Raw genomic sequence first — 54,531 nt, 5'->3', positions numbered from 1 at the left:
TACTGGCGCTGACCGCCGTCGCGTTGCGGCGGAACGACCATGTTGCGGGCGACGGTGTTGGCGAAGGCGCTGCCGAGCTCGCGGCGCACGAGGTACAGGCTGGCGTCGACACCGGCCGAGGTTCCGGCGCTGGTGATGAGGTTTCCGGCGTCGACGAAGAGCACGTCGGGGTCGACGTGGGCCTTCGGGAAACGCCGGGCAAGGGCATCCGCGTACCGCCAATGCGTGGTGACCTCCCGGCCGTCGAGCAGACCGGCCGCGCCCAGCACGAAGGCGCCGGAGCAGACGCTCAGCAGCAGCGCACCCCGGGCGTCGGCGCGGCGGAGCGCTTCGAGCAGTTCCTCCGGGTAGTCGTCCCGGATGCGGGCAGCCGGCACCGCGATCAGGTCGGCGTCTTCCATCGCCTCGAGCCCGAAGGGCGGGATGATCGACGCCCCGGTCGGGTTGGAGAGCGGGACGCCGGGTTCGAGCCCGCACACGCGGAAGTCGAACGGGGGGAGGTTCGCGTAGCTGCGATCGAGTCCGAAGACCTCGCAGACCACGCCGAATTCGAACATCGCGAAGTCGTCGATGAGGGGTACCGCCACGGAGTGGAGCATGGTCCGAGTGTACTGGCGGAATCTTTACGAAGATAGACCCTAGGCCATCTCGTGGCCGAATCTTTTCGAACGTATCGTGAGAGACATGGCAAACGGAATCTGGTTACAAGGAATGGAACACGGGTGGGTCGCCCGCGTGACGAGGTCCGACGTCGTCACGCCGAGCATCCCGCGCCGCCGCCGCTTCACCCTCAGCGAGTGGATGCCGTCGGCGATCCTCGCCCGCGGAGGAACGGTCACACGAGAGAGCGAGCGTGCACTCGGCGACCTCCAGGCCGCACGCGACGCGCGCGAGAGCGGCCGCTGAGCCCCTCAGCATGAACAGGGGCGTCGCGCCAGGGCGCGTCGCCCCTAGAACACGAACATCTGGCCGAGCACGATCACCAGGATCAGGAACACCACGACGACAGCCGCGATGATGCCGACTGTGCGGGCCGACAGCTTGGCGATGCCGAACCCGACGATGAAGGGCAGGGAGAGGCAGAGCAGCGCCAGGATCCACCAGAACGCCTGGTAACCCGCCTGCGACGCGGATTCGAGGCGACCGCCGAACAGCTTCTGCGTTCCGGGGTGGGTGGCATACGCGACGCACACCGACAGCGGGTATGCGATCAGCACGGCCACGATCAGGCCGGCGAACGCACCCCAGAGGCCGCGCTTGTCGCCCAGCTGCAGCGTCGTCTCCTGGTGGGGTCCTTGCTTGCTCTTCGTGCTCATGGGCACAGCATAGCCACACGCCCGTTTCCGGCCCCAGCATTCGTGCCGAAAGCGCGACGGCCCGAACGACCGGCGGGGTCAGCCGGCAGCCACGTCGCCGCGCCAGGCGCCGGTCTCCCAGCCCTGGCTCTCGATGAACTCCTTGAAGTTCTTCAGGTCCTTCTTGATGGCGTGGTCGTCGACCCCGAGCGCAGCGCCCGCCGACTCGAGCAGGCCGGACGGCTTCCAGTCGAGCTGCACCGTCACGCGGCTGGTCGTGTCGGAGAGACGGTGGAACGTGACGACGCCGGCGTGGTCCACGTCGCCGCTGGTGCTGTTCCAGGCGACCCGCTCATCCGGATGCTGTTCGGTGATCACCGCGTCGAACTCGCGTTCGGTGCCGCCGATCGTCACCTTCCAGTGGGTGTGCGTGGCGTCGAGCTGGGTGATGGACTCGACCTCGTCGAGGAAGTGCGGAAACGATTCGAACTGGGTCCACTGGTTGTAGGCGGTGGAGACGGGAACGTCGACGTCCACTGATGCGGTCACGGTTGCCATGAGGGTCCTCCTTCGGTCGGGACGGATGCTTGGGGTGGCATCCGGATGCTCGAGCGGCACCCGGCGCGACGGTAGGCGCGCCCGCCGGATCCCGGGAGGGGGTCGACTTCGGCCGCTGCGGGGGTAGAAGGCGGCGGATCGCCATGCCTGCCGGGAAATGGGGGCTGGACTATTCGGCCCCGGGGCAACAGAATCTCAGACATGAGCGCAGGGGCTCGCGTCATCCGCACCCCTGACCAGCGGTTGCGGATCTTCGTCAGTTCGACCCTCAAGGAGCTCGCGCCCGAACGCCGGGCGGCGCGCGCCGCTGTGGAGCGCCTTCACCTCGCCCCGGTCATGTTCGAGCTGGGCGCCCGGCCGCATCCGCCGCGCGAGCTGTATCGCGCCTACCTCGAACAGTGCGACGTGTTCGTCGGCATCTACTGGGAGCGCTACGGCTGGGTCGCACCCGACGAGGAGGTCTCGGGTCTGGAGGACGAGTACAACCTGTGCCCGGTCGAACTTCCGCGCCTGCTCTACATCAAGGACCCCGCCGAGAACCGCGAGCCGCGGCTGAAGGTGCTCCTCGACCGCATCCGGGCCGACGACCGGACCTCGTTCAAGTACTTCGAGTCGGCCGAGGAGCTCGCGGTGCTGCTCGAATCCGACCTGGCGACCCTGCTCGCCGAGCGCTTCGAGTTGAGTCGCGCGCAGAGCGCCGAGCCCCCGGCCGCCCCTGCGGACAGAGAGGGCGCCCTGCCCGCGCCGCTCACCGAGCTGATCGGGCGGGAGAGGGAGCTCGCCGATCTCGAACGGATGCTCGCGGGGGGCACGCGCCTGGTGACGATCACCGGGCCGGGCGGCATCGGCAAGAGCCGACTCTCCATCGCCGCCGCCAAGGCCCTGGCGCCGCGGTTCCCCGACGGCGCGGTCTTCATCGACCTCTCCGCGGTGCACGATGCGGCGACTGTGCCGAACACCGTGGCCCAGACGATCGGCGTGCGCGACACCGGTGACGTCCCGATCACGGAGAAGCTGGTGACCGCCCTGCGCGACCGCCGGATGCTCCTGGTCCTCGACAACTTCGAGCAGGTCCTGGATGCCGCGCCGTCCCTGTCGGCGCTGCTCAGCGCGGCGCCCGGCGTGTCCGTGATCGTGACCAGCCGATCGCTGCTGCATATCGGCGGCGAGCACAGTTTCGCCCTCGGGCCGCTGGTGGGGGAGCCCGCGACCGCCCTCTTCGTCGAGCGTGCGCATGCGGTGAAGCCGGACTTCGAGATCACGACCGAGAACGCCGAGGCCGTGGTGCGCATCTGCGAGGCGCTCGACGGCGTCCCTCTGGCGCTGGAACTCGCGGCAGCGCGCATCCGGGTGCTCTCGGCGCCGGAACTGCTCGAACGCCTCGACCGCAGGCTGTCCCTGCTGGTGGGCGGGGCGCGCGATCTTCCGCAGCGTCAGCGGACACTGCGCAGCACGATCGAATGGAGCACGCAGCTGCTCAGCGAGACCGAGCGCCGCCTGCTCGCGTGCCTCGGTGTGTTCGAGGGAGGCTTCACTCTGGAGGCGGCCGAATTCGTGGTCGACGCAGCCGCCCGGGACGAGGGGGCAGCGGTCGACACCCTCGGCGACATCGCCGCGCTGGTCGACAGCAGCCTGCTGAGCCAGCAGGACACCAGCGACCGGCCCCGCTTCACCATGCTGGCGACCGTCCGCGAGTACGCGCTCGAGCAGCTGACCCAGCAGGGTGGTCTCGAGGGCATGCGCGAGCTGCACGCCCGGTACTACCTTCAGCTCGGCGACCGGGTCGAACTCGAACTCGAAGGCGCGCAACAGCGCGATTGGGTGCGGCGGCTCGACGAGGAGAGCGACAACCTGCGCGCCGTCATCCGGTACCTCCTCGACAGGCGGGACTGGGGTCGCGCAGCGCACCTCGCGTGGGCGCTCTACGTCTACTGGTGGGTCGCGGGCCACCTCGGCGAGGTGCGCGGCTGGATGCAGGAGGTGCTCTCATCCGGTGACGAGCTCGACCATCTCACGCGCGCTCTGGCCCTCTACTTCACCCTGACCATCGGGTTCTGGCAGGTCCCCGACAGGGAGATCGTCGCGGGGCTGACCGAGAGCGCCGAGCTCTTCCACCGCGTGGACGAGCAGTCCGGCGAAGCGCTGGCGCTGATCTCCCTGAGTCTCGTCCTGCTCGCTGCGGAGAAGCCCGACACCGAACGAGCCGACGACGCGATGGAGGCCAGTCTGGGGCTGTTCCGCGCCAGCGGAGACGCCTGGGGCGAGTCACTGGCGCTGGTGATGCTCGGCCGGGTCGCCCTGCTCCGGCAGCATGTGCACCGGGGGCTCAACCGCTTCGAGGAGAGTCTGGTGCTAGCCCGCAGTCAGGGTGACGAGCTGGGCGAGACCATCGCGCTCCACCACCGGGGCTGGGCGCGCCTGCTCATCGGTGAGGTCGCGGATGCCGCCGGCGACTTCTCGCAGTGCCTCGCGATCTCTGCACGCCTCGGTCACGTCGAAGGGATCGCGTATGCCCTCGAGGGCATGGTGGCGGTCGCCGCCCTGGCCGGAGACGTGAACCGGGCCGGCCGTCTGCTCGGGGCGTCGCGTTCGCTCCGAGAGCGCAGCGGTGAGAACAACGCCGCGGCGTTCTCGTTCCATCAGAGGTACGTCGACCAGCTCGCGGCGTCCGGCGCACGCGAAGCCCTCGACGTGGCGATCGGTCAGGGGCGCACACTGACCGTCGAGGAGGTCGTCGCCGAAGCCCAGCAGCAGCCGGTGCCGGCCGAAACCCGGCCGGAGGCGACGCCATGACGGACGGGGCGCCGACGCACCGCGCCACGACGGACGGCGCCCGGACCGACCGGGTCCTGCCCTACACGCGAGCGGTCGGGGCGTTCATCATCCCGTTCCTCGTGGCGGCCTGGGGCATCCTGTATCTGTTCCCGGCCAACACCGACACCCTGTTCGCCTGGACCATCCTTCCGCCCGTGACGGCGATGTTCCTCGGCAGTGCGTATCTCGGCGGTATCTGGTTCTTCGTGCAGGTCGTGCGGCCCAATCAGTGGCATGCCGTGCGCTGGGGGTTCCCGGCCGTGCTCGTGTTCTCCACGCTGCTCGCCACCGCGACCTTCCTGCACTGGGTCAAATTCCACTTCGGGCATATCTCGTTCATCGTCTGGGTGACGCTGTACGTGATCACGCCGTTCCTCGTGCTCGCGGCGATGATCGTGAACCGTCGCGAAGACCCGCGCGTGCCCGACGACCGCGACGTCGTGGTCCCGGCCTGGGTGCGCATCCTGCTCGCCGTCGTGGGGCTCGCCGCTCTGGCGTGCGGCCTGTTCCTCTTCGTCGTGCCCCAGGTCGCGATCGACGTCTGGGGCTGGCCGCTCACGCCGCTGACCGCGCGGGTGGCCGGCGCGATCCTGACCCTGCCGGGCATGGTGAACGTCTGGATGCTCGGCGACAGCCGCTGGTCCGCCTTCCGGCAGGTCTTCCAGGCTCAGCTCGCCAGCCTCGTCTGCATCACGCTCGCGCTGACGCTGCGCAACGGCGAGCTGCTCTGGAGCCGGTCGGCGGCGCCCCTCTTCGTCGCGGGCATCGCCGGATCGCTCGTCGCCTACGCCGCGCTCTACCTCTGGCTCGAGCTCCGCCTGCGCCGCGCAGCGGCGCCGGTCGCGACCTAGTCGACGCCGCGTTCGCGGACGGCTACCCGACCCCGCGTTCGCGGACGGCTACTCGGCGGTGAGGTCGAGGATCCGCACGGGGAACGCGGTGAACGCGGTCGACGGGATCGGGTCGAACACGTCGCGATGCCACAGTCCGTCGTTGTGGCGGACGAGGATGTCGCCGCGGCCGGGCTGACCGGGGTACGGGGCGAGGATGCGGCTGCCGGCCGGCAGGAGTTCGAGCTCGCTGGTCGTGTGTGCTTCAGCGATCGGTGGCATCGAGTCGAACGCGATGCCGAGAGTGTTGGTCATAGTCATGGTGGTGCTTCTTTCACGTCGTTGCTGGTCCCGCCTCACGCGACAGCGCGTGCTCACGGCGAGGCGCCCTGGGGGCGGCTCCGCGTGTGCGGCGGGGCGGACGGAGTGTCCGCGGCTGGTGGACGTCTGCTGTTCTGGGCGACGAAAACGATGATCGTCGAAGCCTGCAGAACGGAACGTTCCTCCTCACCCTAACAGTCCTGGCTCGGAAATCATTCCGATCGGCGCTACGGCCGGTCGACCCGACCCGCCTGTTCCAGGCCGGCGAACCAGGCGGTGCGCTCGGCGACATCGCGCGCGGCGACCGGCAGCCGGGCGAGCCGCAGTTCGACGCCGCGTCCCGCGAGTTCGCGGTCGAGGTCCTCCAGCGTCTCGAGCACCGTGAACGAGATCTCCTGCAGCACCGCCATGTCGAGCACCAGGATGCGCAGGTCGGGCACGGTGTCGGCTTCGGCGAGCACGGCCTGCTCGGTCGCCAGAACGTTCGCCGTATAAAGAGGAGCGAGCAGTGTCACGGTGAGCACGCCATCCGGGCGCGTCGAGGCCGCGATGCGCGGCTTGTTGAGTGCCGCCAGCACAAGGATGAGCGTGAGCACGACGCCGGCCGCCACCGCCACCAGCAGCCCGGCGGTCAGACCGACGATCGCCGTCACCATCGCCACCCAGAAGTCTCGCCGGCTGATGCGCCAGAGCCGGGCGAGGGTGCGCACGTCGATCAGCCCGATGACCGCCACGAACACCAGGGCGGCGAGCGTGGCCTGGGGGAGCAGGCTGATGACCGGTCCGAGGAACAGTCCCACGAGCACCGCCAGCGCAACGGTCACGATCCCCGCCAGTTGCGACCGCGCGCCCGCGTCCCGGTTCACCGCGCTCTGCGAGAAGCCGCCCGCGGCCGGCAGGGTCTGGAAGAACCCGCCGATCAGGTTGGCGCCGGCCGTGGCAAGCAGCTCCTGGTTGCTGTCGATCGGGTGGTCGCCCGGCTTCCGGATGCCCCGCGCCACCGCACTCGACTCCAGGAAGGCCATGACCGAGATCGCGAACGCCCCCGGGAGCAGCGCGAAGATGTGGTCGAACGTCGGCAGGGCGGGCAGGGGGAAGCCCCCGGGCACCGGCGGGATGCGCGCGATCCCTGCCTCTGTGCCGGCGAAGGCGCCGAAGGCCACGAGCAGGATGCCCGCCGCGACCACGATCAACGCCGCCGGCGCCCGGGGGAGGAACCGTTTGAACAGCAGCAGCACGGCGATCGATCCGACGGAGAGAAGGATGGTCGGCAGGTTCGCCGCCGGCAAAGCCTCGATCGCCGCGACGATCGAGCGGATGAACCCGTGCCCGGTCGGCTCCGCCGTCTCGCCGAGCAGCTTGGGCAGCTGGCCGACGGCCACGGTCGCGCCGACGCCGACCTGGATTCCCAGGAGTGTCGGGCGGTTGATGATTTCCACCAGCGAGCCGAGCCGGAGCAGCCGCGCCACCAGCAGGGTGGCACCGACGAGCAGCGTGAGCGTCACCAGGTCGCGCGGGATGTCGTCGGACTGCGAGGCGACTCCGGCGGACACCAGGGTGGTGGCCGTGAGGGTGGCGATGGTCGACGTGGTCGAGACGCTCATCGCCCGCGAGCCGCCGAGCATCGCGTAGACGAACATCGGCACGATGCAGGTGTACAGACCGGCCTGCACCGGCAGCTCGGCGATGGTCGCGTAGGCCATCGCCTGGGGGATGACCACGGCGCCGGCCGAGGCGCCGGCGAGGATGTCCCTCCCGAGCCAGCGGCGCTGATATCCGGCCAGCGTCGGAAAGAGCGGTATCGGGCGACGCCGTGGGGTCGCCGTGCTCATCCGGACGCCGAGTCGACGGAGGGGAACACCTCGGACCAGTCGTCGCGCACGCTGACGACCTGCCAGCCCCGGATGCCCGCTGCCGCGAGAGCCTTCTCGGCGCCGCCGTCGTACGGTGCGTCGCCCCTTCCGGTGTCGTCGTCGTGGTGCACGAGCATCCGGAGCCCGCTCGCGTAGTTCAGCATCTCCAGGTCGCCGTTCGAGTTGCCGACCGCGAGCACCGGGCGGCGGCCGACGCGGCTCCAGATCCGCACCGGCTTGTCGGGGCCGTCGTCCATGAAGGAGAACGCGTTGCCGTATCGCACTTGGTTGGCCGCCTCGTCGTAGGTCAGGCCGACGGCCGAGCCGATGACCCGCTCGGCCGGGATGCCGTAGTAGTCGGACGACATCGGCCGCATGAAGTCGCGGTCGCCTCCTGACACGATGTAGCTGGTGAATCCGTTGACCTCGAGGTGGCGCAGCAGTTCGATCATCGGCTTGTAGACGGCGCCGGAGTACGACCGGCCGAGGGTCAGATGCTTGGCGTCGCGGTAGAAGGCGGACACAGCGGCCTGGTAGTCCTCGACGCTCTCGTCCGACGTCGTGGCGAGGATGGCCCCGACCATCGTGTTCAGATCGCTGTCGTCGCCGTCGTAGTGCTTCTCGATCGCCCGGCCCAGCCACGCCAGGTCGTTCGTCACCGCCGCCTTGTACGGCTGCCGCTCGGCGAGCGTCGGATCCGCAGTCGCTGCGGCCACCCATCGCATCACGATGAAGTGGAGCTCCGTCGGCATCGGCTTCTCGGTCCAGAGGGTCCCGTCGTTGTCGAAGACCGCGACGCGCTCGGCCGGAGGCAGGGCGTCCGGCCCGTTCGCGCACGAGTCGATGAAGTCGAGGATGGCGCTCGTGGTCGCGGTCTCACGCCACGACGGCAGCGAGGCGGTCACTCTACTGCCTCGTCATCGCGATCTGCATCCGGTGCTCGGGGTCGATCAGGTGGTCATGGTTGTCGTCGCCGACGTCGATCCTGATCCAGGAGATCTTTCCGCTGAAGGCGTTGCCCGTGGGCCCGTAGTCGCTGGAGACCGGCGAGGCGAGGTCTTCGCCGATGTCGACGGTCTCGTCCATCGAGAAGAAGAAGGGGAGGGTGCGTTCGACGCGCCCCTCGGCGACCGTCTGCCCGGCGTCGGCGACCGTGACCACGCCTCCCTTGCCGATCCCGCCGCCGTCGTAGTCGAAGTGCACCGCGAGCTCGTGGTCGCCCGGCTGCAGCGCCGCATCAGCCCGCGTGAAGTCGGTCTTGATGCCCATGATGTTGTAGGCGAAGGCCGGCTTGCAGTCGGTGAGATAGAACGACCAGCCGCCGTAGCTGCCGCCCTGCGCGATGAGCACACCGTTCGCGCCGCCGTCCGGCACTGTGATCGCCGCGGTCACCGTGAACGACTTGTTCTTGACGTTCACCACCGAGTTCTCGCTGAGCCGTTTCATGCCGGGGTAGAACGTCTGCGACGTGCCCTGCACCAGAGCCGGACGGCCGGCGATCTCCTCGTTGAAACGCTCGGCGGAGCGGATGTCGAGCGGCAGCACGTTGAAGCGGGCGGCCTGGATGAGGAACAGCCTCTGCAGCTCGGCGAGCTTCTCCGGCTGCTCGGCGGCGAGGTCGTGCGACTGGGTCCAGTCCTCCTCGACGTTGTACAGCTCCCACACGTCTTCGTCGAGGCCGTGGTCGGAGGCCAGCCAGGGCTTCTTGTGCAGTGCGACGGCGGTCCATCCCTTGTGGAAGATCGCGCGGTTGCCGAGCATTTCGAAGTACTGGGTGGTGTGCTCCTCCACGGCATCCGCCGCCTCGAAGCTGTAGTTCATCGGCGTGCCCTCGTAGGGCCGCTGGGTCACACCGTGCACGGTCGCCGGCTCCGGGATGCCCGCAGCGGCCAGCACCGTCGGCGCCACGTCGATCACGTGCGCGAACTGGTGGCGGATCTCCCCCTGCGCGGCGATGCCGTTCGGCCACGACACGATCGTGCCGTTTCGGGTGCCGCCCCAGTGACTCGCCACCTGCTTCGTCCACTGGTAGGGCGTGTCCATCGCGTGCGCCCAGCCGATGGCGTAGTGGTTGTAGGAGCGGGGCGTGCCCAGATCGTCCTTGTGCGCGATCTTGTACGCGTCGTCCTCCATCTCCGTCATGTGGTTGATCGTGAACGCCTCGTTGGTCGTGCCCGTCATCGTGCCTTCGGCAGACGCACCGTTGTCGCCGATGATCACGTAGACGAGGGTGTCGTCGAGTTCGCCGAGCTCCTCGAGCGCGTCGAGGAGGAGGCCGACGTGGTGGTCCGCGTACTCCAGGTAGCCCGCGTACACCTCCATCTGGCGGGCCAGCACCGGCTTGATCTCGTCGCTCATCTCGTTCCAGGCCGGGATGCCGTCGCTGCGCGTCGTCAGCGTCGCGTCCGCGGGGACGACGCCGAGCGCCTTCTGGCGGGCGAACGTCTCTTCGCGCAGAGCATCCCAGCCCTGGTCGAAGGCGCCGGCGTACTTGTCGGCCCACTCGGGCGGCACGTGGTGCGGCGCATGCGTCGCGCCCGGAGCGAAGTAGGTGAAGAACGGCTTGTCGGGCGCGAGCGACTTCTGCTGCTTGGTCCAGACGATGGCCTTCTCGGTCATATCGGCCATGAAGTGGTAACCCTCTTCGGGGGTTCCCCACGGTTCGACCGGCGTGGTTCCCTCATAGATCGCGGGGTACCACTGGTTGGTCTCGCCGCCGATGAACCCGTAGAAGTACTCGAAACCGCCTCCGGGCGTCGGCCAGTGATCGAAGGGTCCGACGGCGCTGGTCTCCCAGACGGGCACCTCGTGGCATTTGCCGAACTGGGCCGTGCTGTAGCCGTTGAGTCGCAGCGTCTCCGCGAGCGGAGCGCAGTTGTTGGGCCGCAGCGAGTTGTAGCCGGGTGCACTGGTGGCGATCTCGGTGATGCCGCCCATCCCGACGGTGTGGTGGTTGCGGCCCGAGAGCAGGGCGGCGCGGGTGGGGGAGCAGAGCGCGGTCGTGTGGAACCGCGTGTACTTGAGTCCCTGGGCGGCGACGCGCTCGAAGTTGGGGGTGTGGACGGGTCCGCCGAAAGCACTCGACGCCCCGAAGCCGGTGTCGTCGATGAGGACGACCAGCACGTTAGGAGCGTCGGACGGCGGGAGCAGTCGCTTGATCGGCGGGTAGTGCGTGTCCGGATCCGTGGCGTCGTATGTGACTGTCCCCGTATACGCCAGATCCGGAATCGGCAGCGTCGACCGCTGTACCGAATCGTGCTCATTCTCCATGATCGTCCCCTCCATCATCGGTAATGTGCCTTGGTTCCCGACCCTATCCAAGAGACCGGATCGCAGGTAGTGGGTCTAGACGCAGCGATCCGCCGCACGATACATTCGGCCCATCCCGGGTATCAGGCCCGGGGGCACGGAGGGGACACAACATGTCTTTTTGGGACAACTTATGGAACATCATCTGGCTGTTCTTCTGGAGCTTCGCATTCATCGCATACCTGTTCGCCCTGTTCGCCATCATCGGCGACCTCTTCCGCGACCGTAGGCTCAACGGCTGGTGGAAGGCGGTCTGGATCATCTTCCTGATCTTCGTCCCCTTCCTCACCGCACTGGTCTACCTGATCGCCCGCGGCCCGGGCATGGCGGAGCGCAGCCAGAAGGAGGCGCGCCAGGTCCAGACCGCGACCGACCAGTACATCCGCACCGTCGCCAGCGCGAGCCCCGCAGACGAGATCGCCAAGGCAAAGGGTCTGCTCGACTCAGGCACGATCACGCCGGAGGAGTTCGCGCAGCTCAAGGCCCGAGCACTCTCGCACACGGCGACCGCTCCGGCCGCACCGGCCGCACCCGCAGCACCGACCCCACCCACCGCGTGATCACACACGTCGTCTGACATGACGTGACGTGACCGATCAGCACGCCGGAACGCCGGCGCCGTCTTCCGAGGCGGCGCCGGCGCACCTGTCGAGAATCCGCCCGCTCGCCGGGCTCACCGGCCGCAACGCGTTCCGCGAGATCCTCGCGGGCATCACGCTGCTCGCCATCGCCGTCCCGCTCAACATCGGCTACGCCCAGATCGCCGGGCTTCCTGCAACGGCGGGTCTCTACGCGCTCGTCGTCCCGTCGATCCTCTACGCGCTCACGGTGTCGTCGCGTCAGCTCGTGGCGTCTCCGGATGCGGCTGCCGCGGCCCTCGTCGCGTCCTCGCTCGGCGGCCTCGCGGTCGCGGGCGCCAAGGACTACATCACTCTCGCCCTGGCCCAGGCGCTGATCGGCGGGGTGCTGTTCCTCCTGTGCGCCTTCTTCAAGCTCGGGTTCCTCGCCGACTTCCTGTCGAAGCCCATCCTGATCGGGTTCGTCGGCGGCCTCGCCCTCGACATCCTGGTCAGCCAGGTCGCGAAGATGCTCGGAGTCTCGATCGACAGCGGCGGCGGGTTCGTCGACAAGGTCATCGGTCTCTTCAGCGGACTGGGCACGCTCAACGTCTGGTCGCTGCTGATCTCGCTCGGAGCGCTCGCCGTGCTGCTCGTCGGCCGTCGGCTCGCGCGGGCCGTGCCGTGGGCGCTCGTCGTCCTCATCGCCGCGACGATCGTCGTGATCCTGACCGGCGCCGAGAAGGCGGGAGTCGCTGTTCTCGGCAAAGTCGAGGCGGGCCCGCCCACGTTCACCTGGCCGGTCGTCGACTGGGTGACGTGGCTCCAACTCATCCCGTCGGCCATCGCGCTCACGCTGGTGACCATGGGCGAGGGTCTGCTCGTCTCCCGCTCGTACGGCGAGAAGCGCGGCTACCCCACGCGACCGAACCGCGAGCTGTTCGCCTTCGGCCTCTCCAACCTGGGCGCCGGAGTGACGGGCGCCTTCACGGTCGGCGCGTCCACCTCCCGCACCGCAGCGATGGACCAGGCCGGCTCGCGCACCCAGCTGCCGAGCATCATCACCGCGGCGGGAACGCTGGCGCTGCTGGTGTTCGGCACGACGCTGCTCGAGCACATCCCGTCGCCCGCCATCGGCGCGATCGTCGCCGTCGCCGTGGTGCCTCTGCTGGGCATCCCGGATCTCGTCTCGCTCTGGAGGCAGGATGGATTCGAGTTCGCCATCGCTGTGGCCTGCTTCCTCGGCTCGCTGCTGCTCGGGCCGATCGCCGGCATCTTCATCGCCTTCATTCTCGCCGTGATCAATGTCACGCGCCGGGCGGCGAACCCCGCGATCGACACGCTCGCCGACGACGGCGACCCCCAGGACTCGCTGCTCGAGGCGGCCGAGCCCGGCCGGCCGACCGCTCCGGGAGTGGTGGTCATCCGGCTGGCGGCGCCGCTGTTCTTCGCCAACAGCTCGAACTTCGAGCTGGCGGTCAAGCGTGCGGTGCGGGCGACGGACGCGAAGCACGTCGTGCTCGACATGGAGGCGGTGACGGATGTGGACGTCACCGGTGCGGAGTCCTTCCGTGGCCTCCGCGGTTGGCTCGGCGGGCGAGGCGTCGACCTCGGGCTCAGCCGACTGCGGCCCGGCCTTCGCGACCGGCTGGAGCACCTCGAGCTCATCGACGGGGTGTCGATCTACGACACCAACCGCACCGCGCTCGTCGCCCTCGCGCCGCCCGCCGCGCCCCCGCTCCGCTGAGCCGGTCGTCGAGGGGTGGCCAACGCATCCCTCATCCGCGCATTTGGATGCGTTCGCCACCCCTCGACGGCAGTGAGGTGGACGGCGCGGCGTGATCGGTAGCCTGGAGCCGTGATCATCGTCGTGGGTACGGGAGTGGCAGGGGCGAGCACGGCGTTCGCCCTCGCGAGGCGAGGGGCCGAGGTCGGGTTGGTGGACGCCGCCCTGACCGGCCAGGCGACCGCCGCCGGTGCAGGCATCATCCTGCCCTGGAGCACGTCGGCCGAGGGGGAGTTCTACGAGCTCTACGCCGCCGGCGCCGCCTATTACCCGCAGCTCATCGAGCGGCTCGCCGCCGAGGGAGTCACCGACATCGGCTACCGGCGCAGCGGCGGAATCGTGGTCAACGAGGACGCCGCCGTGCTCGAGATGGTCGAGACGCGGGTCCGCGGCCGGCTCGGCTCGGGCGTGTCGCGGCTGAGCAACGGCGACGCCCGGGAGCTGTTCCCGCCGCTGGCGCCGAACCTCGACGCCGTGCACATCGAGGCGGGCGCACGTGTCGACGGCCGCACCCTCCGCGACGGGCTCATCGCCGGCGCCGTGCGATTCGGGGCCCGGATGCTCGGCAGCGCCGCCGAACTGCGCAGCGCCGAACAGCGCCCCGCCGACCGTCGGGGCTGGTCCCTCCTGGTCGACGGTGCAGAGGCCGGCGCGGATGCCGTCGTGCTCGCGACCGGCGCCTGGACCAATCGCATCCTCGAGCCGCTCGGTCGTAGCGTGCCCGTGCAGCCGCAGCGCGGCCAGATCACGCATCTGCGGATCGAAGGCGTGGAGACCGGCGGCTGGCCGTCCGTGCATCCGGTCGGCGATCACTACCTCGTGGCGTTCGACGGCGGCCGGATCGCCGCCGGAGCGACCCGGGAGACCGGCAGCGGCTTCGACGCGCGGGTGACCGCCGCCGGGCAGAAGCACGTGCTCGACCGTGCTCTCGCCCTCGCCCCGGGACTCGCCGACGCCACCTTCATCGAGACGCGCGTGGGGCTGCGTCCGCTTCCCGACCATGAGCTGCCGACGGTCGGCCCACTCGACGGTCTCGACGGCCTGTTCGTGAACGCGGGCTTCGGAGCGGGCGGGCTCACGATGGGGCCGCTGGCCGGCGAGCGACTGGCCGACCGGATGCTCGGCTGACGCCGTTCGGGCGCACGGCTGTGCACGTTCGAGAGATCTTCGGCGTGCCGGTTGACCGACCGGTCTGCCTCATTGTTTGCTTAAGGAGTCACCGGTGTATCCGTTGCACGGAGCTAGGGGCCGTCACTGCGGCACCGGCGTCTTACCCGATGTCGTGTGGGAATGGCGGACAGCCGTTCCCACACGTCCCGGGTCGCGTCCATCCGGCCGGTCTCAGGCCCCGGGAAGTTCGAGGACGACCTTGTGCCGGGCATCCGGATGCTCGGCCCGCTCGTACGCCGACCGCACCTCCTCGAACGGGTACACGTCGGCGGCGAAGGGTGTCAGCGCTCCGGTCGCGATGGCCGCGAGTTCCGTCTGCAGCACGCGACGGTAGGCGTTGCGCTGGGTCGCGATGAACAGCGGAACGGAGCACAGCAGTTCGCGGGGGCGACCCGAGCGCCGGGCGACGGTGGTGAGGCCGCCGACCGCGGTGTCGCGTCGCTCGCGTCCCGCGCGGCCCGTGTACGCAGTGCGCACGAGCGTGCCGTGGCGCGCGACGGCCTCCCGCACCGTCTGCGACCCGGTGTGGTCGATGGCAGCGTCCGCGCCAACGCTCGTCGCATCGCGGACCTGTCGCGGCCAATCCGGGTCGGCGTAGTCGAAGTAGCGCGTGTCGGGGGTTGCCCCGGCGTTCTGCGCCTCGGCGGCGGAGCGGGCGGAGGCGGTGCCGAGCACCTCCAGGCCGGCGCGCCGCGCCTGCTGGGCCGCGAACGATCCGACCGCACCGGTCACGCCCTGGATGAGGAGCCGACCGCCCGCGGGAACGGCCGCCAGGCGGAGCGCGAGGGCGGCGGTCACCAGGTCGAGCGGTGCCGTGGCCGCGACGGCGGAGGGAAGGGCATCCGGAACCAGGACGAGGAGAGTGGGATCGACCACGAGGTGGGTCGCGTGGGTGCGCATCCGGGGGAGGCAGCCCGCGACCCGCGCGCCCGGGTGGAGACCGAGGCGGTCGGCGGTTGCGCTGCCGCTCTCGATGACGCCGACGAAGTCGTAACCGGGGGTGAAGCCGGCGCGCGGCTGCAGCAGGTAGCCTCCGCGCCGGGCCAGGACGTCGGTGCTGCCGACCGACGCGTGCGTGACGCGCACCGTCACTGCGCCGCCGCGCGGACGCGGGAGCTCGAACGGCACCGTGTCGATGTTCTCCGGGCCGCCGAACCGGCTCACTCGTGCGCGGATGCCTGTCGTCATTTCGCTCCACATTCCGTAACATGTCATCTAATTGCATCGTCAGGATACAACACATGTCACCTAAATCAACCTCGACCGCGGCGGCGATCGAGCTCGCCTACCAGGTCAAGGCGCTCGTGCCCGAACTCAACGCCGCTCTGACCAAGGCGTTCCACCCCCTCGGCCTCAGCTGCGTGCAGGCGGACGCGCTCATGGCCCTTGCGCGCATCCAACCGGTCAGACTCAAAGAGCTGGCGGCGGTCCTCGTCGCCGAATCCGGGCATCCGAGCCGCCTGCTCGCACGCCTCGAAGAGCGCGGACTCGTGCGGCGCGACCCGTCACCCACCGACGGGCGGGCGGTGCTGCTCTCCCTGACGGCGGACGGCGAACGGCTGGCCGCGCTCGCCGAGGACGCTCGGCGCCCACTGGTCGCGGAGGTCGCACGGGTGGCCGGGGACGAGGAGCTGCGCCAGGCGATCGAGCTGATCACGCGCATCCGGAGCCTGGTGGACTGAGCGCCGCCGACGACGTCAGCCGGCGCGGCGCTGCAGCAGGCCCGACCGCTCGGGGTGCGCCTCGAACCAGTCGGCGACGTACCAGCACATCGGCACGATCCGCAGTTCGGTGTTCGCCTCGATGTCGTTCACGGCGAACTCGACCAGCTGGGCGGCGAGGCCGCGGCCACGCTGCGCCGGCACCGTGAAAGCACGCGTGAGAGAGATCGCGTTGCCCAGGATGCTGTAGTCGAGGACACCGGCCAGCGCGCCGTCGATGTGCATCGCGTAGCGGCTCGCATCCGTCTCGTTGCTGAACTCCGTGCTCATGGGGCCATCGTACGTCTGTCGCGCCGGAGTGCAACCCGAGGTAATGTGAACGCGTGGGATCCCGACCCGCACCCAGGGACCCCGTGCGTCACATCCGCGTTCCCGAGCTGCAGCAGGCGAGGCCGCGCCCGACGACCGTCGGAGCGCGAACCGAGACCCTGGAGCTGTTGTGAGCATCGCCTCCCCGTTGCCCTCCCTGTCGCCCGCGCACGAAGCGCTTCTCTCCCAAGTCCCGATCCGAGAGCACTCGGTCATCGACATCGAGGTCGTGCGGTACGAGCACGAGGGCCTTGCGCTCGAGGGGTACCTCGCCCGCGATGTTCAGGCCGACGAGCGCCGGCCCGCCGTGCTGATCCTGCACGACTGGGGCGGGGTCGGCGACACGGTCCGGATGCGCGCCCAGATGCTCGCCCGGCTCGGCTACGTCGCCTTCGCAGCCGACCTCTACGGCGCCGGCGTGCGACCGACGGGCGACGCCGCGCCGGTGGAGGCGCAGAAGTACTATCGTGACCTTCCACTGTTGCGCTCGCGGGTGGCGGCCGGTTTCACGCACCTGCTCCAGCATCCGGCAGTCGACCCGGCCCGCCTGGCGGTGATCGGCTACTGCTTCGGAGGCATGGCCGCGCTCGAGTTCGCCCGCACCGGTGCGCCGGCGCGTGGCGTGGTCTCGTTCCACGGTGGGCTCATCACGCACGACCCGAGCGACGCCGGCGCGATCGCTGCCTCGCTTCTCGTGCTGACGGGCGCGGCCGACCCGTCGGTGCCGGATGAGGCGGTCGTCTCGTTCGAGAACGAACTGCGGGCGGCCCCCCACCTCGACTGGCAGGTGACCACATATTCGGGCGCCCCGCACGCGTTCACCATCCCGGGGATCGACCGGTACCGTCCGCTCGCGGACGCCCGCAGCTGGCGCGCGCTGGTGTGCTTCCTCGACGAGGTGTTCGCGTAGCGGACGAGGACTTCGCCCCGTGTTCGCCTGGATTTTCGCCGAGCGGTATGCCTACCGGAGGACCGCATAGCGCAGGTGCGTCGCCGACGGCGTCTGGGTGACGGCCAGCGGCAGCAGCTCGACCCGGGGATGCGGGCCGTCGCCGAACAGGCGCGTGCCCTCCCCGAAGATCACCGGGACGATGTGCAGGACGAGCTCGTCCACGAGCCCCGACCGCAGGGCGGCGTCGGCGACGGTCGGGCCGCCGACGACGCAGATGTCGCGCCCGCGCGCAGCATCCCGAGCCCACCGGATGGCCGTCTCGAGACCCTCCGTGACGAACGTGAAGGTGGTGGGGCCTTTGACGAGGACCGGCTCGGTGCGATGCGTGAGCACGAAGACGGGCGCGCCGAACGCTCCGTCCGGCCCCCACAGGTCGATGCCGACGTCGAACATCGTCCGGCCCATCACGAAGGCGCCCGTCCCTTCGAACATCGCGGCGGCGGCCGCTGCGTCCATGCCGTCGGGCTCGCCTGCTCGGGCCGGCGGGTCGGGGATGTCCTGCTCGTCGCCCATGCCGATCCAGCGGTGGAGCCGGCCGCCACCCAGGCCGAGCGGATGCGCCAGCCCGACCTCGGGCCCCGCAGCCACTCCGTCGAGCGACACCGTGATGTCGATGAAAACGGTCACCCCGCCCTCCCGTCATCCAGTCTGGCGCGCCCGGCCGGTCAGCGGTACCCTCCTGCCATGGAACACCCGCGGCTGTTCGAGTCGCACGATCCACTGATCGTGCGCCTGCGCGGACTCTGCCTGCCGCTGCCGGAGGCGGTCGAGGTGGAGGCGTGGGGCCGCCCGACGTTCCGCGCCGGCAAGAAGATCTTCGCGATCGCCGGCAGTAGTATGGACCGACCCGAGACCCTCGTGTTCAAGCCCGACCCGGAGGAGGGGAGAGCGCTGCGAGAGGATGACCGCTTCTTCGTTCCGCCGTACTGGGGACCGTCCGGCTGGCTCGCGATCGACCTCGACGGCCCGGGCGTCGACTGGACGGAAATCGCCGAACTGGTCGAGACGTCGTACCGGCAGGTGGCACTGAAGCGCCAATTGGCGGTACTCGATACCGTCATGTAAGCTCTAATCCGGCCCGCGAGCGGAATTTACCGCGGCCATGCGCCCGTAGCTCAACGGATAGAGCATCTGACTACGGATCAGAAGGTTGGGGGTTCGAATCCCTCCGGGCGCACACTGGTTGAGACAGTACGCATAGCCCCCGCTTCGGCGGGGGCTTTGTCGTTGGCGGCCTCGCGAGTCACGCTGGATTCGGTTGCTCGCACTGCTCGAGGCATGGCGGCCACTACTGGCGCTGGTAGCCCGCCTCCACTGCCGCCGCCGAACCGTGTGTCTCGTCGTGGTGCTTTCGGAGCGCGGAGAGGACGGCTCCGCGGATGATCGCCCACAGGATCAGCAGAGAAACGACGACGATCAGCACCGACACGGTGATGCTGAAAACGAGGAGGAGGATCGGAGTCTCGGGGTTGGGCATGGGCTCACTATACTTCGCACCTGGGAGCCGCGGGGAGTCCCAGAAGGGGTGGGCCCTACGCGGTCGCCGTGGCCTTGGCGGAACTCTTCTCCGGCCGTCAACTCATAGCGAGCCCATCCTCTATTATGAATTAATGCCGTAAATCATAATTTGGTCAGGGGTGATTATGAGTTCGTTCGATCCGGGTGAGCATCCGCGCGGATTGCAGCGCGCGTCCTGGCCTGCGGTCGACTACGAGACGCTGACCTGGGAGAGTACGGTTCCCGGATTCGGGCCGGTCGCGTCTTTGCGCTCGCGTGGCGGGACGTACCGGTCGGCATTGCCGCCTGAGATCGCCGGCCTTGACGTCGAGCTTCCGTCGTCGCTGCTCGCGCTGACGGATGAAGCGACAACGGAGCTGGCGCGTTTCGACGCCTCTCTCGGCGGTGAGGTCGCACCCTTCGCGTCCCTTCTCCTCCGGTCGGAAGCGGTCGCCTCCTCCAGGATCGAGAACCTGTCCGCGAGCGCCCGCGCGATCCTGAATGCTGAGCTCGGGGACACCTCCCGTCGGAACGCGACGGTCATCGCCGGGAACACGAAAGCGATGCTCGCCGCTGTGCGGCTGGCTGAATCCTTGACGACCGAAACAGTCCTGGCGATGCACCGTGAGCTGATGGACGGCGATGAACGGCACGCTCCTGGCGAATGGCGGGAGGAACCCGTCTGGATCGGTGCGGATGGGAGCAGTCCGGTCGGCGCGGTGTACGTCGCCCCGCAGGCTGACCTGGTTACTGGCTTGATGGATGACGTGATGGCGTTCGCGCGCCGAACAGATCTGCCCCGTCTCGCGCAGATCGCGATCGCCCACGCCCAGTTCGAGACCATCCACCCGTTCACGGACGGGAACGGTCGCACCGGGCGGGCCCTGGTGCAGGCGATGTTGCGGAACACGGGCATCACCCGCAACGTGACCGTTCCGGTCTCAGCCGGTCTCCTCGCGGACACGGACGGGTATCACGCTGCCCTCATGGCGTACCGCGACGGCAACCCGGTACCGATCGTCGAACTGTCTGCGATCGCGTCGTTCCGGGCGATCGGTAACGCGCGGACGCTCGTCGACGACATCCACGCGATCCAGGACGGATGGCGACTGGTCGTGAAGGCTCGCCGTGGGTCTGCGGCGTGGCGAATCCTCGACTTGATCGCCAAGCAGCCGGTGGTCAATGCCGAGGTAGTCGCCCATGCGCTCGGCATGACCGTCACGAACGTGTACCCGGCTCTGAACGCACTCGTCGACGCCGGCGTCCTGCAGGCGAAGTCGGAGTACAACCTCGGGCGCTTCTGGCGAAGCGACGAGCTGCTCGCGGCGTTGGACGACTTCGCGAGACGCGCAGGCCGACGTAGCTAATCGACCGGCGCTACGACTCGAGCGCGGTGGATGCTCGGACCACGAGGCGGCAGGGGAGCGATTCGATGCCCGATTGCTCGTCTCCGTCCATGGCCGCGAAGAGTCGCTGGGCGGCCTGACGACCCAGCTCCTCCAGGTTCATGTCGACGCTGGTGAGCTGGGGACGTGACTCGGTCGTGAGCGTCTCCCAGTTGTCGAAACCCATCACCGCGACATCCACTGGAACTCGGATTCCCTTCTCGCGGAGGATGTCCAGAGCGCCTCGGGCGATCTGGTCGTTGCCGCAGATGATGCCGTCGAGGTCCGGATGCTGGTCGAGCAGGGCCAGCGTCGCCGTGCGGCCCCACGACTCGGACCAACTGCCGTAGACGGCATCGCCGGCGACGAGATCCAGCCCCGCGGCCAGAAGCGTTTCGCTGATGCCGGCGGCACGGTCGCGGGCGGCGACGTAACCGCGTTCTCCCGTGATGTGGGCGATGCGCCGGCGGCCCGTCGAGATCAGGTGCTGGGCGGCCAGCACGCCGGCCCCGACGTTGTCGGGCACGAGCGACAGGTCGCGCGGGTCGTCGGACGGCCCGTAGACGTAGACGACCGGTACGGGGAGGTCCCGGCCGAGCGAGCGCCGAGGGTCGGTGTTGGCGCCGAGGACGATGAGCCCGTCGACGCGACGGCCGAGAAGGGCCTGCAGGTGGTACTGCAGGCGGATGGAGTCGCCACGGGCGTCGCACAGGAACACGGACATCCGGCCGGTGCCGAACGCATCCTCTGCGCCGGTGAGGATCGGGATGCTGAAGCGACCGATCAGGTCGTCGGTGAGCATTCCGACGGTGCCCGTCTGGCCCGCGAGGAGTCCCTGTGCCATCGGGTTCGGCCGGAATTTGATCCGGTGGGCGGCCTCCAGAACACGGGTGCGCGTATCCGGATGCACCTGCCCGCGGTTGTTCAGAGCTTTCGAAGCGGTGGCGATGGACACGCCCGACAGCGCGGCGACATCCTTCAGCGTCGGGTTGCGCACGCGACCTTCGTCGACCTCGTCCATCGCGATCCTCTCGCCCTCGCCGTTTCCGAAACGGTTTCAGTGAGTACATCATAGACAGTTGACGAGCGGTTCTGGGTGAGGTAAATTGCTGGCAACTCGTCACGAAAAGGTTTTCGGTAAGTTTCGGTGGCGCGTATGTAATCACGTCCAACGAAGGATCAATGATGAATTTCAACGAAGAACGACGCTCCATCACCCACAACAGGAGTCGCCCCCGCATCCGGCTCGGCCTCATGGCCGGTGCGATCGCTGCGGCCGCAGGCCTCATCCTCTCCGGCTGTTCGGGGACGAGCGGATCGTCGACCGGCGGTGGTTCCAACACCCTGACGGTGTGGCACTACTTCAGCGATCCCAACCAGGTGAAGGTCATGACCGACTACGCCGACCTGTTCCAGAAGGACAACAAGGGCATCACGGTCAAGAACGTGTACGTGCCGTACGACCAGCTGGACCAGAAGCTCATCGCGTCGGCCGGTGCCAAGACCGGCCCCGACGTCGTCGTGTTCAACGGCGCCGACGCGAGCAACCTCGCACTGGCGGGCACCCTCGCGCCGCTCGACGCGAAGTGGTCGTCGTTCGCCGACAAGGGTCAGTTCCCCGAGTCCGTGGTGCACAAGCTCAACGGCAAGACGTACGCGGTGCAGGGTTACGTGAACCTCCTCGGGCTCTGGTACAACAAGGACATCCTCGATTCGCTGAAGATCACCCCGCCGACCACGATGGACGAGCTGAACGGTGCGCTGGCCAAGGTGAAGGCTGCAGGCAAGTCCGGCATCACCCTTTCGGGCCTCCCCAACTCGCAGGGCGAATGGCAGGCATACCCCTGGCTCACGGCAGCCGGATTCGACCTCAGCAAGCCGTCGACCGACGCGCTCAAGACGGGCTTCTCGACCGTCGCGGACTGGGTCGACAAGGGATACCTCTCCAAGGAGGCCACCACCTGGGACCAGACGGTGCCTTTCCAGAAGTTCGCCGCCGGTGGCGTCGCCTTCGCCGAGAACGGCAACTGGCAGCTCGCGACCGCGAAGTCGACGGCCAAGTTCGCCTACGGTGTGGCGCCTCTCCCGCTGGGCGGCTCGGGCAAGGTCTACCTCGGCGGTGAAGGCGAGGGCATCGGCGCTTTCAGCAAGAACCAGGATCTCGCGTGGAAGTACCTGCAAGAGACGTACTACTCGAGCGCGGGTCAGCTGATCGCGCTGAAGGACTCCGGAACGATCCCGGCGCGGGCAGACACGGCCTCGAACGCCGCGGTCACTGGTGACCCGCTGGTCAAGCCGTTCGCCGACTCCATCAAGTCGATGGGTGCCAACTACCCGAGCGACTCCGTTCCGCCCGCGAGCGTCGCCAACCAGCAGCTCGCCGGCGGCCAGGCGTGGAGCTCGGTCCTCGGAGGGTCGTCGTCGCCGTCCGACGCAGCCGCCAAGTACAAGCAGGCACTCGACCAGCTTCTGAGCGCCAAATAGCCACGACTGGTGCCGACGATGACTACCGCACAAGAATCATCCCGCAGTTCCGCCGTCCCCTCGTCGGTGCCGTCCGCACGCCGGAGGAGGCGTTCGACCCACGGACGCCTCCTCTACGTGCTCCCCGCCGGAATCGTCCTCGCGGTGCTGGCCGCCTTCCCCCTGGTCCAGCTCGTGCGGATGAGTGTGAGCGCCGTGACCTCGGCCACACTGAACACCGACTGGGCGTTCGTGGGACTGCAGAACTTCGTGAACGGCTGGGAGCAGGGGGACACCCAGAACGCCATCGTGAACACCGCGATCTTCGTGGTCGTCGTCACGGTGCTCGGACTCGCCGGCGGTTTCGCAGCCGCGGTCGCTCTGCGCTCCAACACCAAGGGGTCGGCCATCCTGCTCGGGCTGATGGTGTTCGTGTGGGCGCTTCCCCCCGTCGTCAACGGCAGTGTGTGGAAGTTCCTCTTGGGCGACAACGGTCTGTTCAACTCCGTCTTCCATCTGTTCGGAGCGCAGTCCTTCCCCTTCCTCTACGACACCCGGTTCGCGCTGCTCTCCGTGGCGCTGGTCAACTCGTGGGCGATCATCCCGTTCAACGCCTTGGTCTTCCGGGCCGCGATCCTCGGCATCCCCGCCGAGGTGTACGAGGCGGCACAGCTCGACGGGGCAAGCCCGTGGCAGGAGATCCGCCACATCATGATGGCCGCCGTGCGGCCGACCACCCTGGTTCTCGCCGTGCTCACCATCGTCTATGCCTTCCGCAGCTTCGACTTCATCTACGTGATGACGTACGGAGGCCCCGGAAAGACGACGAACACCTTGCCGTTCCTCGGTTACCTTCAAGCCTTCGTCCGCTTCGACTTCGGACTCGGGTCGTCCACCGCGATCATCGCCGTTCTCTTCGTGATCGTTCTCGCCGTCATCTACGCACGCAGCGTGCGTAAGGAGGAATCGGACTGATGACCGCCATCCCGCCACCCAGCCAGACCATCTCCAACGCGCGCGTTCCCGCAACCCGCGGCAACCGCCGCCGGAGCTCGACCCACCAGCGGGCGCCCCTGGCCGTGCTCTCCCGTGTCATCCTGTTCTTCATCTACGGTGTGCCGGTGCTCTGGATCCTCCTCACGTCGATCAAGAACCCCGGAGACGTGCTCTCCGACAAGGCGGCGTTCTTCTTCACGCCGACTCTGGATGCGTATACGAACGTCTTCAAATCGGGCGGCCTGTTCGAGGCGCTCGGTCAGTCGTTCACGATCGCCGCTGGAACGACCATCCTGACGCTGGCGGTCGCCATCCCGGCCGGTTACGGACTGGCCCGGGTGGGCGGCCGAATCACGACCATCTGCCTCGGCCTCCTGATCGTCCTCCAGATGGTTCCTCAGACGGCGAACGTCATCCCGCTCTTCCAGATCTTCGGAACCTGGGGGCTGCTCGACACGACGTTCGGTGTGATCCTCGCCGACACCGCGCTGCTCATCCCTTTCGCCGTCTTGCTCATGCGGCCGTTCTTCCGCGCGGTGCCGGAGGCACTCGAAGAGGCCGCGTCCATCGACGGCGCCTCCACCTGGCGTGCGTTCCGATCCGTCGTGCTGCCCGTCGCCCGCAACGGTGTCGCGACCGCCGCGACCCTCGTGTTCCTGCTGTCGTGGGGTGAATTCCTCTACGCCGTCAACTTCCTGCTCACGCCGGGCAAGTACCCGCTGAGCGCCCTTCTGGCCCAGCAGGTGTCGGCGTTCGGCATCAACTGGCCCGGACTCATGGCGCTCGCCGTCATCACATCCATCCCGATCCTGGTGCTGTTCGCCTGCACCTACCGACTACTGCGTGAGGGACTCACCCTCGGCGCGGTGAAATGACTTGGAGACCCACGTGACCTCAACATCCCTGCGCCTGGATCGCGGACGCCCCGTCGCTCCGTCCGAAGGCGTTCTGCGCCCGCTCGGCATCGACGACGTCCGCATCCGCAGCGGGTTCTGGGCGGACCGCCAGGCCCTGAACGCCCAGGCACTCATCGAGCACTGCGAATACTGGGTCGAGCGCGCCGGATGGGTCGCCAACTTCGACGCCGCGCGGGAAGGGCGGCTCCCGCAAGCCCATACGGGTCGCGAGTTCGCCGACTCCGACGTCTACAAGCTGCTCGAGGCGATGGCGTGGGAGATCGGCCGAACCGGCGACGAGGCCATGAACGCGCGGTTCCAGGCGATCGTGGAGCGCATCGCGCCGGTCCAGGAACCCGACGGATACCTCAACACGTTCTTCGGGCGGCCGGGGCAGGCGCCCCGCTACAGCGACCTCGAATGGGGGCACGAGCTCTACTGCTACGGTCACCTGATCCAGGCGGCCATCGCGCGCGGCCGTACTGTCGGCGCGGACGACCTCGTCGACATCGCCACGCGCGCTGCGGACCACGTGGTGGACACGTTCGGGGTCGGCGGGATCGAACGCGTCTGCGGGCATCCGGAGATCGAGGTGGCCCTGGCGGAATTCGCCCGGTACACGGGGGACGACAAGTACCTCGAGCAGGCCCGTCTCTTCATCGAACGGCGCGGCCACCACACCCTCGCCGACATCGAATTCGGCCGCCAGTACTTTCAGGACGAGACGCCGCTGCGCGAAACGGACGTCATGAGCGGCCACGCCGTGCGCGCCCTGTACCTGGCGGCCGGAGGCATCGACCTCGCCGTCGAAACGCACGACCACGACCTCCTGGAGGCGCTCGAACGCCAGGTGGCCAACACGGTGGCGAAGCGCACGTACATCACCGGTGGCATGGGCGCGCACCACGAAGGCGAATCGTTCGGACTGGACTTCGAGTTGCCGCCCGACCGCTCCTATTCCGAGAGCTGCGCCGGTGTCGGATCGGTGATGGTCAACTTCCGTCTGCTGCTCGCGACCGGAGACTCCCGCTACGCCGACGTCATCGAGCGCACCCTCTACAACGTGGTCGCCGGCTCGCCGGGAGAGGAGGGAACCTCCTTCTTCTACACGAACACCCTGCACCAGCGCGTTCCAGGTGCGACGCCGCCCGCCGACGAGCAGAGCCCTCGGGCCTCGTCGAGTCTGCGCGCACCCTGGTTCGAGGTCTCGTGCTGCCCCACCAACGTCGCACGCACCTTCGCTTCGCTGGGCACCTACGTGGCGACCAACTCACCCGACGGACTGCAGCTCCACCAGTTCGCGACGAGCGAGATCCGCGGCGAGGTCGCGGATGGCGCGGTCGCCGTCAGAGTCGAGACCGATTACCCGCTCGACGGTACGGTGCGCATCACCGTGACCGAGAGCGTCGACTCCGAATGGGAGCTGGCGATCCGGGTGCCCGGTTGGGCACGCACCGGTGCGCAGCTCGTGGTCGGGGGAGAGCAGCCGGCAGACGTCGCTCCTGGTACGGCGAAGGTGCGGCGCCGTTTCGCGGTCGGTGACACCGTCGAACTCCGGCTTGACGTCTCCCCGCGATTCACCTACCCCGACCCGAGGATCGACGCGGTGCACGGAAGCGTCGCCGTCGAGTCCGGCCCCCTGGTGCTGTGCGTCGAATCGGTTGACCTGCCCGAGGGGATGAGCGTGAACGAGCTGCGGATCGATGGCGGAAGCGACCCGCGCGTGCGTGACGGTCGAACAGTGGTCTCCGCGCGTGCGGTCGGGTTCGAGTCGCGTGAGTGGCCGTACGTGGGCGGGCCCGACGAGCCGGTCGACACCGGCGCGTTCGAGATCGCACTCACTCCCTACTATCACCGCGCAAACCGCGGACCCGCGACGATGAGAGTGTGGATGCCATGCGCGTAGTAGTGATCGGGGCCACGGGCCATGTCGGCGGCTACCTCGTCCCACGCCTCGTGCGGGCCGGCCATCAGGTCGTCGCCGTCAGCCGCGGACGGAGCGTGCCATATCATCCGGACCCCGCGTGGCATTCTGTGGAACGGGTGCAGCTCGATCGTGAGCAACGGGAGGCGGACGGCACCTTCGGCGGCCGGATCGCCGACCTGAAGGCCGACGCAGTCATCGACATGGTGTGCTTCACCAAGCCATCGGCCGAGCAGCTCGTCGACGCCCTGCGAGGGCGGGTGCAGCTCCTGCTCAGCTGCGGGACAGTGTGGGTGCACGGCCCGGCGACCGCGGTACCGCTCGCTGAGGATGAGGCCCGGCAACCGTTCGGCGACTACGGCGTCGGCAAACACGAGATCGAGCAGTTCCTGCTGGCCGAGGCCCGGACGCCGGGCGGTCTGCCCTCCACCGTGCTGCATCCGGGCCACATCACCGGACCCGGCTGGGACATGATCAACCCGGCCGGCAACCTCGATCTCGAGGTCTGGAGCCGTCTCGCGCGCGGGGATGAGGTCGTGCTGCCGAACTTCGGGCTGGAGACCGTGCATCATGTGCACGCGGACGACGTCGCGCAGGGCTTCCAGCTTGCTCTCGACAACCCGGCCGCTTCGGTCGGCGAGGGCTTCCATCTCGTCTCCGATCGCGCGCTCACCCTGCGCGGCTACGCCACCGCCGTCGCCGGCTGGTTCGGCAGGGAGGCGAATCTGCGGTTCGAGCCCTTCGACCGTTTCGCGGAGTCGACGCCGGCCCAGCACGCACAGGCGACCTGGGAGCACGTCTCGCGAAGCCCTTCGATCAGCACCGAGAAGGCGCGGCGCCTCCTCGGCTATTCGCCCCGCTACACCTCGCTGCAGGCTGTCGCCGAGGCGCTGCAGTGGTTGATCGACGACGGGCAGGTTGTGGTCGACGGACGTGTGCTCAGGAGCTGATCTCCCGGCCGTGGGCAGTGACCGCGTAGATGATCAGGACGTCGATCGTAATGATGATGAGCGACCACCACGGTTGGGCGGGGATGAGGAGCAGCTGTTCGATGGCGCTGAGGGCGGCGAGGATCACGGCGACCACTCGCGCCCAGGTGGCACCGCCGAGCAGGGCGGCGGCCGTTGCGATGAACAGCACGGCCGCGATGAGGTTCCACCAGCCGTGACCGTTGACGCTCATCACGAACAGGCCGAAGCGGGTGACATTGAAGTAACCGGATGGGGCGAACAGCGCGACCAGGGCCTCCAGAAGGCTGAAGAGGCCATTGAGCAGCAGGATCACTCCGGCGAACCCGACCCAACCGACCCAACGCGTTGACTGTGTGGTGCTCATCATCGACCTGCTCTCGTGTCCGTAGCATGCCTCGACCCTCGACGCTGTGACCAGACGCTATCGCCGCCGCGATCCCGACGGCATCACCCGGAACGGATGACAACCGCGAGCATCCGGTCGACGGCATCCGGATGGGGATCGAGACAGGCCACGGCAGAGAAAGGGTCCCGAAATACCGCGCCGGAAAGGGTGAGGCGGCGTTTCGGGACCCTTTGTCCGGATGCACGCGCGGCGCGCAGAGGCCGCGAACCCTGTGGGGATGCCGGCCGGTCGTGTCTCGGGTGAACCGTTCGGGTCGGCTCCACAGTCGCGGCCGGGCATCCCCGGGGTCAGGAATCACGCTAACGCCGAGTCGGGCGTGTCCTCAAATAGGAGGACAGAAACCGTCAACTCTTGACGGGGTCGCGACCGTCGCCGCCGGTCCCATCGCCGGCGCCGGCAGCACAGACATGCGACCGGATCCACTCGCCGGTGTCGCCGAGGGCGAGGTCGCCACTGCGGATTCCGCGCGCGAAGGCGAGGGCCACATCCGTCAGGCGTCCGTCCGCCGAGTCGGGGGCGTCGCGGCCCACGTGGATCGAGAGCCACCGGGTGAGGCGCGGACCGATGCGCGCGGAGACCGCGACGATCCCCGCGAAGTGCCGGGCCTGTCCGTTCGTGCCGTCGTCGAGGTGACGCCGGAACCCTCGCCCGGACAGGCGGTTGCTGCCGCCGGTCGCCGCATCGAGCGCCCAGAACGGGCCGCGGCGCACCCCGCCAGCCTCCGCTCCCAGGTCGATGAGGAAGCGACGCGGCGTCGGCGCGGTCGACGCGATGCGCGTCGAGGTGTCAACGAGGTCGGAGCACGCATCCATGCCTCAACGCTAGGCGAGTCTGAACCGATTCTGAAAACACCCCCAGTCGCGCTCGCGCCGATCCCAGCGGGGTCACAGTCGGCCCATAGCGGCCGACGAGGTTCTGTGCCGATGCTGACAGGACCTCAGAAAGAAGGTCCTGTCGCGATGGTGTTGTCCCTCTCTCATCGGCCCCGCCTGCTGCGCGGGGCGTACCTGGACTCTCCCGTAGTGGCGCCCGTGCTGCGCACGCCCCGGCTGGTGTTGCGACCGCACCGGATGAGCGACGTGGAGGCGTGGCTGCGCATCGAGCGCGATTCGAGCATCCAGGCCAACCTTCACTGGCCGGAGCGCGATCGACGCCAGATGATCACTCACCTGCGGGATCGCACGCGCAAGACCGTGCTCCGCCAGGCCGGCGACTTTCTCGCTCTCGCGGTCGAGCTCGACGGGGAGGTGATCGGCGATGTCTCGATGCATCTGCGCACGGTGGCGCCGGAGTCCCGGTCGGCCGAGGTGGGCTGGTTGCAGCTGTCGCGGTATCGGGGTCAGGGGTTTGCGACCGAGGCGGCCGAGGCGCTTCTGACTTTCGCCTTCCGGACGCTCGGCACGCGCTGGGTGACCGCGCTGGTCGACGCGAACAACGAACGCTCGATGGCGCTGGCTGTGCGGCTCGGCTTCGCCCGCGTGGCGCAGACCGGATGCACGGTGACGTTCCTCGCGACGGGTGCGCCGACGACCGTGAACGGTAGTGAGACCACCGCGAACGGCACCGACAGCACCGTGTTATCGACGATACGCGAAGAACGTTGTCTTTGATAACATAATCTGTTATCGTTGATCACATGGACACACGTTCGCGGATCATCGAGGTCACGGCAGCACTGCTCGCGCAATCGGCCGACGCCGACGTCTCGACGCGTGCGGTGTGCGAAGCCGCCGGGGTCCAGCAGCCCGTGATCTACCGGCTGTTCGGCGACAAAGACGGCCTCCTGGCCGCCGCGGTCGACTACGGGTTCGAGCAGTACCTCGCGAGCAAGCGCGCCGCGGTCCCGTCGGCAGACCCCGTCGCCGACCTGCGATCGGGGTGGGATGCCCACACGGCGTTCGCCCTCTCGAACCCGAGCCTCTACCGGCTCATGTACGCGCCGGGACTCACGGCGGTGCCCGAAGCGGTCGGAGAAGCCCACGGGCTCCTGCGCACCGTCCTCGACCGCTGCGCCGAAGCAGGACGACTCACCGTGTCGTCCGATGTCGGCGCGCAGATGGTGATGTCTGCCAACAGCGGCATCGCCCTCGCACTGATCACGCGGCCCTCGATCTACATCGATCCCGCGATCTCCGACCGGGTGCGCGAGGCCACCCTGTCGGCGATCCTCACGCCCGACGGCCCGGACGCTCGCCCGGTCGGACTCGCGGCGGCGGCATCGACGATCGGGTCGATCATCCGGACCGAACCGCCGGTCTCGTTGACGCGCGGCGAGCGCGCGCTGCTCGGCGAGTGGATGTCCCGCCTGGCCGATTCCGGCCGCTGAAACAGCCACAACCTCACAACTTCACGACTTCACAGCTACACCGCAAGGAGAACGACATGTCAGACATCACAAACACCCGCGAAACCCGCGTCGCCCTCGTCACCGGCGGCTCCGGCGGCATCGGCCGCGCCGTCGCCGAACGGCTCGCGAAAGACGGGATGGCCGTGGCCGTCCACTACGCAGGCAACCAGGCGAGGGCGGATGAGACCGTCGCCGCGATCACGGCGGCAGGCGGCACAGCGATCGCCATCGGGGGAGACGTCGCCGACGAGGCCGAGATGACCGAGGCGTTCGATGCCGTCGAGCGCGAGTTCGGCGGCATCGACGTGCTGGTCAACACGGCAGGCATCATGCTGCTCGCTCCACTCGTCGACTTCGATCTGGATGCTCTCGACAGGATGCATCGCACGAACATCCGGGGCACGTTCGTCGTGAGCCAGCAGGCCGCCCGCCGGGTGCGTGCCGGGGGCGCCATCATCAACTTCTCGACGACGGTCACGAAACTCGCCGTCCCCGGTTACACCGCCTACGCGGCGAGCAAGGGCGCGGTCGACGCGATGACCCTCATCCTGGCCAAGGAGCTCCGCGGCCGCGACATCACCGTCAACGCGGTCGCTCCGGGCCCCACGGCCACGCCGCTGTACTTCGACGGCAAAGACGAGGCGACCATCCAGGCGGCGGCCAAGGCGGCACCGCTCGAGCGGCTCGGCACGCCGGACGACATCGCCGAGGCCGTCGCCTTCCTCGCCGGTCCCGCGCGCTGGGTGAACGGCCAGATCGTCTACGTCAACGGCGGCGTCATCTGAGACGGACGACCCGGCCTCGTCACGAACACGTGACGAGGCCGGGTCGTTGTTCGTCGGCTATGCAGTGACCTTCGCGTCGTCGGAGCGAGCGGCCTGGACGAGCAGCTCGACGCGCTCGCGCTCCTGAGGTCCCCAGGTCTCACGGGTGCACAGGATGCCCACGAGGCCGATCACCGCGGCCGCCATATAGAGGATCGCGGCTCCCGGCCAGTCGAACTTGGTGGTCAGCAGGGCGGCGATCAACGGCGCGAAACCGCCGAGCGACGCTGCGACCTGGTAGCCGATCGACGCCCCCGAGGTGCGTGTGCTCGTGCGGAACTGCTCGGTGAGCAGCGCCCCTTGCGTTCCGGTCAGGGAGGCGTGGATGACGCCGATCCCGAACACGAAGACCATGATGATCAGCGACGGCACTCCGTCATTGGTCAGCAGGTACATGGGGAAGGCGAACAGCAGCGCGACGACGCACGCGGCGATGTACAACGGCCGGCGGCCGATCCGATCACTGAGGCTGCCGGCGAGGAAGGTGGTGACGATGGCCACCACGCTGGCGATCGAGATGCCGGCGAGGGCGGTGCTCCGGGCATCCGGGTGGTTGCTGGAGATGTAGTTGAGAAGGTACGTGGCCGTCAGGTAGTACGCGAACGATTCGACGATGCGGAGCGCGATGACCCGCAGAACGCCGCGCCAGTCGTTGCGCAGGGTGGCCAGGAACGGGTTCTTCTCGACCTCTCCCTTCGCTTTCGCCGCCTCGAACTCCGGCGACTCGGAGAGCCGCGCCCGCACGATCAGGCCGGCGATGACGAGCACGGCGCTCGCCAGGAACGGTACGCGCCAGGCCCAGTCGCCCGGCAGGTTCGAGCACGCGAGGAACATGAGGCTCGCGAGGGCGATGCCGAGCGGGTTGCCCGACTGCGGGATGGCGGCGAACATGCCGCGCCGGTTCCACGGGGCGTGCTCGTACGCCATGGTGACGGCGCCGCCCCACTCCGCTCCGAACGCGAGCCCCTGGATCATCCGGATGACCACCAGCAGCACGGGCGCGAGCAGACCGACCTGGGCATAGGTGGGCAGGAGACCGATGAGGAACGTCGCCGACCCCATGACGAGCATCGCCGCGACGAGCACCGGCTTGCGGCCGAACCGGTCGCCCAGGTAGCCGCCGACCGCGCCGCCGATGGGTCGCATCAGGAATCCGACGGCGAGTGTCGCGAAGGCGAGGATGGTGCCGACGACCGGGTCCTCCCCGGGGAAGAACACGGCCCCGAAGTAGAGGGCCGAGGCTGTGCCGTAGGCGATGAAGTCGTAGTTCTCGACGCTGGTGCCCACGGCCGCGGCGATCGCGGTCTTGATCCGGTCCGGTGAGCCGAGGGCGGCTTTCGGCCGGTCTCGGTCGATTGTCGTCAGTTCCATCGGGATTAATCTCCTTTGATTGTGATTGGTGGTGCTGGGGATACGACGGCCTAAGCGAGCGGAGGGCTCTCCAGGTAGACGTCGAGAGACTCGCGCTCCAGGCGGTCGAGCTTGCCCACGCGGCGCACGGTGTCGGCGTCGTCGTCGAAGGTCGCGGTCAGGAAGCGTTCGAGGATGTCGTGGACGAGGGCCCGAGGCACGAGCCAGGCGCCCATCGCGATCATGTTGGCGTCGTCGTGCTCGACGGCCTGGTGCGCCGAGTACGGCTCGTGGGTGAGAGCGCACCGGATGCCGTCGATCTTGTTCGCCGCCATGATCGCCCCCGCGCCGGTGCCGCACACGAGGACGCCGCGATCGGCGTCGCCGGCGATCACGCGAGCGCACGTGATGGCGGTGATGTCGGGGAAGTCGACGGGTTGCTCGCTCTGCGTCCCGCAGTCGATCACCTCGTGTCCGAGGGATTCGAGTTCGTTGCGCACGAACTCCTTGAGCGGGAATCCGGCGTGATCCGCTCCGAGTGCGACTCTCATACGTGTGCTCATTCCTGGTCGATGGTGCGCTCGAACTCGTGGACCTCCGAGCGCGTCGGTATGGAGGGACTCGCGCCACGGCGGGTCACGGCGAGGGATGCGGCGCTCGCCGCGTGGTGGCAGGCGTCGGTGAATCGGCGCTCGCCGTGCACCAGCGCTGCCGCGAGATAGCCGACGAAGGTGTCGCCCGCCGCTGTCGTGTCGACGGCGTCGACTCTCGGCGCCGCGACGTGGCCGCTCTCGGCGCGCGTGCGGAAGTACACGCCATGCGCACCGGCTGTGCAGACCACGGCGACACCGGTCGCGTCCGCCAGGCGGTCCACCTCGGTCTGGAGGCCGGCGCCCGCATGGAGCCCGTGCAACGACGCCAGTGCGCGCAGTTCCTCCTCATTGACCACGATGATGTCCGCGGGTGGGATCTGCTCGGCGGCGACGGGAGCCGGCGCCGCATTCCAGATGACGCGCAGACCTCGATCGTGCGCAGCCCGGGCGGCCGACACCGACAGCACGGGTGGGATCTCGTTCTGCAGCACGACGATGTCGCCGGGGCGGCATTCGCTCAGGCCGGCGCTCACCGTCGCCTGCGCGAGGTGCCCGTTGGCGCCGGGGGAGAGCACGATCCGGTTCTCGCCCGTGCGGTCGACGAGCACGACCGCCGACCCGGACGGTCGGCCGGCGATTCGGGAAAGATGACGTGTGTCCACTCCCGCCCGGTCGAGCGAATCGGCGATGGTCTGGCCCGCGTCGTCGTCGCCGAGCGCCCCGACCATGCTGACGGCCGCTCCCGCTCGCGCCGCTGCGATGGCCTGGTTGCCGCCCTTGCCGCCGACGGCGAAGTCGCTCTCCAGAGCAGTGACCGTCTCGCCTGCGCGCGGCGCGGCCGTCAATCGGTACACCGAGTCGAGGTTGAGGCTTCCGACCACGAGCACGCGCGCGGCGGCGGCGCTCACCGCTCACCCCGCGGTGCCGAGCGATCGATGAAGCGAGTGGGAAGCACCACCGACTCCACCTGCTCGCCGTCGATGGCGGCGAGCAGCATGCGCACGGCTTCGCCTGCCATCGTGCCCGGGTCATTGCTCACGGAGGAGATCGGCAGGTGCAACTGGCCGAAGATCTCGAGGTCGTCGAACGACACGAGCTCGATGTCCGCTGGGTCGGCCCGCGGGCCCAAGGCGGCATATGCTCCGAGCGCCATGAGTCCGTCTGCCGCGAGGATGGCGGTGGGGCGATCGGCCAGCTCGAGCATCCGGAGTGCCGCGTCGGTGCCGCTCTCGGCGCGGAAGTCGCCCTCGATGACGAGCAGTGGGTCGTTGTCGAGGCCGAACTCCGCCCGCAGCTCGTCGATGGCGGCCAGTCGGGCGGCGCCGGTCGAGACAGAGGTGGGTCCGGCGATGTAGCCCACGCGGGTGTGACCGCGTCGGCGGAGGTGCTCGAGTGCCGACCGGATGCCACCCGCGTTGTCGACGGTGACGCTGGGGACGGTGTGGCTGCGCAGGGTGCGGTCGACGAACACCACCGGGGTGCCGTCGTCCAGGATGCGGCCCAGCTCGGGGTTGTTCTCGCTCTGCGGGGTCATCAGGACCCCGTCGACCTGCTGGGAGGCGAAGGCGTCGAGGTAGCGCTGCTCTTGATCCGCATCCTCGTTCGCGTTGGCGAGGAGGCACAGGTAGCCGTGCTCGCCGGCCGCGTGCTCCGCGGCATGGGCGAGTTCGGAGAAGAAGGGGTTGCGGACGTCGGAGACCAGGAGTCCGAGGGTCTGGGTGCGCGAACCGCGCAGGGACCGCGCCCGGGCGTTCATCCGATAGCCGAGTGCGGCGGCTGCTGCGGTGACGCTCGCTCGGGATTCTTCCGACGTCGCGGCATGGCCGGCGAGCACCCGGGAGGCGGTCCCGACGGACACGCCTGCGGCGTTCGCTACATCTCGTATCGTCGGCATTGACTCTCCCGCTCGTGGAACCGGTTCCATGGAAACGGTTCCATCGTGCCGTAGGAGGTCGGACGTGTCAAGCCGACGCTGGTCGGGTACCCGTCAGCGCGGCCCCACCACGGACTGCCGTTGCGAGCCGAGCCCCGAGATCCCGAGTTCCATGACGTCACCGGGCTGCAGCCAGATCGGCGGCGTGAACCCCATGCCGACCCCGGGCGGCGTGCCGGTGTTGATCAGGTCTCCGGGCTCCATCACCAGGAATTGGCTGAGGTAGTGGATGATGACGTACGGGTCGAAGATCATGGTCGAGGTGGACCCCGTCTGGCGCCGCGTCCCGTTCACGTCGAGCCAGAGGTCGAGCGACCGCACGTCGCCGATCTCGTCCGGGGTGACGAGCCACGGTCCGGCCGGGTTGAAGGTCTCGGCCGACTTGCCCTTCGACCACTGCCCGCCGCGCTCCATCTGGAACGCCCGCTCGCTGACATCGTTCACCACGGTGTACCCGGCGATCGCGTCCTTCGCGTCGTCGACGCTGTCGAGGTAGCTGGTGCGCTTGCCGATGACGATGCCCAGCTCGACCTCCCAGTCGGGTTTCGTCGAGCCGCGGGGGATCCGCACGTCGTCGTCGGGGCCGATCAGCGTGTTGGGCGACTTCGTGAAGAGGATCGGCTCGGCCGGGACCGCCTGACCCGTCTCGGCGGCGTGGTCGCTGTAGTTGAGGCCGATGCAGAGGATCTGGTGCGGGCGTGCGATCGGTGCGCCGATCCGTTCTCCCGCGAACGCGGTGAGCTCGCCGGCGTTCGCCTTGCGCTCGACGACGGCCCGCAGCTCGTCGAGTCCGCCGGAGCCGAAGAACTGCTCGTCGAAGTCGCGGACCGTGTCGGACACGTCGACGTACGAGTCCGCGTCGATCCGGACGACGGGTCGTTCCGCTCCGGGCTCTCCGATGCGCATGAGGTACATGGGTGTTTCTCCTGGGTAGTGGGCGTGCGGGTGGGGTGAGTAGAGCTCAGTTGCCGGATGCCGGGCCGGACCACGGTGTCGTTGGAACGCCGGTCGTTTCGACGGCGACGGTGAAGAGCAGGCCGGCATCCGGGTATTCGAGGAGCTGCTCCCGGGTGAGGTCCCTCCGGGCCGTGGTGATGAGGAGCATCCGGAGGTCGGGCCCGATGAACGCCACGCTCGAGGTGTGGGGCGCCGGCACCCGGACGCGGTGGACGATCGACCCGTCCGCCGCATAGCACCGGACTTCGCCTGCGCCCCAGATCGCGACCCACAGGTTGCCGTCGACGTCGGCGCACAGCCCGTCGGGCGAGCCGTCGGTTACCTCGAGGTGCACGGATCGAGTGCCGACGGCGCCGCTGGCCGCGTCGTACGGTCGCGCCCAGATCGTGGCCGCTCCAGTGTCCACGCTGTACAGCGTGCCGCCGTCCGGCGACCAGGCCAGCCCGTTCGAGAGCTGGAGGTCGTCGTCGAGCACGGTCAGCCCGCCGTCGACGCGCACCAGCCGTTCCTCACCCGAGCGGTCGTCGAGGCTGAGCGTGCCGATCAGAAAGCGGCCGGCCGGGTCGACGGCGCCGTCGTTGGTCCTGCTCCGGATGCCCGGCGGGACGATCCGGTCCGCCACCCGTCGTTCGCCGGAGGGGTCGATGACGATCAGCTCCTCCTGGCCGGCGACGAGGAGACTGCCGTCGACGCCGGGGACGACCGCGCCGACCATCTGATCGAACTGGTGACGCCTGGTCGTGAAGATCGCCGAGCCTTCGATACGCCCCTCGAACACGGTGCCCTCGACGATGTCGACCCAGAGGACGCGCCGGCGTTCGGCGTCCCAGACCGGCCCTTCGCCGAGCGTGTACGTCTCGTCGGATGCGCGCTTCGCGGTGTAGTCCGTCATCGGTCGTCGGCCCGGTCGTCGACGCCGGCGGCCTCAGCGGGCAGCAGGTACATGGTGTTCCAAACACTAGACCCGGATTCCGCGAACGGGAAAAACTGTTTCAGAGCAGTGCTGACGCGAGCGCGTTCGCGATGAAGTCCGCGTACGCCTCGAGCGACCAGCCGCGGGAGACGACCAGGCTGTGGAACACGTCGTCGGCCGTGTAGAACCACATCACGTCGGCGGCGTGCTCCGTGCTCAGGCCGGCGCCGAGGAAGCCGCGGCTCTGCAGGACTTCGGCGTTGTGCCGCATCCGGTCGTAGCGTTCGCTCTCGACGTCGTGAAGCAGCGCGGACATCGCGCTGTCGCCGCCGGCAGCGGCTTCCCGGATGAGGCGCATCACCGGGGCGGTCAGAGGGGCGACCTCGCCGCTGAGCTCTCCGAACCGGTGGAAGAGCGCGCGAGCATCCGGCGCCTGAAGCTGGGCGGAGTCGGAGCGTTCCTCGGCGGGGGAGGGGGCGCTCCCGAGGAGGCTGCGCTCGAAGATGGCCCGGACGATTCCCGGCTTTCCGCCGAACGACTTGTAGACCGTCTCGGCTGAGACCCCGGAGGCGGAGGCGATGGCGGCCACCGTGGTCGGAGCGTAGCCATCGGCGATGAAGAGCGCGCGAGCGTGTTCGAGGATGTCGTCGCGTCGCCGCACCGCGCGCGCCTGGCGACCGGTGGCGTCGTAGGGGCGCCGTTCCTTGCTTGTCATCGGCATCGAGCGTAGACTCCAATTTAGATACAGTGCACTATATCGAATATGTGGTGCGGGAGGCAATGATGCCGGATACGAACGCGATCCCCGATGACTCGCTGGGAGTGGTCACCCGGCTGCTCGACGCGACCAACGCCCATGACCTGGTCGGGCTGACGGCCTGCTTCGCCGCCGACTACGTCAACGAGACGCCCGCCCATCCGCTCCGCGGCTTCACCGGCAGCGAGCAGGTGCGCGCCAACTGGTCGCAGCTCTTCGCGAGCATCCCGGACCTGAGGGCGAGCATCGTCCGCAGCACGGTCGACGACTCCGACGGCGACGTCGTCTGGTCGGAGTGGCGGATGACCGGAACCCGCCCGGACGGCTCGGCGCACGAGCTGGCGGGCACGATCGTCTTCACCGTGCGCGACGGCGAGATCGTTCACGGCACCTTCGCCCTGGAGCCCGTCGAGCGCCGCACCGGCGACATCGACGACAACATCCGGCGGGTGGCGGCCGGGCCGGGCCGTGCGGCCGGGCCGGGCGGTGCAGCCGGGCACGGCGGGGCGACGCCATGACCGTGCTGGTGGTGGGCGGCACCGGACGGCTGGGACGCCTCCTCGTGCGATCGCTGACCGCGGAGGGCGAACGGATCCGCGTGCTCACCCGCGACCCCGCCGCTGCCGGCGCATTGCGTGCGCAGGGCGTGGAGGCGGTCGTCGGCGACCTGCGAGACCCCGGCGCCGTGCGGCGAGCGGTCGCCGGATGCGCAGCCATCGTGGCCGCCGCGTCCGGCTTCGGCCCCATGGGAACGTCGTCGCCGCAGAACGTCGACCGCGACGGCAACCTCGCGCTGTTCGAGGCGGCGCGGCAGGCCGGCGTGGATCAGGTCGTGCTCGTCTCGATGCACGGCGCGGCTCCGGATGCTCCGCTGGAGCTGTTGCGCATGAAGTACGCCGCCGAGCAGGCTCTGATCGCGTCGGGTGTGAGCTGGACGATCATCCGGCCCACCGCCTTTCTCGAGACCTACCTCGACGTGGTCGCGCAGCCGATGCGGCGCCGGGGTGCGACGCTCGTCTTCGGGCGAGGGGACGTGGCCGTCGATTTCGTGTCCGTCACCGACGTCGCGGCGCTGATCCGTGTTGCTCTGCGCGACCCGGGGCTGCGCGGTCGCGCGATCGACTGGGGCGGTGCCGAGCACACGCTGAACGAGCTGTCGGATGCGATCCACGCGGCAGCGGGAAGACCGGGGCCGACCCGGCACGTGCCTCTGACGCTGCTGCGCGTGGCGTCCGTCGTGGCGCGGCCGTTCTCGCCGTTCGCCTCCCGGGTCACGCAGGCCGCGGTCGAGCTGTATGTGAGGCCGGCGAGGTTCGACTCCGGTCCCGAGCGGGCTCGGCATCCGGAGCTCCCCGTCACCTCCCTTGCCGCGGCGATCGCCGCAGAGTGGCCGGAGGGGCGGCCCCTGGACCGCCGGCCGGCGAGCTGACGCGACAGTCCTGACCGGCACCCCCATCCGGCACCACGGGCGGATACGCTCGAGGTGCGGCCGGTCGTTCGCGGCGCCGCGACAACCCTTCGAAGGAGCCGAGATGACTGACGCAGCGATCGACAACAGGCCGGATGCGACGGACTCGCCGTTCTCGCTGGCGGGATCGACGGCCCTCGTGACGGGAGCGAGCCGAGGCCTCGGCCGGGCGATCGCGATCGAGCTCGCGCGCGCCGGCGCCGACATCGCCCTCGGGATGCGCGACCACGGCGACCTCGCAGACTCGGACCCCGCGATCCTCCAGGCCCACGCCGACCTCGTCGACGACATCGAACGGTTCGGGGTGCGGGCGCTGCCGCTGCGGATGGACGTGCTCGACCTCTCGGAGAGCAGGGCCGCGATCGATCAGGCCGCGGCGGAATTCGGCCGGCTCGACATCCTGGTGAACAACGTCGGCGGAGGAATCAGCGAGCCGGCGATCGACGTCACGGCGGACCACTTCGACCACGTCTGGGCGCTCAACACGCGATCGACCTTCTTTCTCGCCCAGCACGCGGCCCGGCTGATGCGGGAGACCGGGGGCGGATCGATCGTGAACGTCGCGTCTCAGGCGGGGCTGGTCGCGCTGCCGGGCGAGTCGTCGTACTGCATCAGCAAGGCCGCCGTCATCCACCTCACGCGGTGTCTCGCGGTCGAGTGGGGCGAGCTGGGCATCCGCGTCAATGCGGTCGCGCCGACGTTCATCGAGACGGACGGCACCAGTGAGGCCCTCTCGGACGAGGCGTTCCGAGCCGACACCATCGAACGGATCGCCGCCCTACACCGCATCGGCAAGCCCACCGAGGTGTCCGGCGCCGTCGCCTTCCTCTGCTCGCCCGCCGCGTCGCTGATCACCGGGCAGACCCTCGCGATCGATGGGGGCTGGACGGCGCGCTGATCCGCCGGCGCCAGCGAACGGGCTCGCCGCCGGCGCTCCCGGCAACGGAGTCGCCGCGCGATCGCCCGGTCAGTTCGCTGCCCGCGTCAGCGACGCCACGAGGTGGTCGACGTAGGTGGAGATCGCCGCGCACGCCGCTTCGGCGTCACGTCGGTGGGTCGCTTCGGTCAGCCCGGCGACGAATTCGCGGAGCGGCTGCTCGTTGATCTGCTGGGTCAGCTTGCGAGCGAGCCGGCGCACCTGGGGAAAGACGTTGTTGAGCGCGCGGAGCCGCGACGGATTCTCCTCGAATTGCGCGAAGACCGTGACGAGATGCTGGAACACCCGGGCGAACCGCGCGATGTCGGAAGCGACCGCGGATTCTATGAGCGCGTGAGTGGCCTCATCGACGAGAGCGATGTCATCGTCGGAGAGCCCCGCGACGCCGCGTCGCGCCGCTCCCGCCCAGAGGTCGCCGGCGACCTCGAGGGCCCTTCGGACGCCCCCGATGTCGAACGGGGCGACCCTGGTGAAGCGATTGCGCTCCGTTTCGACGAGGCCCTGTTCGGCCAGGCGATCGAGTGCGTGACGGATGGGCGTGCGGGAGATGCCGAGCCAGAGTTCCAGCTCGCTGTCGCGAAGACGCTCCTCGGGCTCCAGTGTTCCTTCCATGATCGCCGCCTCGATGCGGATGTAGGCCTCTTCGGAGAGCGAAGTGCGGCGAACGTGTTCTGTGGGAAGCGGCATGGTGACGGCCTTCTGTGCGAAAATCCGGGACGTGAACGTAAATATACTAGATGATAAACCTGAGGATCAGGTGATCGACCGCTGACTGGCGTCCCGTATCCGTGACGCGGAGTTTTGCGGACAACCCGCGAAACGTTCGGATGTAATATCCATATATGCCTGTACCTGTGATGAATTCGGTCAGCCCCCGGAGGCTGATTCGCGATGAAGTGTTCCTGCGGCTTCTCGACGCCATCGTCGGCGGTGATCTCCTCCCCGGCGAGCAGTTGGTCGACAGCGAGATCGAGCAGTGGATCGGAGTCTCCCGCACACCCGTCCGTGAGGCGCTGAACCAGCTCGCCGCGATGGGGCTCGTCGAGATCCTCCCCCAGAAGCAGACCCGGGTGACGCCCGTCGACCCCAAGCGGCTCCAGGGTCTCATCGAGACGCTGGCGACCCTGTTCCGCAGCGTCGTCCGCGACACGACCCCGCTGCTGACGGAGTCGGACATCGCGTCGCTTTCCGCCACCCTGGCGACGCTGTCGAACTCGAGCGACATCACAGGGATCCTCCGCGACCAGCTCGTGAGCGACGCGGTCATGAACCTCTACCTGCGCCGCCTCGACAACAAGACCATCGCCCGCCTCGCGACCCGTCATGTTCCCGAAGTGCGCCGCGCGCTGAACGTCGCGCCGAGCAGCACCACCGCTTTCGAATCCGCCATCCCCCACCTCGAGAAGATGATCACCGCATCGATCGAGAACGACGCGCGCGCCGCATCCGAGGCGGCCTCCGCCTTCTGGACCGAGGGCATCGGCAAGCTCGTCGACGAGTTCCGCACCCAGGCCGGAGGGTCCAACTGATGCCGCTTCCCACCACGAACTCCGCACCGCTCGAACGCCAGCTCCTTCGCGATGTCGTCTACGAGCGCATCTACACCGGCATCATCGACGGCACACTCGAACCCGGCGAGACCCTCCTCGACGAGAAGCTCACATCGTGGCTCGGCGTGTCCCGCACCCCGGTGCGCGAGGCTCTGATGCGGCTCGCCGACATCGGCCTCGTGGAGATGTCTCCCAACCGGTACACCCGGGTCGCTCCGCTCGACCTCCGCGCCATCGACGAAGGCGTCTACACCTCGGGCATCCTGCTCGAATACTCGGTGCGCCAGGTCGTTCCGACCATCTCGAACAGCACGCTCTCGAGCCTCGACCGCCATGTCAAAGAGGCGAAGAAGCACGCCAAGAGCAAGGATCTCCCGGCGCTCGCGATGTCGGTCAACGAGTTCTTCCTCGAGTTCGAGCGCGCGGCCGACAACACGGTCCTCCTCGCGGTGAGCGAAGGTCTCAGCCCGCAGCTGCTGCGGTACGTGACCGTCTGGCAGCTGCCGTTCGAGGTCGAGAGCCTGCCGGCGGCACTCGAGGCGATCGCCTCGGCCGCGAAAGAGCATGACGCCGACAAGGCTGCGGAGCTCATTCGCGAACTGCACGCGCCGACGCGCGACCAGTTCCTCAACCAGTACCGTCGCTCCGACGAGGAGATCGACGCGAACCCGATCGTCTGATGGCCTGATCGCGCGATCGTCTGATCGCCCGGGCACGAACGTCGCGTGGGCCGCCTCGACACTGTCGCGGCGGCCCACGTCGTTTCGGGTCAGGCGTGCGCGTGCACGTCGCAGTGGGAGTGGGGATCCGCCGACTCGCTCCGGTGGGCCTGCGCCAGCGCCCGCAGGTAGGAGTCGATCGCTGCCCGGATGCGACCGGGGGCTTCGGCCCGGATGGCGTCGTCCAGTTCTGCGACCAGTCGCCGGCGTTTCTCGGCGTCGGTCTCGAGGTCGATGCCGAATCGGTGGGCGACCTCCGTGGTGTAGAAGTGCGCTGCGATGGGGGCGAAATGTGCGGCGACAGCGGATCGGCTCACGCGACGGTCCGAGCGGGAGAGCATCGCCTGGCAGAGGGCGAGGAAGTCGTGGACCTCGGTGGATCCTTCGGTCGTCGTGCGCCGCGTCTTCGTGGCGGGGCCACCGCACTGGCGCGGTATCGCGGCGGTCGCCAGTGAAGCGATCAGCTCGACCCGCTCCAGCATGTCGCGGGGAGACCACTGCGTCACCTCGGTGCGACTGTTGCGCGTGATGGTGACCAGATCGACGAGCGCGAGCCGGGAGATCGCCTCGCGGATCGGGGTGCGCGAGATCTCCCATTGTTTCGCCAGTTCGTCGACATGGATGCGCGTGCCGGGGGCGATCTCGCCGGAGACGATGAGACGACGGAGCTCCTCGTATGCCGACTGCGCGAGCATTCGCGTGGTGAGCGGCCGAGGGGCGGTGTTCAGCATCCGTATCTCTTCTCTAGACGTGGAATATCACCATGACACCATCGAGCGTGCATGTCAAATTCAAACTTCTGAATCTAGTATTTTCTCAGGATCCACACGCCTCAGCCGATCGGCCGCCCCGGAGTCAGGCGCTGGGCGTCGCCCTCGAACGCCCGGCCCCGGTTGTACAGGCGCTCCCTCCGGTGGACTTCGGTCGTCAGCGCCTTCGCGATCATGTCGGACCAGGAGGCGTCGCGCTCGTCGGCGCACGTGTTCCGGTACACCGCCTTGGCGCGACGGCGCAGGTCGTCATCGATGTAGAACGTGACGGCGACCCGCCCGAGCTCGCTCACGAGGCGCATCCGGTGACGGAGGTTCGCATCTGGTGTCCTTCCTGCGTGACGGTCGTGGCGTGTGATATTCCTGATGATAACTGACGGCACCGCCCTGCGACGCGATTTGTCACCACTTGAGGGATGTCGCCCCCGCGCCCCCGCGGCCCCTAGGCTCTCGTTGATCCGTGTCAACGAGGGGGAGTTCGCATGAAGGCTTCGACGATCGGCGCCGGTGTCGTCTCGGTGACCCTGCTCGTGGGGCTGCTGGGCGTCGCCCCGGCGATGGCGTCGACGACGCCGCGCCCCGACCCCTCACCGGCGCCCGCCGCACCTCAGGTCCCGGATGCGCACATGGGCGACTACTCGGCGTCCCGCTTCGACGAGCAGGCCGCAGGCCTGCCGGCCGACCTCACCGACGCTGTCGAGCGCGACCTGGGCGTCTCGCCCGAGCAGTACCTCGCCAGCGCGGCGGCCACCTACGATGCCGGCCAGGTGATCGACGGCCTCACGAACGACGGCGTCACGATCGAGAGCGCGCGGCTCGAGGGCGGGACGCGGCTGGTGCTCGGGGTCGCATCCGCCAAGGACGTCACGCGTGCGGCGGAGCGCGGAGCCGTCGCCGTGGTCGGGCTCAAGGCGAGCGAGGACCTGTCGAAGGTGAAGTTCACGAAGGCCGAGGCTCTGGTCAACGGCACCGGATGGGGATACGACTACGTGAATCCTGGTGACTCGACGAAATGGATCGCCGAGTGTTCGGTCGGTTTCAACGGCCATCGACTATCGACCGGCAAACCGCAGTTCGTGACAGCTGGACACTGCGCGGAACATCTGCCGAGCCCGCCCGCGTCCTCATTCAAGCTGACGCAGTCCAAGGCGGGCCCAACTGCGAGAGCGGGCAGCGCGATCGGAATGCCCGATCCCGCGAACTTCCACTACGGGGACGGCTTGGACTCCGGCCTGGTCGATGTGGCGAATCCCTCGTTGACCCCTCTGCCCCAGGTGACCACCTGGGGTGGGGGCACCGGAGCTTCGACTGCCGGCACGCAGGTCTCCGTGCTCGGGACAGCCCAGGCTCTGGTCGGCTCGATCGTCTGCAAGTCGGGCATGACCAGCGGCTGGACGTGCGGCAAGGTCCTCGAGACCGCGACGCACATTCTTGTCAGCGATACCGATGTCAACGCGCTCATCACGTCGGCGTGCGCGATTCCCGGCGACAGCGGGGGACCCGCGCTGCTCGGAAAGTTCGCCCTCGGCGTTCTGTCGGGAAGCGGAACAGATGACAAGGGGCGTTGTCTCTCTGCCTTCTTCCCGATCGTCGATCCGAATTACTCGGTGCAGACGCAGCATCCCGACTGGGAGATCGCCGTCGACCTGCAGAAGCCGGTTGTCTCCAACCCATCCGGCGTCGCGTTCCAGAGCGTGGGTCTGGCCGGATCCCTGCTGAACGGCGTGCCCGGCGACACGGCTTACCTCTATTTGGACGGTGCGACCACGCCGACCTCGCAGGTCGCGATCGTGTCGGCGGCTGCCTGGAAGCTGCCGCTTGCCGGCGTGAGCCTCGGTGCGCACACGTACCGAGTCGTGGTCCGCTGGGGACAGCGCAACACCTCCGCGGCAGCGACGGGCAGCGTCATCGTGGCGGCAGCGCCGGCGGTCGATCGCATCCAGGCCGCCGACCGCTACAAGACGGCCGTCGCGATCTCGCGGGCGGGCTTCCCGAGCACGACGGGCGGCGTGGTCTACATCGTGAGCGGGCAGGCGTTCCCGGATGCCCTGAGCGCGGCGCCGGTCGCGGCTTCGCAGAACGGCCCGCTCCTGCTCACCATGAACGCCGCGCTCCCATCGATCGTGAAAGCGGAGATCGCCCGGCTCGCGCCCCGGAAGATCGTCATCATCGGAGGCCCGGCCGCGATCTCGCCCGGTGTGGAGACCGCTCTGCGAGCGACCGCTCCCCACGCGGCCGTCGCACGTGTCGCCGGCTCGAACCGGTACGCGACGGCCAGAGCACTCGTCGGCTCCGCCTTCGGCGCGACCGGCGTGAACACGCTCTACATCGCGACCGGGAAGAACTTCCCCGACGCCCTGTCGGCAGGCGCCGCCGCGGGCTCCAGCGGATCCGCCGTCCTCCTCGTTCCGGGGACGAGTACCTCACTCGATGCGACGACGCTCGCACTCATCGCGAAGCTGCACCCGAAGGCCATCCGCATCGCCGGAGGACTCGCCGCCGTCTCGGCGGGGATCGAGAAAGCGCTCGCCGGCAAGGCGCCTTCCGTGAAGCGCCTCGCCGGTTCCGGCCGCTGGACGACGTCTCAGCTGATCAACGCGGACGCCTTCCCCTCGGCCTCGAGGATCTACCTGGCGAGCGGCCTGGTGTTCCCGGATGCCCTGGCCGGCGCCGTGCTGGCAGCCAAGAACGCGTCGCCCCTGTACGTGAGCCAGACGAATTGCGTGCCGCCGGGGGTCCTCCGGGCCATCGCCGGCTACGGGGTCAGCCGGGTGACCGTGCTGGGCGGCACCAGCGCGCAGTCGCCGAACGTGGCGAAGCTCGTGTCCTGCGCCCAGTAGCCGGAGCCTCGGGTCGTCGCGCGGGAGAAGCCGACGGGACTAGGCTGACCGCGACCGGCGCATCCGGTGCCGGACCTGGGGGTCTCGTGATGACCGCACCCGTACCACCGACGTCGCAGCGCGTACCCCTCTGGGCGCCGTACTACGGTGCGCCGTTCGGCGAGGCCGTCCGGCGATTCTGGAAGAAGTACGTCCGTTTCGACGGCCGGGCCAGCCGAAGCGAATACTGGTGGTGGGCGCTGGCCAACGCGATCGTCGTCATCGTGCTCTACGCGATCGCCGCCCTCGGAGGATTGGCGGGATCGACGATCGACGCCGAAGGCACCTACCGCGCCGGACCGGGCTTCGCGCTCGGAATCGTCCTCCTGATCGTCTGGGGCCTCGCAACGCTGATCCCGAGCATCGCCCTGCACGCGCGACGCCTGCACGACGTGAATCTGAGCGCGTGGCTTCTGCTGCTCGTGCTCGTGCCGAGCCTGGGCGGCCTCGCCATCTTCGTCATGACGCTCCTTCCGCCGAACCACGGCGGTGCCCGGTTCGACCGGCCCGACGACGAAGTGCCGGGCTACGGCGTGGCCGTTCCCGGTCCCGGCCTCCCGCCGCGCGACTACGGCTGGCCCGAGTATCCGCTGCCGTATGCGAGCCCCGCCGGCGGCCAACCGCTCTATGCGACACCCCGCCCACCCGAGCCGCCGGCAGCGCCTCCACCGCCCCCGCCGCCACCGCCGCCACCACCGCCTGTTCCGCCGCAGAGCCCCACGCCTCCCGCGTAGGCTCTCCGGCCGCAGACAGAGAACGGCCCCCGCCGCGCACGCGCGATGGGGGCCACTCGACGTTCGAGTCCGGTCAGCTCAGAGCTCCGATTGCGAAGCTCACCGCCCCGTTCTCGTCGACCTGTGCGTCGAGCACCTTGTCGTCGAGGGCGACGGCAGCGCCCGGCTCGAGGAAGAGCCGCGCGCCCGACACCTCGACCACCTGATCGGCGGGCTCGGGAATGGGGGCGACGGCGGCCGCGAAGGCCGTGTTCTGCGGGTTGCTGCTGCTGATCCGCAGGCCGGCGTCCTCCGTCTCGACAGACTGCCCGGTGAGGGTCTTGACGATCGTGCTGGCGTTTTCGGTGAGTGTGAGCATGAGCTCTCCTTACTGTTTCGGTCCCAGAACCGTCCACCCTTCCGCAGACACCGGATGCCCTCAAGGGGTCGGACCCGGATTGCCAGCAAGCACACAAGAACTCGGAGCCATCACGACATCCGTTGCCAGAAAGGATGCACGACCGCAGACTGGTGGCGTGTCCACCACCGAATCGCACGCTGAGCACGACGGCCACGACGAGCACGTCGACCCCGCCGGCCACGACTGCTGTGCGCCCTCACGGGAGGGCCTGACTCTCCGGACCACCGCAGCCGGCCCGGTCCGGATCCTGCCCGTGACGGGTTCGGGCGGCCACGGGATCCCGCAATCCACCGTGCCCGCGCAGACCTTCGCGATGGGCGACCGGCACGGGGACGACCGGTGGGGCGACGGCGAGACGCCCGTGCATCCGGTGACCGTGCCGGCGTTCGAGATCGACTCGACCAGCGTCACCAATGCAGCGTTCGGTCGCTTCGTCGCAGCCACCGGTCATCGCACCGAGGCGGAGACGTTCGGCTACTCGGCGGTCTTCCACCTGGCGCTCGCGGCCGACGACGAGGACATCCTCGGCCAGCCGCCGCAGACTCCCTGGTGGCTCGGGGTCGCCGGCGCCGACTGGCGGCACCCGGGCGGACGGCACTCGTCGATCGACGGCCTGGACGGGCATCCGGTCGTTCACATCAGCTGGAACGACGCGCAGGAGTACTGCCGGTGGGCCGGGAGACGGCTGCCCACCGAAGCCGAATGGGAGTGCGCCTCGCGGGGCGGCCTCGACGGCGCGCGGTATCCGTGGGGGGACGAGCGCGGCGGCCTCGACGACCACGCCGAGCCCGAGCATCCGTGGCGCTGCAACATCTGGCAGGGCGATTTTCCGGCCGTCAACACCACGGCGGACGGCTTTCTCGCCACGGCGCCCGTGCACACGTTCGAGCCCAACGCCTACGGACTCTGGCAGACCGTCGGCAACGTCTGGGAGTGGTGTGCGGACTGGTACGACGCCGGCTACTACGCCCGCTCTCCGGAGGCGAGCCCGCACGGACCGGCGTCGGGGGAGCAGCGCGTGATGAGGGGAGGCTCGTTCCTCTGCCACGACTCCTACTGCAACCGCTACCGCAACGCCGCGCGGTCCTCGAACACGCCGGACTCCTCCATGGCGAACACGGGGTTCCGCACGGTGGCTCTGTGAATCAGGCGCCGATCGCGAGTCACGCGCCGACCGTGAGTCAGGCGCCGACCGCGGCCAGGAACTCCCGGCTGAACGCCGGCAGGTCGTCGGGCCTGCGCGACGAGACGAGCACGAACGGTCCGTCGTCGACGATGACCTCGCGGTCGACCCACTCGGCGCCCGCGTTGCGGTAGTCGGTCTGCAGGCTCGGCCAGCTGGTCAGTGTGCGGCCCTCCACGATGCCGGCCTCGATCAGCACCCAGCCGCCGTGGCAGATGACGCCGATCGGCTTGCCGGCGCCCGCGAACGCCTTCACCAGGGCCACGGCCTCGGGGAGCATCCGCACTTCGTCCCCGTTCGCGACGCCGCCCGGCAGCATCACCGCGTCGAAGTCGTCGGCCGATGCCTCGGCGAGCGTGACGTCCACGGGGAAGGTGTCCGCCTTGTCGAGGTGGTCGAACGCCTGGACGTCTCCCGCCTCCGCCGAGACCAGCTTCGGTGTTGCTCCCGCGTCGCTCAGAGCCTTCCACGGCTCCACCAGCTCCGCCTGCTCGATGCCCTCTTTTTGTGCGCTGATAACGTCTAATTCTGTCACCTTGGAGCCTCCCGAGAGCCGGCTGAACGCGATCAGGCTCGGCGGCGAGCCTGTCTAACCGCCAACTTCTGACGCACCCAGATTGCCGCCAGCTTCCACGCGACCGCCCCACACAGCAGCAGCAAACCCAGCACTAACGCCGACAAAATCGCGGGGACGAGATCGGTGAGCATTTGATAAGGATAGCAGCTTATCTTGCATATTAGTCTCTGTCCTGACTAGCATATTGATCTAACATATGGGTACTGTCTTTGCAGCCGTTGACATTCCGTTCCTCGGCAATCGAATCGCGGGGCGGCCGAGGCCGCCCCTGAAACAGGGGCCAAAATGAACCGTTTCGGAAAAGTTCTCGCAGGTGCTGCAGTAGCCGGAATGCTCGCAGTGATTCCTGCAGTGGGGGCATCTGCCGCACCTCTGGCGCCAAGGGCCGTCGTCTCGGCTGAGACATTTAGCTCCGCCCCAGGCGGGGGAACATGGCAGCACGGCACGGACGCATGGGACGTCTTCTCGAATTACTACCATTCCAGCAAATCTCACACAGCTACCGCGTGCGACAATGGGGGGCTCGTCAAGACGTGCAAGCAAGCGGTAGCAATCAAAGGCAACTGGGCTAGCTCGAAGACGACGAAGAGCTACTTCGGCGGCAATACGGCGTTTTGGAACACACTCTGAGCACTAATCGACGCCTAGCGGCGGCTGTAGTGGTCACAGTTGGGGCACTTGGCCTGTTCGGCTGCGCTAACCAGCCGCACTCGGCCCTCGGCCCAGGGGAGGCGCCCTCGAGACCTTGGTCGGATCTAATTAAATCCACTTCTGACAAATCCACGACAGACGCTGAACGAAGTGCACTCAAGGACGGTGCGATCTCCGATCAGGAATATGCATATTTCCAAGAACAGATCAAGGATTGCTTGACAAAGCTGGGCGTTACCGCAAAGTGGTCGAGTGACAAGTCACTTGAATACACCAAACCTGATGGTGTCACGAACGATGCGATCGACAATTGCAATCGAGAGAACGGACTAGAGATCCTCGCTCTTCGCGATGCAATGGATCGAAACCCTCAGCAGCTAGATGAGAACGACATTCTGGTGGCCTGCCTAAAACGAGTCAAGGCAGTCGATCCTGGCTACACTTCCTCGATGCTCGCGAGCGGTGTCGACCTCGACAAGTTCATGAACGGTGAGCTATTCGACAAGTGCAATGCCGACCCTCTGCACTACGGCAAGAACAAATAGACTCTGCTGGCGCGGTCCAGGCGACGGCGCCAGCAGGTGGTCTCGAAGATCAAGATGCACACAAACAAGAGAAGACAGCCACAGCGTTGGCAGGTTGGGCTCGGCGCCCTAGCTCTCGCGAGCGCCGCTGGGTTAGGCGCAACAGTCATATCCCTTCTGCCACAAACCCTGCCGGGTTCCCTACAAGGCCCCACGGAGCCGAGCGAGATCCGCCTAACCACGCACTCGTTTACCGACGACCGATCCGTGGAAATTACAATCATACGGTCGAGCGACTTGCCCTTGGGAGCGCCGCGCGCAGGCCGCGTCACAGCTCTGAGGTGCACGGTTGGATCAACGGCATCTTCCGGTGGCACATTCTTGTCGCTGGACGGCTCCCCCGTTCTAACACTGGCGACAAAGGCTCCACTATGGCGTGATCTCGCCCCCGGAGACGCTGGCGTAGACGTGCAATACCTCCAACAGGAACTGAAGCGCCTCGGTTACGACCTTACCGCCGACGGTCGAATGGGGCAGGCTACCCTTCGGGCCGCCCGACAAGCGATGAAGAGCGTCGGCATAGATTCGGCGTCCCTCTTCATCCCACTCTCCGTAATTTCATGGATACCTGCACCGTCCACGGTGTTCCGTTCTTGCGACACGACACTCGGCGCTTCTGTTGCCGCCGGCGACAAGCTCGCCACGCTTGGTTCTGGCGGGCAGTCGATCACGGTCAAGGACCTACCTAGCGATCTTGTTAGTGGATCAAGGATCGTGCGCCTGGGACACCTTGATATTCCGGTAGACGCCAACGGTAAATCAGTGGCACCCATCCCTGAACTCGATCCCTCTGCCCTTGCTCCCGCTAGCGATGGTGCCAACGCCACCGACAAACCGATTTCAGCCACTCTTAGCCTCGCCAAGCCCATTGACGTGAGCAGCGCTCCTCCGTCCGCGATATTCGACCTCAATGGACCGCACGGTTGCGTAATGAGCAACGGCAAATTGATCTCAGTCAGAGTTGTCGGGTCACAACTCGGACAGGCCTTTATCGACTTCGGACAAACACCAGTACCGCGCAAAGTCGAACTACATCCCAATTCGCAGACCCGATGCCACTAAGTCTTCACAAAGTCGGTCACAGCTTCGACGGGCAAACCTGGTTGTTCCGCAACGTCGAGATCGAGTTCATTCCAGGAAGGGTCTACGCACTCACGGGGCCTTCCGGCTCTGGCAAGAGCACGCTTCTTTCCATCCTTGCCGGCTGGTTCAACCCTTCAGAGGGACGGGTAATGCGCCCGGATAGCGCGAGAACGAGTTGGGTCTTTCAAAACCCACACGGGATCGCACATCGCTCCGCCCACGATCACATTGCTCTCCCGCTTCTCGCCCAAGGCTTGAGTCTCTCCACCGCTGACGAACGCGCGGCGGAGCTTCTTGAACAGTTTGGACTTTCCGCAACCGCCAATCATCCGTTTGCTCATCTATCGGGAGGAGAAGCGCAGCGGCTAATGCTCGCACGAGGAATTGCCTCTAACCCTGACCTCCTACTCATCGACGAACCCACCGCGCAGCTTGATCACACGACGTCTCGCACAGTCAATGAAGCGATCGCCTCCATCGCCAATGACGGGACCGTTGTCGCAGTTGCGACGCATGATTTCGCGACCAGAGACGCGTGCTCGGACCAGCTTGATCTCAGCAACTGGGCGTGGCCCCGCAAATCGACGGCCTCATGAAGTCCTCAGCGATAGCCCGCGAGGCGTGGAGAAATATCAGCTCGGGAACGACACGCGCGGGTGTCTTAGCCATGATCCTCGCATCAATTACAAGCGGGCTGGTATGGGCTGACATCACGACCATCAAACAGACGATGGAGCAAGGCGAAGCGTTTCACCACAGTGGGGCTTCAGTTCTAATCCTGTCAGCCGATGGGAGAATCGACGGATCCGCGTGTGAAAGGCTTTCGGCTCTTCCCGGCATCCAAGCCGCGGGTAGCCTGCGCAACTCAGATTCTCGAATCACGCCCGCGGCCTTGCCGGGCTCCCCTCTGCCAACTACACAAGTCTCACCGGGGCTTGTCCGCCTGCTGGACGGACGAGTCAGCAAATCGGGCATCTTGGTTGGGCCCGAAGCCACGGACTCGCTCGGCCTCAACCATAAGAATGAGATTGCTACTACCGAGGGAAGAGCCCTTCCAATCGGTGGCACGTACGCATACCCGGATGATGGTCGACGCGGCGGGCTGAGTTACGCCTTACTAATACCCACGACGGCGAGCGGACGATTCGACGAATGTTGGGCAGATATCTGGCCTTCCAACGAGAACTTCTCGCAGTTACTGTTTACAACGCTTCTTCCCCTGCAGAGTTCAGATAAGCCACACCTTTCGCAGCTCAATTCAACTATGGGCACCTCATTTGACGGTGCCGGCGCGCTCCGGTCAAGGGTCACACGCTTTGCGCCACCTGTTGGAGCCGCATCAGGGAGCGTCATCGGATTTTGGGGACTATTTAGTCGACGACTTCAGCTTGCATCTGCTCTACACGCTGGTGTGCGACGACGCTCTCTCCTGGCAATCCTGCTCATCGAAACGGGGGCTTGGCTGATTGTTGCAGCATCCGCTTCTATGACGATCGGGGCGATAGGAGCTCACCTGGTAATGGATGACAGCAGACCAACTCTCCTGCTCGTAGCGTCACAGATTACGGGCGCAGCAACCCTTGGAACCCTTGTCGGCGCTTGCATGGCTTTCGCCGTTACGAGGGAAGAACGGCTCTTCCGGTACTTCAAAACTAGGTAACCGCATCTCGCGTACCAGCGCACGATAGACGGTGCAGAGTCCGCTAACGTCGACCGGCGCGAGATTCTCGCAATCCGCTGGCGCAGATTGGACTCACGCTAAAGCCGTGGATGCAACTGGTCAGGCAAGATTGGGCCCAAGCGACAGCCAAGGCTGAACGGCTAACCCGAGGGCAAGGGTGCGGGCACCCGCGGCAGCTACATTCCGATGCCGCGTCCGCGCCCAGTGGCGGAAATTCGTGCGGCTCTGGGTCGGTTCCGGACCAAACCACCTGAATTTGGAAGAACTCACTGGCATCCCCGCCTACACACTGCGACGCCCCTTCCGCGGCGAACGGCCCGCACCGTTTGGTGAAGTCGTTGTCCTCACTGTTGCTCTAGGGTTAGACATATCTGATATTACACAGCGAACCGTGGTCCACCCGCTCCTGGTGCCTCCAGCTGGGTCCGTCATGGCGGGGCGTATGGTTTGGGTGATTTCGTCATCCCGCTCGTACACGATCCGCTCCGCTAAACCAGCACCTCCCACAAGTAATAGCCGTCCTCGCCAGCGTGATCCCGCTCCAGATACGCACCGCCGCCCACTACCCGAACGGAAAAGCGTCACCCCACCACGCACGAAATCGCGACCGTCTTACCTTCGAGACTCATGCCTGCTCCTTCTTGTCCGCTCCACCTGTACGCAGCGAGAGAATGAACCCATGGCGACGATTCCCGAGATCCCCCTCAACGACGGCCACCGCATCCCGCAGATCGGCTTCGGCGTGTACAAGATCCCCGACTCCGAGACGGCGGATGCCGTGGTCAGCGCTCTGGATGCCGGTTACCGGCACATCGACACGGCCGCGTTCTACGACAACGAGCGCGGCGTGGGGGAGGGCATCCGGCGCAGTGGGCTCGACCGCGAAGACGTGTTCGTCACGAGCAAGGTGTGGTGGGACCAGAACGGCTACGACAGCACCCTGCGGTCGTTCGACGCCAGCCTCGACCGGCTCGGTTTCGACACGATCGACCTCTTCCTCATCCACTGGCCCGCGCCGAAGCACGACAAGTACGTCGACACCTGGCGCGCGCTCGAGCAGGTGCGGGACGAGGGACGGGCGCGCTCGATCGGCGTCGCCAACTTCCACATCCATCACCTGGAGAGACTCGCGCGTGAGACGGGCTCTGTGCCGGCGGTGAACCAGGTCGAGCTCCACCCCTGGCTGCCGCAGCAGGAGGTCCGCGCGTACGACGCCGAACACGGGATCGTCACCGAAGCGTGGTCGCCGCTCGCCCGCGGCCGCATCCTCGGCAACGAGCCGCTGGCCGCCCTCGCACGCAAGCACGGTGTGACGCCGGCGCAGATCGTGATCCGCTGGCATGTTCAGCTGGGCGATGTGGTGATTCCGAAGTCGGTGAATCCGCAGCGCATCCGGCAGAACCTCGACGTGTTCGGGTTCGAGCTCGACGCGGACGACCTGGCGGTCATCGCCGCCCTCGAGACCGGCGAGCGCACCGGCAAAGACCCCGACGACCTCGGCTGAGCGCGCGCGCTCCGCGCTCCGCGCTCCGCGCTCGCCGACGCAATCGAGTCCTGACTTGCTGGGGCCAAATCGCCCAAGGCGACCCCGCAAGTCAGGAGTCGGCCTCGGGCGGGGCGGGGCGGGG

58 protein-coding genes and 1 tRNA gene (1 of these 59 only partly in view) are annotated in these 54,531 nt (G+C 67.9%); 32 read left to right on the top strand and 27 right to left on the bottom strand.

Annotated elements, in window-relative coordinates:
• On the bottom strand, positions 1–599 hold the 5' portion of the coding sequence (locus tag ACFVV5_RS15135; protein ID WP_387245732.1) for a helix-turn-helix domain-containing protein. Its footprint begins 385 nt before the window's first position; the window shows 599 of its 984 coding nt (coding positions 1–599); it begins with the start codon at positions 597–599; its stop codon lies beyond the left edge, outside the window.
• A gap of 85 nt (positions 600–684) precedes the next feature.
• Here ACFVV5_RS15135 and ACFVV5_RS15130 point away from each other — a divergent pair, with 85 nt between their 5' ends.
• Positions 685–906, top strand: coding sequence for a hypothetical protein (locus tag ACFVV5_RS15130; RefSeq protein WP_387245730.1), 222 nt, complete (start codon positions 685–687; stop codon positions 904–906).
• Between the two features lie 44 nt (positions 907–950).
• Here ACFVV5_RS15130 and ACFVV5_RS15125 read toward each other — a convergent pair whose 3' ends face one another.
• Both ACFVV5_RS15125 and ACFVV5_RS15120 read right to left on the bottom strand, forming a co-directional pair.
• On the bottom strand, positions 951–1,316 hold the full coding sequence (locus ACFVV5_RS15125) for a hypothetical protein (RefSeq protein ID WP_387245728.1): 366 nt from the start codon (positions 1,314–1,316) through the stop codon (positions 951–953).
• Positions 1,317–1,394: 78 nt separating this feature from the next.
• Positions 1,395–1,853 carry an SRPBCC family protein gene (locus ACFVV5_RS15120; protein WP_387245726.1) on the bottom strand — a complete coding sequence of 153 codons (459 nt, stop codon included), beginning with the start codon at positions 1,851–1,853 and terminating at the stop codon, positions 1,395–1,397.
• A 201-nt stretch (positions 1,854–2,054) separates the two neighbouring features.
• On the opposite strand from ACFVV5_RS15120, the gene ACFVV5_RS15115 reads away from it, so the two are divergent.
• Together ACFVV5_RS15115 and ACFVV5_RS15110 are read left to right on the top strand one after the other, a co-directional pair.
• Complete coding sequence (locus ACFVV5_RS15115) at positions 2,055–4,646, top strand: ATP-binding protein (protein ID WP_387245724.1); 2,592 nt, start codon at positions 2,055–2,057, stop codon at positions 4,644–4,646.
• Positions 4,643–5,518, top strand: coding sequence for a hypothetical protein (locus ACFVV5_RS15110; protein WP_387245722.1), 876 nt, complete (start codon positions 4,643–4,645; stop codon positions 5,516–5,518). Before ACFVV5_RS15115 ends, ACFVV5_RS15110 begins: the two co-directional genes overlap by 4 nt.
• Positions 5,519–5,566: 48 nt before the next feature.
• Here the strand turns inward: ACFVV5_RS15110 and ACFVV5_RS15105 are convergent, their stop codons facing one another.
• The 4 genes from ACFVV5_RS15105 to ACFVV5_RS15090 form a co-directional block, all read right to left on the bottom strand.
• Positions 5,567–5,818, bottom strand: coding sequence for a hypothetical protein (locus ACFVV5_RS15105; RefSeq protein WP_387245720.1), 252 nt, complete (start codon positions 5,816–5,818; stop codon positions 5,567–5,569).
• Positions 5,819–6,045: 227 nt separating this feature from the next.
• Positions 6,046–7,650: a SulP family inorganic anion transporter gene (locus ACFVV5_RS15100; RefSeq protein WP_387245718.1), complete on the bottom strand. Its 1,605-nt coding sequence runs from the start codon at positions 7,648–7,650 to the stop codon at positions 6,046–6,048.
• Positions 7,647–8,576: an HAD family hydrolase gene (locus tag ACFVV5_RS15095; protein WP_387245716.1), complete on the bottom strand. Its 930-nt coding sequence runs from the start codon at positions 8,574–8,576 to the stop codon at positions 7,647–7,649. Before ACFVV5_RS15095 ends, ACFVV5_RS15100 begins: the two co-directional genes overlap by 4 nt.
• A 1-nt stretch (position 8,577) precedes the next feature.
• Positions 8,578–10,941, bottom strand: coding sequence for an arylsulfatase (locus tag ACFVV5_RS15090; protein WP_387245714.1), 2,364 nt, complete (start codon positions 10,939–10,941; stop codon positions 8,578–8,580).
• Positions 10,942–11,093: 152 nt separating this feature from the next.
• Between ACFVV5_RS15090 and ACFVV5_RS15085 the strand changes: the two genes are divergently transcribed.
• The 3 genes from ACFVV5_RS15085 (at position 11,094) to ACFVV5_RS15075 (ending at position 14,451) form a co-directional block, all read left to right on the top strand.
• Positions 11,094–11,540, top strand: coding sequence for an SHOCT domain-containing protein (locus tag ACFVV5_RS15085; RefSeq protein WP_387245712.1), 447 nt, complete (start codon positions 11,094–11,096; stop codon positions 11,538–11,540).
• Positions 11,541–11,568: 28 nt separating this feature from the next.
• A complete protein-coding gene (locus tag ACFVV5_RS15080; RefSeq protein ID WP_387245710.1) occupies positions 11,569–13,284 on the top strand; it encodes a SulP family inorganic anion transporter in 1,716 nt (571 codons plus the stop codon).
• Between the two features lie 111 nt (positions 13,285–13,395).
• A complete protein-coding gene (locus ACFVV5_RS15075) occupies positions 13,396–14,451 on the top strand; it encodes an NAD(P)/FAD-dependent oxidoreductase (protein WP_387245708.1) in 1,056 nt (351 codons plus the stop codon).
• A 213-nt stretch (positions 14,452–14,664) separates the two neighbouring features.
• Here ACFVV5_RS15075 and ACFVV5_RS15070 read toward each other — a convergent pair whose 3' ends face one another.
• Positions 14,665–15,681, bottom strand: coding sequence for a zinc-binding alcohol dehydrogenase family protein (locus tag ACFVV5_RS15070; protein ID WP_387245706.1), 1,017 nt, complete (start codon positions 15,679–15,681; stop codon positions 14,665–14,667).
• Between the two features lie 53 nt (positions 15,682–15,734).
• Between ACFVV5_RS15070 and ACFVV5_RS15065 the strand changes: the two genes are divergently transcribed.
• Positions 15,735–16,175, top strand: coding sequence for a MarR family winged helix-turn-helix transcriptional regulator (locus ACFVV5_RS15065; RefSeq protein ID WP_387245704.1), 441 nt, complete (start codon positions 15,735–15,737; stop codon positions 16,173–16,175).
• Between the two features lie 15 nt (positions 16,176–16,190).
• Here ACFVV5_RS15065 and ACFVV5_RS15060 read toward each other — a convergent pair whose 3' ends face one another.
• On the bottom strand, positions 16,191–16,484 hold the full coding sequence (locus ACFVV5_RS15060) for a GNAT family N-acetyltransferase (RefSeq protein WP_387245702.1): 294 nt from the start codon (positions 16,482–16,484) through the stop codon (positions 16,191–16,193).
• 169 nt (positions 16,485–16,653) lie between these two features.
• Between ACFVV5_RS15060 and ACFVV5_RS15055 the strand changes: the two genes are divergently transcribed.
• Positions 16,654–17,433, top strand: coding sequence for a dienelactone hydrolase family protein (locus ACFVV5_RS15055; RefSeq protein ID WP_387245700.1), 780 nt, complete (start codon positions 16,654–16,656; stop codon positions 17,431–17,433).
• A 51-nt stretch (positions 17,434–17,484) separates the two neighbouring features.
• Here ACFVV5_RS15055 and ACFVV5_RS15050 read toward each other — a convergent pair whose 3' ends face one another.
• Positions 17,485–18,102 carry a dihydrofolate reductase family protein gene (locus ACFVV5_RS15050; RefSeq protein ID WP_387245698.1) on the bottom strand — a complete coding sequence of 206 codons (618 nt, stop codon included), beginning with the start codon at positions 18,100–18,102 and terminating at the stop codon, positions 17,485–17,487.
• A gap of 57 nt (positions 18,103–18,159) precedes the next feature.
• Here ACFVV5_RS15050 and ACFVV5_RS15045 point away from each other — a divergent pair, with 57 nt between their 5' ends.
• Positions 18,160–18,540 (top strand): MmcQ/YjbR family DNA-binding protein, encoded by a 381-nt coding sequence (locus ACFVV5_RS15045; protein WP_387245696.1) that lies wholly within the window; start codon positions 18,160–18,162, stop codon positions 18,538–18,540.
• Between the two features lie 39 nt (positions 18,541–18,579).
• Positions 18,580–18,652: transfer RNA gene (locus ACFVV5_RS15040), tRNA-Arg, on the top strand.
• A gap of 111 nt (positions 18,653–18,763) precedes the next feature.
• Here ACFVV5_RS15040 and ACFVV5_RS15035 read toward each other — a convergent pair.
• The gene (locus tag ACFVV5_RS15035; protein WP_387245694.1) at positions 18,764–18,952 is read right to left on the bottom strand and encodes a hypothetical protein; all 189 of its coding nucleotides are present in this window, start codon (positions 18,950–18,952) and stop codon (positions 18,764–18,766) included.
• 166 nt (positions 18,953–19,118) lie between these two features.
• Here ACFVV5_RS15035 and ACFVV5_RS15030 point away from each other — a divergent pair, with 166 nt between their 5' ends.
• Positions 19,119–20,339 carry a Fic family protein gene (locus ACFVV5_RS15030; RefSeq protein WP_387245692.1) on the top strand — a complete coding sequence of 407 codons (1,221 nt, stop codon included), beginning with the start codon at positions 19,119–19,121 and terminating at the stop codon, positions 20,337–20,339.
• Between the two features lie 10 nt (positions 20,340–20,349).
• On the opposite strand, the gene ACFVV5_RS15025 is transcribed toward ACFVV5_RS15030, so the two are convergent.
• Positions 20,350–21,378, bottom strand: a complete 1,029-nt coding sequence (locus ACFVV5_RS15025) for a LacI family DNA-binding transcriptional regulator (protein ID WP_387245690.1) — start codon at positions 21,376–21,378, stop codon at positions 20,350–20,352.
• Positions 21,379–21,542: 164 nt separating this feature from the next.
• Between ACFVV5_RS15025 and ACFVV5_RS15020 the strand changes: the two genes are divergently transcribed.
• Genes ACFVV5_RS15020 through ACFVV5_RS15000 form a run of 5 tightly spaced genes read left to right on the top strand, consistent with a single transcriptional unit; the run spans position 21,543 to position 27,586 of the window.
• Entirely contained in the window at positions 21,543–22,841 is a 1,299-nt protein-coding gene (locus ACFVV5_RS15020; RefSeq protein WP_387245688.1) for an extracellular solute-binding protein, read from the top strand.
• A gap of 18 nt (positions 22,842–22,859) precedes the next feature.
• Positions 22,860–23,795, top strand: a complete 936-nt coding sequence (locus ACFVV5_RS15015; protein ID WP_387245686.1) for a carbohydrate ABC transporter permease — start codon at positions 22,860–22,862, stop codon at positions 23,793–23,795.
• Positions 23,795–24,691, top strand: coding sequence for a carbohydrate ABC transporter permease (locus tag ACFVV5_RS15010; RefSeq protein ID WP_387245684.1), 897 nt, complete (start codon positions 23,795–23,797; stop codon positions 24,689–24,691). Before ACFVV5_RS15015 ends, ACFVV5_RS15010 begins: the two co-directional genes overlap by 1 nt.
• Before the next feature lie 13 nt (positions 24,692–24,704).
• Positions 24,705–26,618, top strand: a complete 1,914-nt coding sequence (locus tag ACFVV5_RS15005) for a glycoside hydrolase family 127 protein (protein ID WP_387245682.1) — start codon at positions 24,705–24,707, stop codon at positions 26,616–26,618.
• Positions 26,609–27,586 (top strand): NAD-dependent epimerase/dehydratase family protein, encoded by a 978-nt coding sequence (locus ACFVV5_RS15000; RefSeq protein WP_387245679.1) that lies wholly within the window; start codon positions 26,609–26,611, stop codon positions 27,584–27,586. Before ACFVV5_RS15005 ends, ACFVV5_RS15000 begins: the two co-directional genes overlap by 10 nt.
• Here ACFVV5_RS15000 and ACFVV5_RS14995 read toward each other — a convergent pair.
• A complete protein-coding gene (locus tag ACFVV5_RS14995) occupies positions 27,576–27,971 on the bottom strand; it encodes a hypothetical protein (protein ID WP_387245676.1) in 396 nt (131 codons plus the stop codon). The genes ACFVV5_RS15000 and ACFVV5_RS14995 overlap by 11 nt on opposite strands.
• A gap of 386 nt (positions 27,972–28,357) precedes the next feature.
• Complete coding sequence (locus ACFVV5_RS14990; protein ID WP_387245673.1) at positions 28,358–28,825, bottom strand: hypothetical protein; 468 nt, start codon at positions 28,823–28,825, stop codon at positions 28,358–28,360.
• A gap of 210 nt (positions 28,826–29,035) precedes the next feature.
• Here ACFVV5_RS14990 and ACFVV5_RS14985 point away from each other — a divergent pair, with 210 nt between their 5' ends.
• From ACFVV5_RS14985 to ACFVV5_RS14975, 3 genes are read left to right on the top strand one after another with little or no spacing between them, the layout of a single operon-like run.
• Positions 29,036–29,623, top strand: a complete 588-nt coding sequence (locus tag ACFVV5_RS14985) for a GNAT family N-acetyltransferase (RefSeq protein ID WP_387245670.1) — start codon at positions 29,036–29,038, stop codon at positions 29,621–29,623.
• A gap of 26 nt (positions 29,624–29,649) precedes the next feature.
• The gene (locus ACFVV5_RS14980) at positions 29,650–30,339 is read left to right on the top strand and encodes a TetR/AcrR family transcriptional regulator (protein ID WP_387245667.1); all 690 of its coding nucleotides are present in this window, start codon (positions 29,650–29,652) and stop codon (positions 30,337–30,339) included.
• A gap of 56 nt (positions 30,340–30,395) precedes the next feature.
• Positions 30,396–31,145: an SDR family oxidoreductase gene (locus tag ACFVV5_RS14975; RefSeq protein WP_387245663.1), complete on the top strand. Its 750-nt coding sequence runs from the start codon at positions 30,396–30,398 to the stop codon at positions 31,143–31,145.
• A 57-nt stretch (positions 31,146–31,202) separates the two neighbouring features.
• Here the strand turns inward: ACFVV5_RS14975 and ACFVV5_RS14970 are convergent, their stop codons facing one another.
• The 7 genes from ACFVV5_RS14970 to ACFVV5_RS14940 all read right to left on the bottom strand — a co-directional run bounded on the left by ACFVV5_RS14970 (position 31,203) and on the right by ACFVV5_RS14940 (position 37,645).
• Positions 31,203–32,555, bottom strand: coding sequence for an MFS transporter (locus tag ACFVV5_RS14970; RefSeq protein ID WP_387245660.1), 1,353 nt, complete (start codon positions 32,553–32,555; stop codon positions 31,203–31,205).
• A 50-nt stretch (positions 32,556–32,605) separates the two neighbouring features.
• Positions 32,606–33,085, bottom strand: coding sequence for an RpiB/LacA/LacB family sugar-phosphate isomerase (locus ACFVV5_RS14965; RefSeq protein ID WP_387245657.1), 480 nt, complete (start codon positions 33,083–33,085; stop codon positions 32,606–32,608).
• 8 nt (positions 33,086–33,093) lie between these two features.
• On the bottom strand, positions 33,094–34,035 hold the full coding sequence (locus ACFVV5_RS14960) for a ribokinase (RefSeq protein ID WP_387245654.1): 942 nt from the start codon (positions 34,033–34,035) through the stop codon (positions 33,094–33,096).
• Positions 34,032–35,021 (bottom strand): LacI family DNA-binding transcriptional regulator, encoded by a 990-nt coding sequence (locus ACFVV5_RS14955; protein WP_387245651.1) that lies wholly within the window; start codon positions 35,019–35,021, stop codon positions 34,032–34,034. Before ACFVV5_RS14955 ends, ACFVV5_RS14960 begins: the two co-directional genes overlap by 4 nt.
• 93 nt (positions 35,022–35,114) lie before the next feature.
• On the bottom strand, positions 35,115–35,975 hold the full coding sequence (locus ACFVV5_RS14950; RefSeq protein ID WP_387245648.1) for a fumarylacetoacetate hydrolase family protein: 861 nt from the start codon (positions 35,973–35,975) through the stop codon (positions 35,115–35,117).
• A 46-nt stretch (positions 35,976–36,021) separates the two neighbouring features.
• The gene (locus ACFVV5_RS14945) at positions 36,022–36,909 is read right to left on the bottom strand and encodes an SMP-30/gluconolactonase/LRE family protein (RefSeq protein WP_387245645.1); all 888 of its coding nucleotides are present in this window, start codon (positions 36,907–36,909) and stop codon (positions 36,022–36,024) included.
• 100 nt (positions 36,910–37,009) lie between these two features.
• The gene (locus ACFVV5_RS14940; RefSeq protein WP_387245642.1) at positions 37,010–37,645 is read right to left on the bottom strand and encodes a TetR/AcrR family transcriptional regulator; all 636 of its coding nucleotides are present in this window, start codon (positions 37,643–37,645) and stop codon (positions 37,010–37,012) included.
• Positions 37,646–37,713: 68 nt separating this feature from the next.
• Here ACFVV5_RS14940 and ACFVV5_RS14935 point away from each other — a divergent pair, with 68 nt between their 5' ends.
• The 3 genes from ACFVV5_RS14935 (at position 37,714) to ACFVV5_RS14925 (ending at position 40,053) form a co-directional block, all read left to right on the top strand.
• Positions 37,714–38,205: a nuclear transport factor 2 family protein gene (locus ACFVV5_RS14935; RefSeq protein WP_387245639.1), complete on the top strand. Its 492-nt coding sequence runs from the start codon at positions 37,714–37,716 to the stop codon at positions 38,203–38,205.
• Positions 38,202–39,116, top strand: a complete 915-nt coding sequence (locus ACFVV5_RS14930) for an SDR family oxidoreductase (RefSeq protein WP_387245636.1) — start codon at positions 38,202–38,204, stop codon at positions 39,114–39,116. Before ACFVV5_RS14935 ends, ACFVV5_RS14930 begins: the two co-directional genes overlap by 4 nt.
• A gap of 103 nt (positions 39,117–39,219) precedes the next feature.
• A complete protein-coding gene (locus ACFVV5_RS14925) occupies positions 39,220–40,053 on the top strand; it encodes an SDR family NAD(P)-dependent oxidoreductase (protein ID WP_387245633.1) in 834 nt (277 codons plus the stop codon).
• 69 nt (positions 40,054–40,122) lie between these two features.
• Here ACFVV5_RS14925 and ACFVV5_RS14920 read toward each other — a convergent pair whose 3' ends face one another.
• Positions 40,123–40,779, bottom strand: coding sequence for a GntR family transcriptional regulator (locus tag ACFVV5_RS14920; RefSeq protein ID WP_387245630.1), 657 nt, complete (start codon positions 40,777–40,779; stop codon positions 40,123–40,125).
• A gap of 155 nt (positions 40,780–40,934) precedes the next feature.
• Between ACFVV5_RS14920 and ACFVV5_RS14915 the strand changes: the two genes are divergently transcribed.
• Together ACFVV5_RS14915 and ACFVV5_RS14910 are read left to right on the top strand one after the other, a co-directional pair.
• Positions 40,935–41,621 carry a GntR family transcriptional regulator gene (locus tag ACFVV5_RS14915; protein WP_387245627.1) on the top strand — a complete coding sequence of 229 codons (687 nt, stop codon included), beginning with the start codon at positions 40,935–40,937 and terminating at the stop codon, positions 41,619–41,621.
• On the top strand, positions 41,621–42,322 hold the full coding sequence (locus tag ACFVV5_RS14910; protein ID WP_387245624.1) for a GntR family transcriptional regulator: 702 nt from the start codon (positions 41,621–41,623) through the stop codon (positions 42,320–42,322). The genes ACFVV5_RS14915 and ACFVV5_RS14910 overlap by 1 nt, the downstream gene beginning before the upstream one ends.
• 89 nt (positions 42,323–42,411) lie before the next feature.
• Here ACFVV5_RS14910 and ACFVV5_RS14905 read toward each other — a convergent pair whose 3' ends face one another.
• Together ACFVV5_RS14905 and ACFVV5_RS14900 are read right to left on the bottom strand one after the other, a co-directional pair.
• Positions 42,412–43,092, bottom strand: coding sequence for a GntR family transcriptional regulator (locus ACFVV5_RS14905; RefSeq protein WP_387245621.1), 681 nt, complete (start codon positions 43,090–43,092; stop codon positions 42,412–42,414).
• A gap of 101 nt (positions 43,093–43,193) precedes the next feature.
• On the bottom strand, positions 43,194–43,424 hold the full coding sequence (locus ACFVV5_RS14900) for a hypothetical protein (protein ID WP_387245618.1): 231 nt from the start codon (positions 43,422–43,424) through the stop codon (positions 43,194–43,196).
• Between the two features lie 189 nt (positions 43,425–43,613).
• Between ACFVV5_RS14900 and ACFVV5_RS14895 the strand changes: the two genes are divergently transcribed.
• Together ACFVV5_RS14895 and ACFVV5_RS14890 are read left to right on the top strand one after the other, a co-directional pair.
• On the top strand, positions 43,614–45,971 hold the full coding sequence (locus ACFVV5_RS14895; protein WP_387245615.1) for a cell wall-binding repeat-containing protein: 2,358 nt from the start codon (positions 43,614–43,616) through the stop codon (positions 45,969–45,971).
• 89 nt (positions 45,972–46,060) lie between these two features.
• On the top strand, positions 46,061–46,744 hold the full coding sequence (locus ACFVV5_RS14890; protein WP_387245612.1) for a DUF805 domain-containing protein: 684 nt from the start codon (positions 46,061–46,063) through the stop codon (positions 46,742–46,744).
• A 73-nt stretch (positions 46,745–46,817) separates the two neighbouring features.
• Here the strand turns inward: ACFVV5_RS14890 and ACFVV5_RS14885 are convergent, their stop codons facing one another.
• Positions 46,818–47,102: a Fe-S cluster assembly protein HesB gene (locus ACFVV5_RS14885; protein ID WP_387245609.1), complete on the bottom strand. Its 285-nt coding sequence runs from the start codon at positions 47,100–47,102 to the stop codon at positions 46,818–46,820.
• A gap of 157 nt (positions 47,103–47,259) precedes the next feature.
• On the opposite strand from ACFVV5_RS14885, the gene ACFVV5_RS14880 reads away from it, so the two are divergent.
• Positions 47,260–48,288 (top strand): formylglycine-generating enzyme family protein, encoded by a 1,029-nt coding sequence (locus ACFVV5_RS14880; RefSeq protein ID WP_387245607.1) that lies wholly within the window; start codon positions 47,260–47,262, stop codon positions 48,286–48,288.
• A gap of 37 nt (positions 48,289–48,325) precedes the next feature.
• On the opposite strand, the gene ACFVV5_RS14875 is transcribed toward ACFVV5_RS14880, so the two are convergent.
• Together ACFVV5_RS14875 and ACFVV5_RS14870 are read right to left on the bottom strand one after the other, a co-directional pair.
• Entirely contained in the window at positions 48,326–48,862 is a 537-nt protein-coding gene (locus tag ACFVV5_RS14875; RefSeq protein WP_387245604.1) for a type 1 glutamine amidotransferase domain-containing protein, read from the bottom strand.
• A gap of 32 nt (positions 48,863–48,894) precedes the next feature.
• Positions 48,895–49,035, bottom strand: a complete 141-nt coding sequence (locus ACFVV5_RS14870; protein WP_387245601.1) for a hypothetical protein — start codon at positions 49,033–49,035, stop codon at positions 48,895–48,897.
• 154 nt (positions 49,036–49,189) lie between these two features.
• Between ACFVV5_RS14870 and ACFVV5_RS14865 the strand changes: the two genes are divergently transcribed.
• The 5 genes from ACFVV5_RS14865 (at position 49,190) to ACFVV5_RS14845 (ending at position 54,407) form a co-directional block, all read left to right on the top strand.
• On the top strand, positions 49,190–49,534 hold the full coding sequence (locus ACFVV5_RS14865) for a lactococcin 972 family bacteriocin (protein ID WP_387245597.1): 345 nt from the start codon (positions 49,190–49,192) through the stop codon (positions 49,532–49,534).
• 29 nt (positions 49,535–49,563) lie between these two features.
• The gene (locus tag ACFVV5_RS14860; protein ID WP_387245594.1) at positions 49,564–50,100 is read left to right on the top strand and encodes a hypothetical protein; all 537 of its coding nucleotides are present in this window, start codon (positions 49,564–49,566) and stop codon (positions 50,098–50,100) included.
• A gap of 447 nt (positions 50,101–50,547) precedes the next feature.
• Positions 50,548–51,201, top strand: a complete 654-nt coding sequence (locus tag ACFVV5_RS14855) for a peptidoglycan-binding protein (protein ID WP_387245591.1) — start codon at positions 50,548–50,550, stop codon at positions 51,199–51,201.
• A 41-nt stretch (positions 51,202–51,242) separates the two neighbouring features.
• Positions 51,243–51,818, top strand: a complete 576-nt coding sequence (locus tag ACFVV5_RS14850) for an ATP-binding cassette domain-containing protein (RefSeq protein ID WP_387245588.1) — start codon at positions 51,243–51,245, stop codon at positions 51,816–51,818.
• A 1,764-nt stretch (positions 51,819–53,582) separates the two neighbouring features.
• On the top strand, positions 53,583–54,407 hold the full coding sequence (locus ACFVV5_RS14845) for an aldo/keto reductase (protein WP_387245585.1): 825 nt from the start codon (positions 53,583–53,585) through the stop codon (positions 54,405–54,407).
• The last annotated feature ends 124 nt before the right edge of the window (positions 54,408–54,531 follow it).

The organism is Leifsonia sp. NPDC058248 (genome assembly GCF_042881905.1).
Lineage (GTDB): Bacteria > Actinomycetota > Actinomycetes > Actinomycetales > Microbacteriaceae > Leifsonia.
Note: the sequence above shows the minus strand (reverse complement) of the source record. Positions and strands in the feature narration are given on the sequence as shown.

What these genes read in the sequence shown, in the direction of transcription:
- ACFVV5_RS15045 (WP_387245696.1), top strand. Translation starts at nt 18,160, where the DNA reads ATGGAACACCCGCGGCTGTTCGAGTCGCACGATCCACTGATCGTGCGC.
- ACFVV5_RS15125 (WP_387245728.1), bottom strand. Translation starts at nt 1,316, where the DNA reads ATGAGCACGAAGAGCAAGCAAGGACCCCACCAGGAGACGACGCTGCAG.
- ACFVV5_RS14970 (WP_387245660.1), bottom strand. Translation starts at nt 32,555, where the DNA reads ATGGAACTGACGACAATCGACCGAGACCGGCCGAAAGCCGCCCTCGGC.
- ACFVV5_RS14980 (WP_387245667.1), top strand. Translation starts at nt 29,650, where the DNA reads ATGGACACACGTTCGCGGATCATCGAGGTCACGGCAGCACTGCTCGCG.
- ACFVV5_RS14945 (WP_387245645.1), bottom strand. Translation starts at nt 36,909, where the DNA reads ATGACGGACTACACCGCGAAGCGCGCATCCGACGAGACGTACACGCTC.
- ACFVV5_RS15010 (WP_387245684.1), top strand. Translation starts at nt 23,795, where the DNA reads ATGACCGCCATCCCGCCACCCAGCCAGACCATCTCCAACGCGCGCGTT.
- ACFVV5_RS14895 (WP_387245615.1), top strand. Translation starts at nt 43,614, where the DNA reads ATGAAGGCTTCGACGATCGGCGCCGGTGTCGTCTCGGTGACCCTGCTC.
- ACFVV5_RS14920 (WP_387245630.1), bottom strand. Translation starts at nt 40,779, where the DNA reads ATGCCGCTTCCCACAGAACACGTTCGCCGCACTTCGCTCTCCGAAGAG.
- ACFVV5_RS15110 (WP_387245722.1), top strand. Translation starts at nt 4,643, where the DNA reads ATGACGGACGGGGCGCCGACGCACCGCGCCACGACGGACGGCGCCCGG.
- ACFVV5_RS14995 (WP_387245676.1), bottom strand. Translation starts at nt 27,971, where the DNA reads ATGAGCACCACACAGTCAACGCGTTGGGTCGGTTGGGTCGGGTTCGCC.
- ACFVV5_RS15025 (WP_387245690.1), bottom strand. Translation starts at nt 21,378, where the DNA reads ATGGACGAGGTCGACGAAGGTCGCGTGCGCAACCCGACGCTGAAGGAT.
- ACFVV5_RS14930 (WP_387245636.1), top strand. Translation starts at nt 38,202, where the DNA reads ATGACCGTGCTGGTGGTGGGCGGCACCGGACGGCTGGGACGCCTCCTC.
- ACFVV5_RS15115 (WP_387245724.1), top strand. Translation starts at nt 2,055, where the DNA reads ATGAGCGCAGGGGCTCGCGTCATCCGCACCCCTGACCAGCGGTTGCGG.
- ACFVV5_RS15120 (WP_387245726.1), bottom strand. Translation starts at nt 1,853, where the DNA reads ATGGCAACCGTGACCGCATCAGTGGACGTCGACGTTCCCGTCTCCACC.
- ACFVV5_RS14965 (WP_387245657.1), bottom strand. Translation starts at nt 33,085, where the DNA reads ATGAGAGTCGCACTCGGAGCGGATCACGCCGGATTCCCGCTCAAGGAG.
- ACFVV5_RS15000 (WP_387245679.1), top strand. Translation starts at nt 26,609, where the DNA reads ATGCGCGTAGTAGTGATCGGGGCCACGGGCCATGTCGGCGGCTACCTC.
- ACFVV5_RS15030 (WP_387245692.1), top strand. Translation starts at nt 19,119, where the DNA reads ATGAGTTCGTTCGATCCGGGTGAGCATCCGCGCGGATTGCAGCGCGCG.
- ACFVV5_RS15090 (WP_387245714.1), bottom strand. Translation starts at nt 10,941, where the DNA reads ATGGAGAATGAGCACGATTCGGTACAGCGGTCGACGCTGCCGATTCCG.
- ACFVV5_RS15085 (WP_387245712.1), top strand. Translation starts at nt 11,094, where the DNA reads ATGTCTTTTTGGGACAACTTATGGAACATCATCTGGCTGTTCTTCTGG.
- ACFVV5_RS15070 (WP_387245706.1), bottom strand. Translation starts at nt 15,681, where the DNA reads ATGACGACAGGCATCCGCGCACGAGTGAGCCGGTTCGGCGGCCCGGAG.
- ACFVV5_RS14890 (WP_387245612.1), top strand. Translation starts at nt 46,061, where the DNA reads ATGACCGCACCCGTACCACCGACGTCGCAGCGCGTACCCCTCTGGGCG.
- ACFVV5_RS14935 (WP_387245639.1), top strand. Translation starts at nt 37,714, where the DNA reads ATGCCGGATACGAACGCGATCCCCGATGACTCGCTGGGAGTGGTCACC.
- ACFVV5_RS14910 (WP_387245624.1), top strand. Translation starts at nt 41,621, where the DNA reads ATGCCGCTTCCCACCACGAACTCCGCACCGCTCGAACGCCAGCTCCTT.
- ACFVV5_RS15105 (WP_387245720.1), bottom strand. Translation starts at nt 5,818, where the DNA reads ATGACTATGACCAACACTCTCGGCATCGCGTTCGACTCGATGCCACCG.
- ACFVV5_RS14940 (WP_387245642.1), bottom strand. Translation starts at nt 37,645, where the DNA reads ATGACAAGCAAGGAACGGCGCCCCTACGACGCCACCGGTCGCCAGGCG.
- ACFVV5_RS15100 (WP_387245718.1), bottom strand. Translation starts at nt 7,650, where the DNA reads ATGAGCACGGCGACCCCACGGCGTCGCCCGATACCGCTCTTTCCGACG.
- ACFVV5_RS14870 (WP_387245601.1), bottom strand. Translation starts at nt 49,035, where the DNA reads ATGCTCACCGATCTCGTCCCCGCGATTTTGTCGGCGTTAGTGCTGGGT.
- ACFVV5_RS15065 (WP_387245704.1), top strand. Translation starts at nt 15,735, where the DNA reads ATGTCACCTAAATCAACCTCGACCGCGGCGGCGATCGAGCTCGCCTAC.
- ACFVV5_RS15130 (WP_387245730.1), top strand. Translation starts at nt 685, where the DNA reads ATGGCAAACGGAATCTGGTTACAAGGAATGGAACACGGGTGGGTCGCC.
- ACFVV5_RS14885 (WP_387245609.1), bottom strand. Translation starts at nt 47,102, where the DNA reads ATGCTCACACTCACCGAAAACGCCAGCACGATCGTCAAGACCCTCACC.
- ACFVV5_RS14865 (WP_387245597.1), top strand. Translation starts at nt 49,190, where the DNA reads ATGAACCGTTTCGGAAAAGTTCTCGCAGGTGCTGCAGTAGCCGGAATG.
- ACFVV5_RS14950 (WP_387245648.1), bottom strand. Translation starts at nt 35,975, where the DNA reads ATGTACCTCATGCGCATCGGAGAGCCCGGAGCGGAACGACCCGTCGTC.
- ACFVV5_RS14990 (WP_387245673.1), bottom strand. Translation starts at nt 28,825, where the DNA reads ATGGATGCGTGCTCCGACCTCGTTGACACCTCGACGCGCATCGCGTCG.
- ACFVV5_RS14975 (WP_387245663.1), top strand. Translation starts at nt 30,396, where the DNA reads ATGTCAGACATCACAAACACCCGCGAAACCCGCGTCGCCCTCGTCACC.
- ACFVV5_RS15020 (WP_387245688.1), top strand. Translation starts at nt 21,543, where the DNA reads ATGAATTTCAACGAAGAACGACGCTCCATCACCCACAACAGGAGTCGC.
- ACFVV5_RS15015 (WP_387245686.1), top strand. Translation starts at nt 22,860, where the DNA reads ATGACTACCGCACAAGAATCATCCCGCAGTTCCGCCGTCCCCTCGTCG.
- ACFVV5_RS14845 (WP_387245585.1), top strand. Translation starts at nt 53,583, where the DNA reads ATGGCGACGATTCCCGAGATCCCCCTCAACGACGGCCACCGCATCCCG.
- ACFVV5_RS14955 (WP_387245651.1), bottom strand. Translation starts at nt 35,021, where the DNA reads ATGCCGACGATACGAGATGTAGCGAACGCCGCAGGCGTGTCCGTCGGG.
- ACFVV5_RS15035 (WP_387245694.1), bottom strand. Translation starts at nt 18,952, where the DNA reads ATGCCCAACCCCGAGACTCCGATCCTCCTCCTCGTTTTCAGCATCACC.
- ACFVV5_RS15060 (WP_387245702.1), bottom strand. Translation starts at nt 16,484, where the DNA reads ATGAGCACGGAGTTCAGCAACGAGACGGATGCGAGCCGCTACGCGATG.
- ACFVV5_RS14915 (WP_387245627.1), top strand. Translation starts at nt 40,935, where the DNA reads ATGCCTGTACCTGTGATGAATTCGGTCAGCCCCCGGAGGCTGATTCGC.
- ACFVV5_RS14925 (WP_387245633.1), top strand. Translation starts at nt 39,220, where the DNA reads ATGACTGACGCAGCGATCGACAACAGGCCGGATGCGACGGACTCGCCG.
- ACFVV5_RS14905 (WP_387245621.1), bottom strand. Translation starts at nt 43,092, where the DNA reads ATGCTGAACACCGCCCCTCGGCCGCTCACCACGCGAATGCTCGCGCAG.